47 protein-coding genes and 1 pseudogene (2 of these 48 cut by a window edge) are annotated in these 57,671 nt (G+C 67.7%); 20 read left to right on the plus strand and 28 right to left on the minus strand.

Going from position 1 to position 57,671, the window contains the following annotated elements:
• From otsA to AB4059_RS07115, 4 genes are all read right to left on the minus strand, one after another.
• Positions 1-773 carry the 5' portion of an alpha,alpha-trehalose-phosphate synthase (UDP-forming) gene (gene otsA, locus AB4059_RS07100; RefSeq protein ID WP_498977998.1) on the minus strand. It extends 607 nt beyond the left edge of the window, so 773 of the gene's 1,380 nt are visible here — the first part of the coding sequence; its start codon is at positions 771-773; the stop codon falls past the left edge of the window.
• A gap of 13 nt (positions 774-786) precedes the next feature.
• Positions 787-2,568 (minus strand): glycoside hydrolase family 15 protein, encoded by a 1,782-nt coding sequence (locus AB4059_RS07105; RefSeq protein ID WP_498979026.1) that lies wholly within the window; start codon positions 2,566-2,568, stop codon positions 787-789.
• Positions 2,568-3,359, minus strand: a complete 792-nt coding sequence (otsB, locus tag AB4059_RS07110; protein ID WP_498978000.1) for a trehalose-phosphatase — start codon at positions 3,357-3,359, stop codon at positions 2,568-2,570. The genes AB4059_RS07105 and otsB overlap by 1 nt, the downstream gene beginning before the upstream one ends.
• 61 nt (positions 3,360-3,420) lie before the next feature.
• Positions 3,421-3,912: a BON domain-containing protein gene (locus tag AB4059_RS07115; RefSeq protein WP_498978002.1), complete on the minus strand. Its 492-nt coding sequence runs from the start codon at positions 3,910-3,912 to the stop codon at positions 3,421-3,423.
• Between the two features lie 196 nt (positions 3,913-4,108).
• Here AB4059_RS07115 and AB4059_RS07120 point away from each other — a divergent pair, with 196 nt between their 5' ends.
• The 3 genes from AB4059_RS07120 to AB4059_RS07130 all read left to right on the plus strand — a co-directional run bounded on the left by AB4059_RS07120 (position 4,109) and on the right by AB4059_RS07130 (position 8,428).
• Positions 4,109-5,101: an SDR family oxidoreductase gene (locus AB4059_RS07120; RefSeq protein WP_498978004.1), complete on the plus strand. Its 993-nt coding sequence runs from the start codon at positions 4,109-4,111 to the stop codon at positions 5,099-5,101.
• Between the two features lie 126 nt (positions 5,102-5,227).
• On the plus strand, positions 5,228-6,292 hold the full coding sequence (locus AB4059_RS07125; RefSeq protein ID WP_498978006.1) for a glycosyltransferase family 4 protein: 1,065 nt from the start codon (positions 5,228-5,230) through the stop codon (positions 6,290-6,292).
• 6 nt (positions 6,293-6,298) lie between these two features.
• Positions 6,299-8,428 (plus strand): amylo-alpha-1,6-glucosidase, encoded by a 2,130-nt coding sequence (locus AB4059_RS07130; RefSeq protein WP_498978008.1) that lies wholly within the window; start codon positions 6,299-6,301, stop codon positions 8,426-8,428.
• Here the strand turns inward: AB4059_RS07130 and AB4059_RS07135 are convergent.
• From AB4059_RS07135 to glnA, 4 genes and pseudogenes are all read right to left on the minus strand, one after another.
• Positions 8,417-9,124, minus strand: coding sequence for a hypothetical protein (locus AB4059_RS07135; protein ID WP_498978010.1), 708 nt, complete (start codon positions 9,122-9,124; stop codon positions 8,417-8,419). The genes AB4059_RS07130 and AB4059_RS07135 overlap by 12 nt on opposite strands.
• The gene (locus AB4059_RS07140; RefSeq protein WP_498978012.1) at positions 9,121-9,807 is read right to left on the minus strand and encodes an RHS repeat-associated core domain-containing protein; all 687 of its coding nucleotides are present in this window, start codon (positions 9,805-9,807) and stop codon (positions 9,121-9,123) included. Before AB4059_RS07140 ends, AB4059_RS07135 begins: the two co-directional genes overlap by 4 nt.
• A 107-nt stretch (positions 9,808-9,914) precedes the next feature.
• Positions 9,915-11,198: pseudogene (amt, locus tag AB4059_RS07145) on the minus strand (ammonium transporter); the annotation flags it as partial.
• Positions 11,199-11,213: 15 nt separating this feature from the next.
• Positions 11,214-12,623, minus strand: a complete 1,410-nt coding sequence (gene glnA, locus AB4059_RS07150) for a type I glutamate--ammonia ligase (protein ID WP_498978014.1) — start codon at positions 12,621-12,623, stop codon at positions 11,214-11,216.
• 263 nt (positions 12,624-12,886) lie between these two features.
• Between glnA and AB4059_RS07155 the strand changes: the two genes are divergently transcribed.
• The gene (locus AB4059_RS07155) at positions 12,887-13,717 is read left to right on the plus strand and encodes an undecaprenyl-diphosphate phosphatase (RefSeq protein ID WP_498978016.1); all 831 of its coding nucleotides are present in this window, start codon (positions 12,887-12,889) and stop codon (positions 13,715-13,717) included.
• 4 nt (positions 13,718-13,721) lie between these two features.
• On the opposite strand, the gene AB4059_RS07160 is transcribed toward AB4059_RS07155, so the two are convergent.
• From AB4059_RS07160 to AB4059_RS07215, 12 genes are all read right to left on the minus strand, one after another.
• Positions 13,722-14,483, minus strand: coding sequence for an SDR family oxidoreductase (locus AB4059_RS07160; protein WP_498978018.1), 762 nt, complete (start codon positions 14,481-14,483; stop codon positions 13,722-13,724).
• Positions 14,480-15,094 (minus strand): YbhB/YbcL family Raf kinase inhibitor-like protein, encoded by a 615-nt coding sequence (locus tag AB4059_RS07165; RefSeq protein ID WP_498978020.1) that lies wholly within the window; start codon positions 15,092-15,094, stop codon positions 14,480-14,482. Before AB4059_RS07165 ends, AB4059_RS07160 begins: the two co-directional genes overlap by 4 nt.
• A gap of 20 nt (positions 15,095-15,114) precedes the next feature.
• Positions 15,115-16,134 (minus strand): YheT family hydrolase, encoded by a 1,020-nt coding sequence (locus AB4059_RS07170; RefSeq protein ID WP_498978022.1) that lies wholly within the window; start codon positions 16,132-16,134, stop codon positions 15,115-15,117.
• 59 nt (positions 16,135-16,193) lie between these two features.
• The gene (locus AB4059_RS07175; RefSeq protein ID WP_498979028.1) at positions 16,194-17,015 is read right to left on the minus strand and encodes a lysophospholipid acyltransferase family protein; all 822 of its coding nucleotides are present in this window, start codon (positions 17,013-17,015) and stop codon (positions 16,194-16,196) included.
• A complete protein-coding gene (locus tag AB4059_RS07180; protein WP_498978024.1) occupies positions 16,955-17,419 on the minus strand; it encodes a hotdog fold thioesterase in 465 nt (154 codons plus the stop codon). Before AB4059_RS07180 ends, AB4059_RS07175 begins: the two co-directional genes overlap by 61 nt.
• Positions 17,420-17,432: 13 nt before the next feature.
• Positions 17,433-18,047 (minus strand): YkvA family protein, encoded by a 615-nt coding sequence (locus AB4059_RS07185; RefSeq protein WP_498959248.1) that lies wholly within the window; start codon positions 18,045-18,047, stop codon positions 17,433-17,435.
• Between the two features lie 107 nt (positions 18,048-18,154).
• A complete protein-coding gene (locus tag AB4059_RS07190; protein ID WP_498978026.1) occupies positions 18,155-20,074 on the minus strand; it encodes a phospholipase D family protein in 1,920 nt (639 codons plus the stop codon).
• The gene (locus AB4059_RS07195) at positions 20,071-20,649 is read right to left on the minus strand and encodes a YceI family protein (RefSeq protein WP_498978028.1); all 579 of its coding nucleotides are present in this window, start codon (positions 20,647-20,649) and stop codon (positions 20,071-20,073) included. Before AB4059_RS07195 ends, AB4059_RS07190 begins: the two co-directional genes overlap by 4 nt.
• A gap of 10 nt (positions 20,650-20,659) precedes the next feature.
• The gene (locus tag AB4059_RS07200) at positions 20,660-21,136 is read right to left on the minus strand and encodes a SixA phosphatase family protein (RefSeq protein ID WP_498978030.1); all 477 of its coding nucleotides are present in this window, start codon (positions 21,134-21,136) and stop codon (positions 20,660-20,662) included.
• A gap of 59 nt (positions 21,137-21,195) precedes the next feature.
• Positions 21,196-21,825 carry a nucleotide-binding protein gene (locus tag AB4059_RS07205; protein WP_498978032.1) on the minus strand — a complete coding sequence of 210 codons (630 nt, stop codon included), beginning with the start codon at positions 21,823-21,825 and terminating at the stop codon, positions 21,196-21,198.
• Positions 21,826-21,858: 33 nt separating this feature from the next.
• Positions 21,859-24,768 carry a hybrid sensor histidine kinase/response regulator gene (locus tag AB4059_RS07210; protein WP_498978034.1) on the minus strand — a complete coding sequence of 970 codons (2,910 nt, stop codon included), beginning with the start codon at positions 24,766-24,768 and terminating at the stop codon, positions 21,859-21,861.
• An 11-nt stretch (positions 24,769-24,779) separates the two neighbouring features.
• Positions 24,780-25,973, minus strand: coding sequence for an EAL domain-containing response regulator (locus AB4059_RS07215; protein ID WP_498978036.1), 1,194 nt, complete (start codon positions 25,971-25,973; stop codon positions 24,780-24,782).
• A 128-nt stretch (positions 25,974-26,101) separates the two neighbouring features.
• On the opposite strand from AB4059_RS07215, the gene AB4059_RS07220 reads away from it, so the two are divergent.
• Positions 26,102-29,782 carry an indolepyruvate ferredoxin oxidoreductase family protein gene (locus tag AB4059_RS07220; protein ID WP_498978038.1) on the plus strand — a complete coding sequence of 1,227 codons (3,681 nt, stop codon included), beginning with the start codon at positions 26,102-26,104 and terminating at the stop codon, positions 29,780-29,782.
• Between the two features lie 68 nt (positions 29,783-29,850).
• On the opposite strand, the gene AB4059_RS07225 is transcribed toward AB4059_RS07220, so the two are convergent.
• Entirely contained in the window at positions 29,851-31,776 is a 1,926-nt protein-coding gene (locus tag AB4059_RS07225; protein ID WP_498978040.1) for a M61 family metallopeptidase, read from the minus strand.
• A gap of 186 nt (positions 31,777-31,962) precedes the next feature.
• On the opposite strand from AB4059_RS07225, the gene AB4059_RS07230 reads away from it, so the two are divergent.
• The gene (locus AB4059_RS07230) at positions 31,963-32,319 is read left to right on the plus strand and encodes an I78 family peptidase inhibitor (RefSeq protein ID WP_498978042.1); all 357 of its coding nucleotides are present in this window, start codon (positions 31,963-31,965) and stop codon (positions 32,317-32,319) included.
• A 6-nt stretch (positions 32,320-32,325) separates the two neighbouring features.
• Here the strand turns inward: AB4059_RS07230 and AB4059_RS07235 are convergent, their stop codons facing one another.
• The 3 genes from AB4059_RS07235 to AB4059_RS07245 all read right to left on the minus strand — a co-directional run bounded on the left by AB4059_RS07235 (position 32,326) and on the right by AB4059_RS07245 (position 36,590).
• On the minus strand, positions 32,326-32,490 hold the full coding sequence (locus AB4059_RS07235) for a hypothetical protein (RefSeq protein ID WP_498959258.1): 165 nt from the start codon (positions 32,488-32,490) through the stop codon (positions 32,326-32,328).
• A gap of 70 nt (positions 32,491-32,560) precedes the next feature.
• A complete protein-coding gene (locus tag AB4059_RS07240; protein WP_498978044.1) occupies positions 32,561-34,963 on the minus strand; it encodes a S9 family peptidase in 2,403 nt (800 codons plus the stop codon).
• Between the two features lie 97 nt (positions 34,964-35,060).
• Positions 35,061-36,590, minus strand: coding sequence for an FAD-dependent oxidoreductase (locus AB4059_RS07245; protein ID WP_498978046.1), 1,530 nt, complete (start codon positions 36,588-36,590; stop codon positions 35,061-35,063).
• Between the two features lie 183 nt (positions 36,591-36,773).
• Between AB4059_RS07245 and AB4059_RS07250 the strand changes: the two genes are divergently transcribed.
• The 4 genes from AB4059_RS07250 (at position 36,774) to AB4059_RS07265 (ending at position 42,816) form a co-directional block, all read left to right on the plus strand.
• Positions 36,774-38,165, plus strand: coding sequence for a cytochrome ubiquinol oxidase subunit I (locus tag AB4059_RS07250; protein ID WP_498978048.1), 1,392 nt, complete (start codon positions 36,774-36,776; stop codon positions 38,163-38,165).
• Positions 38,165-39,172, plus strand: a complete 1,008-nt coding sequence (gene cydB / locus AB4059_RS07255) for a cytochrome d ubiquinol oxidase subunit II (protein WP_498978050.1) — start codon at positions 38,165-38,167, stop codon at positions 39,170-39,172. The genes AB4059_RS07250 and cydB overlap by 1 nt, the downstream gene beginning before the upstream one ends.
• 85 nt (positions 39,173-39,257) lie before the next feature.
• Positions 39,258-39,527, plus strand: a complete 270-nt coding sequence (locus AB4059_RS07260; protein ID WP_498959263.1) for a YcgL domain-containing protein — start codon at positions 39,258-39,260, stop codon at positions 39,525-39,527.
• Positions 39,520-42,816 carry an ankyrin repeat domain-containing protein gene (locus AB4059_RS07265; RefSeq protein WP_498978052.1) on the plus strand — a complete coding sequence of 1,099 codons (3,297 nt, stop codon included), beginning with the start codon at positions 39,520-39,522 and terminating at the stop codon, positions 42,814-42,816. The genes AB4059_RS07260 and AB4059_RS07265 overlap by 8 nt, the downstream gene beginning before the upstream one ends.
• Here the strand turns inward: AB4059_RS07265 and AB4059_RS07270 are convergent.
• Positions 42,813-44,666, minus strand: coding sequence for a monovalent cation:proton antiporter-2 (CPA2) family protein (locus AB4059_RS07270; protein ID WP_498978054.1), 1,854 nt, complete (start codon positions 44,664-44,666; stop codon positions 42,813-42,815). The two genes, AB4059_RS07265 and AB4059_RS07270, sit on opposite strands and share 4 nt — an antisense overlap.
• A gap of 90 nt (positions 44,667-44,756) precedes the next feature.
• Between AB4059_RS07270 and AB4059_RS07275 the strand changes: the two genes are divergently transcribed.
• Both AB4059_RS07275 and AB4059_RS07280 read left to right on the plus strand, forming a co-directional pair.
• Positions 44,757-45,683: a hypothetical protein gene (locus tag AB4059_RS07275; protein WP_498978056.1), complete on the plus strand. Its 927-nt coding sequence runs from the start codon at positions 44,757-44,759 to the stop codon at positions 45,681-45,683.
• 144 nt (positions 45,684-45,827) lie between these two features.
• A complete protein-coding gene (locus tag AB4059_RS07280) occupies positions 45,828-46,562 on the plus strand; it encodes a DUF3800 domain-containing protein (RefSeq protein ID WP_498978058.1) in 735 nt (244 codons plus the stop codon).
• A gap of 142 nt (positions 46,563-46,704) precedes the next feature.
• On the opposite strand, the gene rho is transcribed toward AB4059_RS07280, so the two are convergent.
• Both rho and trxA read right to left on the minus strand, forming a co-directional pair.
• Positions 46,705-48,396, minus strand: coding sequence for a transcription termination factor Rho (rho, locus tag AB4059_RS07285; protein WP_498978060.1), 1,692 nt, complete (start codon positions 48,394-48,396; stop codon positions 46,705-46,707).
• 213 nt (positions 48,397-48,609) lie between these two features.
• Positions 48,610-48,936 carry a thioredoxin TrxA gene (gene trxA, locus AB4059_RS07290; protein WP_498959269.1) on the minus strand — a complete coding sequence of 109 codons (327 nt, stop codon included), beginning with the start codon at positions 48,934-48,936 and terminating at the stop codon, positions 48,610-48,612.
• 204 nt (positions 48,937-49,140) lie between these two features.
• Here trxA and rhlB point away from each other — a divergent pair, with 204 nt between their 5' ends.
• The 5 genes from rhlB (at position 49,141) to ung (ending at position 54,165) form a co-directional block, all read left to right on the plus strand.
• Positions 49,141-50,865, plus strand: coding sequence for an ATP-dependent RNA helicase RhlB (gene rhlB / locus AB4059_RS07295; protein WP_498978062.1), 1,725 nt, complete (start codon positions 49,141-49,143; stop codon positions 50,863-50,865).
• A gap of 73 nt (positions 50,866-50,938) precedes the next feature.
• A complete protein-coding gene (ftsE, locus tag AB4059_RS07300; RefSeq protein WP_498978064.1) occupies positions 50,939-51,628 on the plus strand; it encodes a cell division ATP-binding protein FtsE in 690 nt (229 codons plus the stop codon).
• Positions 51,629-51,644: 16 nt separating this feature from the next.
• On the plus strand, positions 51,645-52,616 hold the full coding sequence (gene ftsX / locus AB4059_RS07305; RefSeq protein WP_498979030.1) for a permease-like cell division protein FtsX: 972 nt from the start codon (positions 51,645-51,647) through the stop codon (positions 52,614-52,616).
• Entirely contained in the window at positions 52,613-53,464 is an 852-nt protein-coding gene (locus AB4059_RS07310) for a response regulator (RefSeq protein WP_498978066.1), read from the plus strand. The genes ftsX and AB4059_RS07310 overlap by 4 nt, the downstream gene beginning before the upstream one ends.
• Positions 53,461-54,165 carry a uracil-DNA glycosylase gene (gene ung, locus AB4059_RS07315; RefSeq protein ID WP_498978068.1) on the plus strand — a complete coding sequence of 235 codons (705 nt, stop codon included), beginning with the start codon at positions 53,461-53,463 and terminating at the stop codon, positions 54,163-54,165. Before AB4059_RS07310 ends, ung begins: the two co-directional genes overlap by 4 nt.
• Here ung and folE read toward each other — a convergent pair.
• Positions 54,162-54,776, minus strand: a complete 615-nt coding sequence (folE, locus tag AB4059_RS07320) for a GTP cyclohydrolase I (protein ID WP_498978070.1) — start codon at positions 54,774-54,776, stop codon at positions 54,162-54,164. The two genes, ung and folE, sit on opposite strands and share 4 nt — an antisense overlap.
• A gap of 114 nt (positions 54,777-54,890) precedes the next feature.
• On the opposite strand from folE, the gene AB4059_RS07325 reads away from it, so the two are divergent.
• The 3 genes in view from AB4059_RS07325 to ntrC are tightly spaced (at most 31 nt apart) and all read left to right on the plus strand, a layout consistent with a single transcriptional unit that may run on beyond the window.
• Positions 54,891-56,399, plus strand: coding sequence for an FAD-dependent oxidoreductase (locus AB4059_RS07325; RefSeq protein WP_498978072.1), 1,509 nt, complete (start codon positions 54,891-54,893; stop codon positions 56,397-56,399).
• A gap of 31 nt (positions 56,400-56,430) precedes the next feature.
• Entirely contained in the window at positions 56,431-57,480 is a 1,050-nt protein-coding gene (locus tag AB4059_RS07330; RefSeq protein ID WP_498978074.1) for a two-component system sensor histidine kinase NtrB, read from the plus strand.
• Positions 57,470-57,671 carry the start of a nitrogen regulation protein NR(I) gene (gene ntrC / locus AB4059_RS07335; RefSeq protein ID WP_498978076.1) on the plus strand. The gene runs 1,214 nt beyond the window's last position, so 202 of the gene's 1,416 nt are visible here — the first part of the coding sequence; it begins with the start codon at positions 57,470-57,472; its stop codon lies beyond the right edge, outside the window. Before AB4059_RS07330 ends, ntrC begins: the two co-directional genes overlap by 11 nt.

Here is a 57,671-nt window from a genome sequence, read left to right on the forward strand (position 1 = left end):
AGACTTTCGCGCAAGCGCTGCACCGACGCGCGCGTGCTCGCCGCCTTGGCCTGCCGCGCGATGTGATCGGTGTCGATACTGATCGGGAACGCGGCGGCGCGGAATTCGCGACCGTCCGCCGTGCGCATCCGCCCATCCGCGAACGCGCGGCCGCCCAGGTACAGGCGCACGTAGCTCTGGAAACGATCCAGGTCGCGCTCGGTCTGGAAGCCGACCAGGTCGTAGGCACCAAGTGCGCCGAACAACACTTCATGGTTCGGCAAGGCCGCGAGCAGATCCGACGAGGGCATCGGCACGTGCAGGAAGAAGCCGATGCGATTGCCGACTCCCAGTTCGCGCAGCCGTTGCGCGAGCGGGATCATGTGATAGTCGTGCACCCACACGATGTCGCTCTCGCGCAACTGCGTCGCCAGCTTCTCCGCGAACAGGGCATTGACGCGGCGATAGCCGTCCTGCGTATCGCGCGAATAATCGACCAGGTCCAGTCGGAAGTGCAGCAAGGGCCAGAGCGTGCGATTGGCGAACCCGTTGTAGTAATGGTCGAAGTCCTCGACCGACAGGTCCATCGTGCAATACGTCGTATTGCCGTTCTCGACCTTGTGCAGGGTGCCCGACGCCTCGCGCACGCGCTTGCCGCTCCAGCCGAACCACATGCCGCCGTGTTCCTTGAGCGCCGCGCGCATCGCCACGGCCAATCCGCCCGCGCGATGCTCGTTGGGCATCGCGACCCGGTTGGACACCACGACGAGGCGGCCGTCGCCAAGGGCGCTCATCGTCGGACCTGCATTACGTGGCTTCCTGCCAGGGGCGCGAGAGGCGCATCGCGGCGCTGATCAGGCCGACGTGCGAATAGGTCTGCGGGAAATTTCCCCAGGCCTGCCCATCCTCGAACCCGAGATCTTCCGACAACAGCCCCAGCGGATTGCGCCGCGCGAGCACGCTTTCGAACAGCGCGCGCGCTTCACCGGCGCGCCCGATCGACGCCAGCGCTTCGACGTACCAGAAGGTGCAGATGGTGAAACTCGTTTCCGGCGCGCCGAAATCATCCGGCGCGATGTAGCGATACAGGCCGTGCCCGCGCCGCAATCCCTTCCCGATCGCTTCGACCGTCGCGATGTAACGCGGATCGCTCGCTTCGATGAAACCGGTGTCGGCCAGCAACAGCAGGCTCGCATCCAGGCGGTCGCCGCCGAAGGCATCGGCGAAGTGGCCCGCCTGCGCGTTCCATGCCTTGTCGAGGATCGTGGCGTGGATGCGATCGGCGCGACCGCGCCAATGTTCGACGCGATCGCCCAGACCGAAGCGTGCGGCGATCTTCGCGAGGCGGTCGCACGCGGCCCAACACATGACCGACGAGTACGTGTGGACCGACGTGCGGCCGCGGAACTCCCACAGCCCGGCATCGGGTTGGTCGTGCATCAACCACGCCTGCTCGCCGAGCGGTTCCAGGCGCGCGAAAGTCGAGGCATCGCCCGGTTGCTGCAGGCGCTGGTCGAAGAACAGTTGCGTGGAGGCGAGCATGACGCTGCCGTATACATCGTGCTGGACCTGTTTCCAGGCCAGGTTGCCGACGCGCACCGGGCCCATGCCGCGATAGCCGTCGAGTGCGGGGGCTTCGTCCTCGTGCAGCGCCGCTTCGAAGCCGATGCCGTAGACCGGCTGCAGATCCGCGCGTTCGCCGGTGACGAGGTTGAAGATGTAGCGGATGTACTCCTCCATCGTCGCGGTCGCGCCGAGGCGATTGAGCGCGCGCACCACGAAGGCGGCATCGCGCAGCCAGCAGTAGCGATAGTCCCAGTTGCGCTGCGTGTGGGGCGCTTCGGGGATCGAGGTCGTCATCGCCGCGATGATCGCGCCGGTGTCTTCGTACTGGCACAGCTTGAGGGTGATCGCGCTGCGGATCACGGCGTCCTGCCACTCCAGCGGGATGGAGAGGTAGCGCGTCCATTCGCGCCAATAGATCGTCGTGCGTTCCTCGGCGTCGCGGATGAAGGCGCCGATGGGTTGGGTCAGTGTTTCGTCCGGGCCGAGCACGAAGTGCAACTCGCGATCGAGCACGAAGGGCAATTCGTCGCGCAACAGGCGCAGCGAGAGATCGGTCGTCAATCGCAGCACGTGGTCCGGCAACAACCAGCGCATGTGGTTGCTGCCCCAGGTGCGCTCGGGCTCGCGCGCGCCCCATTCGGCGAGGGGCTGCAACTTCACGCGGATGCGCGGTGCGCCGGAAAGCGGGCGCACGCGACGATACAGGCCGACCGGCCGATACAAGCGGTTGTAATGGCGCCAGCGCGGCGCGAAGTCGGTGATTTCGACTGCGCCGCCGTTCTTGTCGCGCAGGATGGTGCGCAGGATCGCGGTGTTCGGCACGTAGTGCTGTTCGCTGCCCGCGAAGTTTTCGATCTCGATTTCCCACATCCCGCCCTCGCGCTTGGGCGAGAGCAATGCGCAGAACGCAGGGTCGCCGTCGAACGCGGGAAGGCAGCACCACACCACCGTGCCGGTCGAATCCAGCAGCGCACCGAACGTGCCGTTGCCGATGACGCCGAGGTCGAGGTTGGCGGGTCGGATCATGCGTGCACTCCATCGTGGGCGGTGGCGCGTGCGAGCCATGCGCGCACCGCGGCGGGATTCGGAAGGCGCCAGCGCGCGACGCTCGGCATGCGATCGCCGACCAGTACGCTCAGGCCCTCGCACGCGTTGACGATCGAGAACGCGTGTTCGTCGGTGAGATCGTCGCCGACGAAAACCGGCGTGCGATCACGGAACGGCGCTTGCGCCATGAAGGCTTCGACGGCCGTGCCCTTGTCGGGCGACGAACCACCGGGGCGCAGTTCCAGCACCATGTCGCCGCCTTGCACGCGGTAGTCGGGCAACACGCGCAAGGCCGCCGCGGAGAATGCGCGGAATGCATCGCGCGCGTCCGGTGCAGCGCGCCAATGCATCGCGAGGTTGGGGCCTTTGCGTTCGACCATGGCGCCGGGAAAACCGATCGCGACGTGTTGCGCTTCGGCGAACACACCATCGAGTGCTTCGGGCGCGACGGGCGGATACGTTCTGCGTCCATCGGATTCGCGACGTTCCAGGCCATGCATGCCTGCCGCGGGAATCGCGCGCAACTGTCCGAACACCTCGTCGATCGCATCGAGCGAACGACCGCTCACGAGCGCGAGCGCGCCGCCGAGCATCTCCGACAAGCGCACGATGTCGCGTTGCAGATTCGCAGGCACGACGACTTGCGAGGGATGCGGCGCGAAGTCCAGCAAGCATCCATCGACATCGAGGAACAGGGCCCAATCGGCCACGGGCGACGGCGGCAAGGGAAGCACGCCGTCGCGTGGGGGCGCATCACGCGATTCCATCCGGTTCATTCTCCCGAAGCGCCGTGAGGCCCGGGTGGACGCCGCGTGATCGTGCGTGATGTCACGCCCGGTTTTGGTCGTCGACGTCGCCGATGTCCCTGTCGGAGATGTCGACGCGGTCGGAGCTCGAAAAACCGCTGCCCTGCTGGTCGTTGCCCGAACGGACCGCCTGTCCGGGCTTGCCCAGCGCATCGGGCGACTCGCCGATCGTGATGCGATTGTGGACATCCTTCACGCCGGCGATGTTCCAGGCGATCTCTTCGGCATCATGTTTCATCGCGCGCGCGGGAACCCAGCCGTTGAGCGTCACGACACCGTCGGTCACCACGGCGATGACCGCGGTGGCGTTGATGGTGTCGGCGCCGGTGAGGTTCTCGTGCAGGATCTCGCCGATGCGTTCGTCCGAGCGCCACTGCTGCGTCGGTCCCACGCCGCGATAGCTGACGGCGCCGACGGGCGCGTTGTCGCGGTTGGTCACCGACGGCAAGCCGTCGTAGATGTCCCGGTCGCGACGATCGATGCGCACATCGGCATCGTGCAGCCGGTGGGCCATGCGCGGATCGCGGTGCTCGACGGATCGGCGCGGGGAATATTGATCGCCTGGGGTATCGCGCGGCATGGCTGGCTCCTGGGGCTCGTGAACGCGAGCAAGCTAACGCGGCAAACGGCTGCAGCGCGTGACGGGCGATCATGCGGGTTCGACGCGCGCCCCGATAACGTCGAGGCATCCAAAGAAAACGAGGTGCGCGATGGCCAGGCAGCAATCCGGCAAGGGCGCGGGCGAAGACGCCGCACGCAAACATCGTGCCGTCCAGGCAGAGCAGGACGCGAAGGACGCGAAGCAATCCAGGGGGAAGGCGCCCGCGAAGAAAGCGACGCAAGCCGGCCTGCGCAAGGAACCGACGGACCTGCCGGCGCAGCACATCGCCAAGCCCGGGAACGAGCATGAACTCGATCTCGCGCCGCGCTTCCTCGCGCCGGATTACGTCGGCAGCAAGAAGCTCGAGGGCATGTCGGCGATCATCACCGGCGGCGACTCGGGCATCGGCCGCGCGGTTGCGGTGCTGTTCGCACGCGAAGGCGCAGACGTGGCGATCGTGTATCTGTCCGAACACGAAGATGCGCGCGTCACGCAGGAGCACGTCGAACGCGAAGGCCGCAAGTGCGTGCTGATCCCGGGTGACGTCAAGTCCGTGCGCTTCTGCGAGCAAGCCGTCGAGAAGACCCTGAAGGCCTTTGGCAAGCTCGACATCCTGGTGAACAACGCCGCCTTCCAGCTGCACAGCGAGCGCATCGAAGACATCAGCGAGGAGCGACTGCAGGAAACCTTGCAGACCAACATCGGCGGCTACTTCCACATGGCGCGCGCCGCGCTGCCGCACATGGAAGAAGGCGGGTCGATCATCAACTGCGGCTCGGAGACGGCCTTGTTCGGCAGCGAGCACCTGCTGGATTACTCGGCGACGAAGGGCGCGATCCACGCGTTCACCAAGTCGCTGGCGTCCAACCTGCTCGAGCGCGGGATTCGCGTGAATGCCGTCGCGCCTGGCCCGGTGTGGACGCCGTTGAATCCGGCCGACAGCCCGGCGGAGAAAGTCGCCGAGTTCGGCAAGAAGAGCGACATGAAGCGGCCGGCGCAACCCGAAGAGATCTCGCCCGCGTTCGTGTTCCTCGCCTCACCGGTGACCGCGTCGTATGTGAACGGCGTGATCCTGCCGGTGATGGGCGGGCCGCGCGGTTAGCGGCCGTACGGTCGCCTGAATGCGGCGGCGATGTTGCGGAAACCGTTTGCACGCACGCCTCGTATACGGGCGCGCCGCTAACGTTGTGCAACGGCCGCAACACCATTGCGGCTCCGGGAAGACGAATTGAAGATTGCGCAGATCGCCCCGCTCTATGAAGCGGTTCCGCCCAAGCTCTACGGCGGCACGGAACGGGTGGTGGCCTGGCTCACCGATGCACTGGTGGATGCTGGCCACGATGTCACGCTGTTCGCTTCGGCCGAAGCACAAACGCGCGCGAAGTTGGTTTCGGTGCGCGACCAGGCGATCCGCCTGGACCCGGCCGAGCACAAGTCCGACCTCGCCGCGCACATGGGCATGCTGCAGGAAGTGCGCAATCGCATGGATGAGTTCGACGTGCTGCATTTCCACGTCGACATGATCCACTTCCCGTTCTTCGAGGATTGCGCGGCGCAGACGCTGACCACGCTGCATGGCCGCCTGGATCTCAAGGATCTGCCGGTGGTGTATCGGCGCTGGCCGCAGTTTCCGCTCGCGTCGATTTCCAACGACCAGCGCCGTCCGCTGCGCAACGCGAACTGGATCGACACCGTGCATCACGGCTTGCCAGCGACCTTGCTGCCGTTCAATGCGAACCCGCGCGGCGAATACCTCGCCTTCCTCGGCCGCATTTCGCCGGAGAAGCGCGTGGACCGTGCGATCGCCATCGCGCGGCGCGTCGGCATGCCGCTGAAAATCGCGGCGAAAGTGGACGGGGCGGACAAGGCGTACTACGAACGCGAGATCGCGCCGCTGTTGCACGGCGCATCCGATGTGACCTTCGTCGGCGAGATCGGGGATGCGCAGAAGCCCGAATTCCTCGGCAATGCCGCGGCGCTGTTGTTCCCGATCGACTGGCCCGAACCCTTCGGCATCGTGATGATCGAAGCGATGGCCTGCGGCACCCCGGTCGTCGCGTGGCGCTGCGGCTCGGTGCCGGAAGTGATCGATGAAGGGCAGACCGGCCGCATCGTCGACAGCGAAGACGAGGCCGTGGCGGCGACGCGCGAGGTCATCGGCTACGACCGCGCCGCGGTTCGCGCAGTCTTCGAACGGCGCTTCACCTCGGAAGTCATGGCGGAGCGCTACGTGCGCCTCTATACGCAACTCTCACGCGGCCGGTCGCAGGACCTCGGCTTGCGCCTGGCCTGACCGGATATGGATCCGGCGGCGACCGCCGCGCTGTATTCCACGCATGTGCTGAAGGACGGCGACAGCTTCCTCGTCGCCAACGGCTACGGCGACGTCGAGGAGGGCAGCACCGGCCTGTTCCGCGACGACACGCGCCTGCTGTCGATGTTCCGCCTGCGCCTGGGCGACACGCAGCCTGCGTTGTTGAGCGCCGCGGTCACGGCGGACAACGTCTTCTTCCTCTCGCACATGACCAATCGCCAGTTGCCGCCGCTGGGTGAGACCGCGGCGGCGGCGCACGGCCTGATCCATCTGTTGCGCTCGCGCTTCCTCTACGAGGAACGCTTGTTCGAACGCATCACGCTGATGAACTACGGGACCAATGCATTCGTGGCGCCGCTGCGCATCGAGGTCGCCGCGGACTTCCGCGACATGTTCGAAGTGCGTGGCCAGGTGCGCCAGGCGCGCGGCAAGTTGCTCGATCCCGAAGCCTCGCTGGGCCCGCGTGGCGTGGTGTTCAGCTACGAAGGGCTGGACAAGGTGTTGCGCAAGTCGGCGGTCGCGTTCTCGCAGCCGGCGACGAACGTCAACGGCGCGACCTTCGAATTCCTGCTCCAGTTGGTGCCCGGTGTCGAGCAATCGCTGTTCGTCGAAGTGGGCAGCGAACCCGGTGGTCCCCTGCCCTCGCGCGAGCGCCACCGCGATGCCGCGGCCAAGGCGCGCAAACGCATGCGCAAGCGCGGCCGCCGAGGCGCGCACGTGCGCAGCAGCGGGCCCTTGTTCGACGCCTGGATGCAACGCTCGCGCGCGGACCTGGCGTTGCTGACGAGCGAACTGGAAACCGGCCCGTATCCGTATGCTGGCATCCCCTGGTTTTCCACGCCCTTCGGACGCGACGCGGTGATCACCGCGATGCAGACGCTGTGGCTCGACCCGGGCATCGCGCGCGGCGTGCTCGGCTTCCTCGCCGCGCACCAGGCGCAGGAAGAGTCCTCGTTCCTGGATTCGGCGCCGGGCAAGATCATGCACGAGACGCGGCGCGGCGAGATGTCGGCGCTGCGCGAGCTGCCCTTCGGCCGCTACTACGGCGGCGTGGATACCACGCCGCTGTTCGTGATGCTCGCCGGCGCCTATGCGCGGCGTACGGGCGATGCCGGATTCATCGACACCTTGTGGCCGGCCTTGCTCGCGGCGACGGGTTGGATCGAGCGCGTGTGCGACGCCAATCGCGACGGCTTCCTCGACTATGCACGCGGCGAATCCACCGGCCTGTCGAACCAGGGCTGGAAGGACAGCGAGGACTCGGTGTTCCATGCCGACGGCCGTTTTCCGAAAGGCCCGATCGCGCTGGTGGAAGTGCAGGGTTACGCGTACGCGGCGTTCCGCGCGATGGCGGAGCTCGCCGAATTGCGACGCGACGAAACCGGGATGCAGGTCTGGGCCGGTCGCGCAGCGCGCATGCAGGCCGCGGTCGAATCGAAATTCTGGATGGACGAACAAGGCTTCTACGGCATCGCGGTGGATGGCGAAGGTGCGCTGTGCGCGGTGCGTTCGAGCAACCCGGGACATTTGTTGTACTGCGGATTGCCCACTGCCGCGCGCGCGGCGGACGTGGCGAAGCGCCTGATGGAACACGATTTCCACACCGGTTGGGGGCTGCGCACGCTCGCCTCGGGCCAGGCCCGCTACAACCCGATGAGCTACCACAACGGTTCGATCTGGCCGCACGACACCGCGCTGTGCGCCGCGGGCATCGCGCGCTACGGCCATCGCGACGCGGCCGTGCAGCTGTTGCGCAGCGCGTTCGAAGCCGCGGTCCACTTCGACATGCGCCTGCCCGAATTGTTCTGCGGCTTCCACCGCGTGCAGGGCGCGCCGCCGATCGCGTATCCGGTCGCGTGCATGCCGCAAGCCTGGGCCGCGGGCGCACCGTTCATGCTGTTGCAGGCATGCCTGGGCGTGGAGATCGACGGCCTGCGCGGCGAGATCCACGTCGACCGGCCGCGCTTGCCCGATGGCATCGATGAAGTGCGCTTGCACGAAGTCGCCCTCGGTGGCGAGCGCGTGGATCTGTTGTTCCGCCGCGTGGGCGAGCGCGTGGGGATGTTCGTGGAAGGGAAGAGCGCGGGGACGCCGCCGGTGCGGTTACGGAGTTGAGACCCAGGATTTTTGGGATTGCCAACCGCGCGTGGGCACTGTGTACCAATCGATCCACCTGCGGGTCGGAATGTCGAACCAAGCTTCGATCTCATCCGGTGTGCCGCGTTCGAGCACATGGCGCACGCGCTCGGCGAAAGGACCTGCGACGGCATGTCTCACCGGGAATCCTTCCAGCCGGGTCGTGAACGCGAGCATCGTCGTGGGCAGCGCGAGATGGCTTCGGAGTTCCGCGATTTCATTCCTGGGCGCCATGTCACCAAGTGCACCTTTTCGAGACGCGCGCTCCAACCGTTTGTAGGCCCTGCGCTCGACGCGCGTGGCGGCATACAGGTTTCGCCGGCCGGTCGTTTCGGTTGCGAGCAGTGCGAAAAGGCACGGATCGGGATGCCACATCAGTCCGGAGGACAAGCCGACGATCAGCCCGCCGGCGTCATCGACGAGGAATGCATTCGGCGCGAATGGGCGCTGTACGTCATGCGGTCCATCGATCAGCTCCCCTCGCCAGAGGTCTGCGTCGCTCGTGGCGCGCACGACGATCGTGCCGCGCAGATCGCCGTCACTCACCCGCAGGATCATGCCTTCTTCGAGGACCAGTCCAAGTGCGGCGATGTCCCGCACGGTGCCGTAGGCATTGAACCGGAACCCGTCGATATCGAGGCTGTTGAAGTCGACGTAGATGCGTGGCGGGATCATGGGTTCTTCGCCGAGTTCCTCTGGATTTCCATCAGCTGCGACGCGGTCTCGGGAGCCAGCCCCGTGACCGTCGCGTGGTTTGGAGATTGCCCTAGCGTAATTATCACATCGCCGCCGGCCGCCCTGATCGAGCCCACGTTCGTGACACCCACCTGGTTATTTCGAATCGGCGCGCAAAGTTCGCACACGGTTTTGCCTGCAGCGCTTTCGACGGAGAATCCGACGACTCCGGCGCCTTCATGCAATCCGGTGCCCTTGGCGATCCCTTCCGGGCTATTGCCGCCTAGAGGAGGATTCGCGTTGCCTCCCCGAACGACAAGCGCTTCATCCGGCAATCGCGCAGCCGCCCGACTCGCCTGGACCCCAAGCCCCACCCCACCCGGAACCCCCGGCGTGAGAATCGCCGCGACATCCGCGCCGATGCCGAGCCCATCGACGACCGCGGCGCCGAAATTCCCGGCGCGCACGTTGTCGTAAAGACTCTTCGCGCCGAATGCCACGCTCGGCACGCCGATGAACAAGTCTTCGGCCCAACGCCCATCGGGGTCGCGGAAGCGATACGGGTTGTCGTTCGCGTAGGCGTAGCGGTTGAAGCCCGCGCCGCTGTCGGCTTGCGCTTGCACCGGATCGACGGAAACGAATCGCGCATCGGCCGGCCACGCGGCGATGAGCAACAGGAACAACGCAAGCAGGCGCGCCATGCACGGCATCCGGTTCGGGATGCCGCGATGGTCCTCAGGCGTGCTGGGTTATCCGAGCCGAAGCGGCTCTACGTCGATGCGACGCGAGATCAGATTTCGTACGCCGATTCGCCGTGGGCGCTGATGTCGAGGCCTTCGCGCTCGCTGTCGTGGTCCACGCGCAGGCCGCGCAGGCGTTTGGCGATCTGGAACGCAAGGAAGGCGACCAGACCCGACCATGCGAGCGTGATCGCCACGCCCGCTGATTGCACGGCCACCTGGTGCGCGATGTCGAAGTCCGCCGCGCCCGTGCCGCCGAGCGAAGGCGCGGTGAACACACCCGTCAGCACTGCGCCGACGATGCCGCACACACCGTGGATGCCGAAGACATCCAGCGAATCATCGGCACGCAAATGACGCTTGAGTGCGTTCACACCCCAGAATCCCGCGGCGCCGCCGCACGCACCGATCACCATCGCGCCACCCACGCCGACCGAGCCGCACGCCGGCGTGATCGCGACCAGGCCGGCGACGGCGCCGGATGCCGCGCCCAGCATCGACGCGCGCGCGCGCAACACCGCTTCGATCGCGCTCCACGTCAGCACCGCGGCGGCAGCCGCGAGCAAGGTATTGGCGAAAGCGAGCGCGGCGACACCGTTGGCTTCGAGTGCAGAGCCCGCGTTGAAGCCGAACCACCCGACCCATAACAAGGACGCGCCGACATAGGTCAGCGGCAGGTTGTGCGGGGACAAACGCTCGCGACCGAAACCGATGCGCGGCCCGAGCATGTATGCGCCGACCAGGCCGGCGACGCCCGCGTTGATGTGCACGACGGTGCCGCCCGCGAAATCCAGCGCACCCAGCTTGAAGAGGAATCCGTTGCCGGCCCACACCATGTGTGCGAGCGGCAGGTAGGCGAAGGTGAACCACAAGGCCGCGAACAACAGCACCGCCGCGAATTTCGCGCGTTCCGCGATCGCACCGACCACCAGCGCGCAACTGATCGCCGCGAATGCGCCCTGGAATGCGACGTACGCCAATTCGGGAATGACCACGCCCTGCGTGAATGTCGCCACGGTCGACGATGGCCCGATGCCCGAGAGCATCGCCTTGCCGAATCCGCCGATCCACGCGTTGCCGCCGTCGAAGGCAAGCGAGTAGCCGTACGCCACCCACAGCACCAGTGCGAGCGAGGCGACGACCAGGACCTGCATCAGCACCGAGAGGATGTTCTTCGCGCGCACCAGGCCGCCGTAGAACAGCGCCAAGCCGGGGACGATCATCAGCATCACGAGCACGGTGGACACGAACATCCACGCGACGTCGCCCTTGTCGACCATGCCGCCTCCCGATATGGCCCCTCCCCTGCGTGCAGGGGAGGGGTTGGGGTGGGGTAACGCCTTGACCGATTACAGCGTGTAGTACATCTGGTACTCGAGCGGATGCGTCGCCGCGCGGAAGCGCGTGACTTCCTGCATCTTCAGCGCGATGTAGCCGTCGATGAAGTCGTCGGTGAACACGCCGCCGGCCTTGAGGAACTCGCGGTCCTTGTCGAGCGCTTCGAGCGCCTGGTCCAGCGAGTGGCACACGGTGGGGATGTTCTTCTCTTCTTCCGGCGGCAGGTCGTACAGGTCCTTGTCGCTCGGCGCGCCCGGGTCGATCTGGTTCTTGATGCCGTCCAGGCCGGCCATCATCAGCGCGGCGAAGATCAGGTAACCGGAGTTCATCGGGTCGGGGAAGCGGATCTCGATGCGGCGCGCCTTCGGGTTGGCCACGTACGGGATGCGGCACGAAGCCGAACGATTGCGCGCCGAGTAGGCGAGCATCACCGGCGCTTCGTAACCCGGCACCAGGCGCTTGTAGGAGTTGGTGGTCGAGTTGGCGAACGCGTTGATCGCGCGCGCGTGCTTGAAGATGCCGCCGATGTACCACAGCGCCATCTGCGACAGGCCGCCGTAACCATCGCCCGAGAACAGGTTCACGCCGCCCTTGGCGAGCGACTGGTGCACGTGCATGCCGCTGCCGTTGTCGCCGACCAGCGGCTTGGGCATGAAGGTGACGGTCTTGCCGTTGCGGTGGGCGACGTTCTTGATGACGTACTTCATCGTCAGCAGTTCGTCGGCCTTCTTCACCAGCGAGTTGAACTTGGTGCCGATTTCGCACTGGCCCGCGTTCGCCACTTCGTGGTGGTGCACTTCCACTTCCATGCCGACTTCTTCCAGCGTCTTGCACATTTCGGCGCGCAGGTCGTGCAGCGAGTCCAGCGGCGCGACGGGGAAGTAACCGCCCTTCACCATCGGACGGTAGCCGGTGTTGCCGCCTTCATATTCGCGGCCGGAGTTCCATGCCGCTTCTTCGGAGTCGACGTGGAAGAAGGTGTGGCCCATGTCGTTGGCGAAACGGACGCTGTCGAAGATGAAGAACTCGGGTTCCGGACCGAAGAAGGCCTGGTCGGCGATGCCGCTGGACTTCAGGAAGGCTTCGGCGCGCTTGGCGACACCGCGCGGGTCACGGCCGTAGGCCTGCATCGTGGCCGGGTCGAGGATGTCGCACGTCAGCACGAGCGTCGGGTCGGCGGTGAACGGATCGAGGAAGGCGGTGGTGGAATCGGGCAGCAGGACCATGTCCGATTCGTTGATGCCCTTCCAGCCGGAGATCGACGAGCCGTCGAACATCTTGCCGTCCTCGAACAGCGAGGCATCGACGATCGACTTCGGGAAGGTCACGTGGTGCTGCACACCGCGCATGTCGCAGAAGCGCAGGTCGACGAATTCGACCTTGTGGTCCTTGATGAGCTTTTCGACGTGTTCGAGGGACATGGCGGTTTCCTGGGGACGGGAGGTGGGTCGGCGCTTGCCGGGACCCCCTAGGTAGAGCAAGGCGCGTGCCAAGCGCGGCGGCCTTGTAAGCGATTGAATTCAAACGTTTTGGCGGGCGTGCGCAAGATCGCGGGCACTTGATTGGTGCAGCCATCTCCCGCACTTGCACCAAGACCGCGCGAAACCGGCCGTGACGCCGTCGCCCACGCGCGATGCCCTACGATGCGCGCTCCCGCCCTCGCCGACCCGACGACGCCTTCCCCATGACCGACTTCCTCGCCGCGCTGCTGCTCGGCATCATCGAAGGCATCACCGAGTTCCTCCCGATTTCCTCCACCGGCCACCTGCTCATCGCCGAGCGCTGGCTGGGACATCGCAGCGATCTGTTCAACATCGCGATCCAGGCCGGCGCGATCCTCGCGGTGGTGCTGATCTATCGCGAACGCCTGTGGCAACTGGCCGACAGCTTCCTGCACCCGGCAAAAGCGCAACCCGTGCACGGCCAAGCGCCGCGCGACTACGCCATCAAACTGACGGCGGCGTTCCTCGTCACGGCCGTGCTCGGCCTGATCGTGAAGAAACTCGGCTTCGAATTGCCGGAGGACGTCGCGCCGGTGGCGTGGGCCCTGGTGATCGGCGCGGCCTGGATGGTGCTCGCCGAACAACTGGCGGCCAAGCGCGCGCAAGTGCTGGGCGAGCGCGCGACGATCACCTGGACCGTGGCGATTCTCGTCGGCGTGGCGCAAGTGGTGGCCGGCGTGTTCCCGGGAACCTCGCGTTCGGCGGCCACGATTTTCGTCGCACTGCTGTTCGGCACGACGAACCGGAAGGCGGCGACCGAATTCGCCTTCCTCGTCGGCATTCCGACGATGTTCGCCGCGACGGGCTACGAATTGCTCCACGTCGCACGCGAAGGCGGCCTGGCCGGCGAAGACTGGGGTTCGCTCGCGGTGGCGTTCGTCGCTTCCGCATTGACGGCGTTCGCCGCGGTGAAGTGGTTGCTGCGCTACATCCAGAGCCACCGGTTCACGGTGTTCGCGGTGTATCGCGTGATCCTCGGCGCCGCGCTGTTGCTGCTGGTGCCTTCGCCCTGATCGATCAGAGGGTGCGCGTCTGCCCGCCGTCGACGTCGACGATCGCGCCCTGCATGTAGCTCGCCGCATCCGATGCGAGGAACGCCGCGACCGCCGCGATCTCCTGCGGCGTGCCGAAGCGCGCGACGCGCAATTCGCGTGCGAGTTCCTTCGATGCTGCCTCCACCGCGATGCCGCGTTCGGCGGCCAGGCGCTCGATCCGCCCCTGCGTGCGCTCGGTGGCGATGCTGCTCGGGTTGATCGCGTTGACGCGCACGCCGTCGCGCACGCCGCGATCGGCCAGCGCCTTGGTGAGGTTGAGCAAGGCCGCGTTGACGCTGCCGCCGATGGTGAATTCGGCATTGCCCGTGCGTCCGCCGATGCCGGCGATGTTCACGATGCATCCCCTGGTTTCGACCAGGTGCGGCCATGCCGCGCGGCACAGGCGCACGGCGCCGAAGAACTTCAGTGCGAATCCGTCGGCCCACGCCGCATCGTCGAACGCGAGGAAATCCCCGCGCGGCGTGGCGCCTGCGTTGTTGACCAGGATGTCGATGCGGCCGAAGCGCGCGATGGCCGCTTCGACGAGTGTCGACGCGGCTTCGGGCTGCGCGAGATCGCAGGCATGCGCGAGCCCGGGGACGGGCAGCGCATCGACAACGCCCTGCAGCGCTTCATGCGAACGCGCCGCTGCGACCACGTGGCAGCCCGCCTGCGCAAGCGCCTGCGCGATCGCCGCGCCGATGCCGCGGCTCGCGCCGGTGACCACCGCGACGCGTGCGCTCACGCGTCGACTTTCGAATGCAGCGAATAGGTGCCGTAAATCGCCGCTTCGGTGATTTCGTGCGGTTGCAGCGCGTGGAAGACGTCGGCTGCGGTGAACTTCGCCGGCAACTCGAGCTTCGGCACGCGCAGCGCGAACAGGCGGAAGAAATAGCGATGCGTGCGCAGGTCGTTGAACGGCGGATACGGACCGTCGTAGCCCGCGTAATCGCCCTGCATGTCGGCATGGCCCTTGAACCAGCCGGTGTAATCGTTCAAGCCCTGGCGCGCGCCTTGCGGGCCCGGCGGCGTCTGCTTGCCGTGCGCGGTCACGCCATCGCTGCAACTGCCCGCTGCGATCGCGCGCACGCTGGCGGGAATATCGGCCATCACCCAATGCACGAAGTCGGTGCGCGGCTGATCGACGGGAATGTCCATGTCGTCGCGGCCGACCGTGGCCGGATCGGTCGGCGCGTCGGTGTCGATGCACATCAACACGAAGGACTGCGTGCCCTCGGGCACATCGGACCACGCCAGGTGCGGGTTGCGATTGCCGCCGAATCCCTCCGGCACGCCCATCGCGAACTCCGCGGGAATACGGCCGCGGTGCGCGAAGCTTTCGCTGCTCAGATGCATGTCGATGGACTCCCTTGAGGTCAGGCAATGGCCGCCGATGGTGCCATGGCCGGTTCGATCGCGCCGTCGAGCCGTTCGGCCACCCAGCGTTCGGCGAAGCCGTCGCCGCGCCAGTTTTCCAGGAACCCGCAGTGACCGCCGTGTTCGGCGATCTCCAGGGTCGCGGTCGGCGGCAGATGCAATGCGTGGAACGCGGCGACCGGAATGACCGGGTCGTCGGCGGCCATCAGGATGCTCGCGGGCACGCGCAACTGCGCCAGGCGCTCGCCTGCGATCGAATAGCCTTCGAAATAATTGTCGAGCGAACCGAACTGCGTGTGGCGTTCGACCATCCACTGCGTCAGCGGGCGCATGCGCAGGCCGAGCACCTTGTCGTCGAAGTCGTGTTGCTGCGGAAACAGCTTGCGCTTGCGCGCGAGCGAACCGCGCCACTTGCGCTCGAAGTACCACATGTACAACGGCAGGCCGTGTTCCATCGCCTCCATCGTGCTCGCCGGATCCAGCACGGGGCACACGGCCGCGACATGCGCGAGCGGGATGCCGGCGGCCCCTGCGCGCAAGGCGACGCGCAGCGCGAAGTTGCCGCCGAGCGAATAACCCGCGATGACCATCGGGCGCGCGGCGAAGCGTCGCGACACCTCGGCCGCCGCGGCGACGACTTCGTCGATGCGGTTGGAATGGAACAGGCCTTCGTTGAGGTGGTGCGTGTCGCCGTGGTCGCGGAAGTTCAGCCGGAAGATTTCGAAACCGCGCGCGAGCAGGCGCGCGGCGGTGAGTTGCATGTAACTCGAATCGGCGCTGCCTTCCCAACCATGCAACAGCAACGCCAGGCCGCGCGGCGCATGCCCCGGGATCGCCGAATGCAGGCCCTGCAGGCGCACGCCGTCGCCGGCGTCGATGATGTGGGCGCTGGTCACCGCGCCCATCGCCGCGAGCGCCTGGCGCCCGCGACGCCGGCGCAACGCGCTGGACCCCAGCACCGACTGGAGGTGCGGGCTGCGCAGCATGGCGGGCGGCGCGTAGTCGCTGGCGTGCGGCATGGGGCCGAGGCTAACGCGATGCGTGTGGAGGCTGCGCTCTAGGACTTCCGACACCCGGCTCAGGGCGCCTCCATCGCGTTCACGATGCGCTCGCGCGCCAGTTCGGCGATGCGGCGGCGGCCGCCGGCATCGCTGGCGTCGATCGGATCCAGGAACCAGATCTCCGCAACGCGGGCCGGTTCCCCGAGCAGGCGCAGGAAGTTGGCGGCGAAGCTTTCCCCGGGCCCGAAGGCGACCACCGGTTGCGCACTGGCGCCGCGCCCGTAGCGCAACGCGACCGGTTGCACGCGCACGCCGGCTTCGACCGCGGCCAGGAAGATGCGCGCATGGAACGGGCCGATGGCGTGGCCATCGCGCGTGCGGCCTTCGGGAAAGACGCCCACCGAACGGCCTGCGCGCAGGCGCGCGAGCATCTCGTGCAGCACCCCGCCCATCGATTCGCTGTTGCCGCGCTCGTGGTAGATCGTTTCGCCACGCGTGGCGAGGAATCCCACGACTGGCCAGCGGCTGATCTCGCGCTTGGCGACGAAGCCCATCATGCGCTGGCTGTGCAAGGCGGTGATGTCGATCCAGCTGACGTGGTTGGCGACGAACAGCGTCGCGCCCGGCAAGGGCACGCCGCGGCGTTCGAGCCGGAAACCGAACACGCGCATCAGCCCGCCTTGCCACAGGCGGATCAGGCGATGGTCCAGCGGTTCGCCGCGCACCTGGATCTTTCGCAGGGGCGTTGCGATCAGCAGCATCGTCAGCGGCAGGTCCACCAGCACGTGCCACAGCAACAAGGGGGTGCGCAGCGCGAAGCGCAGGGTGTGCGATGCGTTCACTGCGAAGGGTTCGCCCCGGGCAGGGGGATCACGGCGAGGGTCAGGCGCGAAACGCAGACCAGCTTGTTGCGCGCGTCTTCGATGCGGATTTCCCACACCTGCGTCTGGCGGCCGACGTGCAGGGGACGCGCGGTCCCGGTGACCAAGCCGTCGCGTACGCCACGCACATGGTTGGCGTTGATCTCGATGCCGACGCAGCCCTCGCCTTCGCGCACGCTGAGCATGCCGGCCGAGCTGCCGAGGGTTTCGGCGAGCAGCACCGACGCACCGCCGTGCAGCAGGCCATAGGGCTGCCGGGTGCGCGCGTCCACCGGCATGGTGGCGCGCAGGAAGTCGGGACCGATTTCGGTGAAGACGATGCCGAGCGGCTCCATCGCGGTGCCGCGGGACATCGCATTCAGGGCGGCCAGGTGATCGCCCGGCCGGAAGATCGAATCCCGCGACGGCGCTGGATCGGCCATGCGGGCGCGAGGATCAGCCGAACTTGAAAACGCCCGGACGCCAGCCGCGCGTGTAGGGCTGGCGCGTGGACGCGTAGCCGCTGCTGCTGCCGTAGCCGGTGCCGAATTCGCGGTCGCGTCGCACGTGCATGCGGTCGACGAGTTCGTCGCGGCGCGATTCCAGCCAGTCGGTGCGGCCCAACTGCGCAGGCTCCAGGCCGCGGCGCTTGGCTTCGTGCTCGCGGTAATCGCAGAAATCGTCGTAGGCCTCGAGCTCGTGCTTGAGCTCGCGCACGCACAGTTCGATCATCACCGCATCGTCGAGGAAGCCGAGGACTTCGACGTTGTCCGGGATGATGTCCTTCGGATCGCAGAAGTAGACCAGCGCGGAGAGCACGCGGTCGCGGTCTTCTTCCGGCAGGTGCCAGCCTTCGTCGCGCACCATGGCGATCATGTCGTCCAGGCGCAGCAGGCGTTCCTTGATGAAATCGGGGATGTGGACCTTCGCCGCGTCGGCGAGCAAGGTGCCCGAGCAGGCGATGATGTCGTCGGCCGTGCGGTCCTTGGCGGCTTCCTTCGCCTGCGCCATCGCCTTCTGGAAATGTTCGAGGTCGCGGTCGTTGAGTTCGAAGTTCAGCGAAATCGACATGGCGGCAATCCAGTCCGTAACGATGGGGGGTGAAGGCGGGCAGCCTAGCAGAGTCCTGCCCCGGACCGGAACAATTGCCCCGTGCCGCAGTGCTTGTCCGCCGTTGCCTACAAGATCGGTGCCAAGCCCGCGCCGAAGGCCGTGAAGATGCGGGTCGACAAGCCCTTCAGGCCCAGGCTGACCTCGGGGAAATCGCCGACGGGCGTATAGCAACGGCGGAAATTCGGATCGTCGCGCGGCAGGGGCGCGGGGCATTCGGGGCCGGGCACGAAGTCGTAGCTGGTGGCATAGCGCCAGGGCCACAGGTCGAAGATCGGCAGTTCCTCGGACACTTTGTCCAGCGAGTAATCGATGCCCGGGAGCACCGGCGATTTGTCGCGCTCGGCGATGACCCAGGCATTCTCCGGCCGCATGTCGCCGCGGATGCTCGCCGCCAGCGCGTGCGCGAACGCCGCATCCTCGATCACCACCATGCTCTCGGTGTTGTACGTATCGCCGCGCGGGTCGAAGTTGTGCGTGCCGACCACGGCGATTCGCTCGTCGACCACGATCGATTTCGCGTGCAAGCCGATGCGCACACCCGCGCGCTGCAACGGCACGGGCCCGTTCGCGCCGCCGCCGCCGCTGCCGAAATAGCGCGTCGCCACGCCTTCGCCCTGCTGTTGCGGGGGTTGCTTCTTCCGTCGTTCCTCTTCTTCGGCGCCGGCCAGCAACGCGGCGCGCTCGGCTTCCTCCGCGCCCGCGGCGATGGCCTGCAGGTCGATCGGCGCCGAGCCGGGGAAGGGCTTGAACTCGTGGATGTGGAAGCCGAACTCGCGCAGGTAGCGGCGTTTGTACTTGTAGGACAAGGCGTAGACGATGAACGCGTCGGTGGACGCCAGGCTGTTGGTCGAGATCGTCACGCGCGGCGCCGACGCACGCGCATGCATGCCGCGGAACATCTGCTGCGCTTCCTTCGACAACACCAGGTAGGGGGTTTGCAGCAACACTTCGGAGTTCGCCGATTCGACGATGTCGCGCAGGCGCTGCCCCGCGTTTTCGGCGGTGTCGTTTTCGCCGCGGTGTTTCTCCGGCACGTCGGCGATGAAGTGGACCTGCGCGACGGGCATCGCCGCGCCGGCCAGCGTGGCGATGCGCGTGGCATCGGCCGCGTCGTTCAACAGTTGCGTCACCCGTTCGGGTGCGTCGAACGCGGCGTGGTCCAGCGGGGGCGCACCTTCGCGCAACAGCAGGCGGGCGACGTCGTCGAGCCGTTCGGCCGGCACGCTCATCGGCGAGGTCCAGAAGGTTTCGAAGTTCGCCTGCATCTGCCCCGCCACGGGCCCGGCGACGAGGACGTCGCGGTCGCGGAAGTCGTATCCGGGGCTCCAGTCGTAGTAATCGTCCTGGTAGTTGCGCCCGCCGGTGATGCCCACCGCATCGTCGATCAACAGCAACTTGCTGTGCATGCGCTGGTTGAGCCGATCCCAGCAACAGATCGAGGCCAGCAGGTACTTCGGGTAGTTCAGGCGCGAGTCGTTGAACATCGGGTTGTAGACGCGCAGGTCGAAGTTCGCGTGCGCCGAGGACAGCGCGGCGAGCGTCGAGGCCTTCTTCAGCGCCGAGAGCTGGTCGACGATCACGCGGACGCGCACGCCGCGGCGCGCTGCGGCCATCAATTCATCCAGGACCAGGCGGCCGCTGTCGTCCTCGTCGAAGATGTAGGTCTGCAGGTCGATCGAGTGGCGCGCGGCGCGGATCAGGTTCACGCGTGCGAGCAGTGCGTCCGGCCCGCGGTCGAGCAGGAGTGCGAAGTGGCGCGGCGCCTGCGGCGTGGATTCGGCCAGCGCGCGATCGCCCAGGTCGCGCAGCGCGGACGGCGCGGCGCACGCATCGGCAGGGCGCGGGCACACGACGACGCGGTCCCGCGCATCGAACGCGACGCCCTGCGCGCGGTCGGCCTTGCCGGTGGGCATCGACGCGCAGCCGCTCGCCAGCGCGAGCGCGCCGACGAGTGCCAGCAGTCGAGCCAACCGTGCGGGCGTCATTGCGCCCCGATGTCGCGAAGCCGGACCCGCAGCGAGAAGCGCACTTCATCGCGCATCGCCATGTTCCAGCCGTCGAGGTCGTAATCGCTGCGACGCACCGCGCCCTGCGCGACGATGGCGCATCCGCGTCCCGGGTCGTGGCAGCCCTGCGGTGCGAGGACGAAACGCTCGCGGCGCTCGATGCCATGCATGCGCAGGCGCCCGTGCAATTCGCCGCCGGTCTGGAGCAAGCCCAGCGGGTAAGGATCGGAAAGGAAGGTCACGTCGGGAAAGCGTTCGGCATCGAAGAAGCGCGGGCCGCGTGCGAAGCGCCCGTAACGCGGATGGTCGAGGATTTCGAGGGTGCGCGTCGACAGTTTCAGGCGCACCTGGCGCCGGCCATCGGGCAACTCCGTGACGTCGCCCTCGCTGTCGGGAAACAGGCCCGACAGGGTCTGGCCCCAGCGGGTCTGCAGCGAGAACTCGAATTTCGACTGCGCAGGCTCGACGACCGAAATCACGCCCGCGGGCGCAGCCGCGGCCGCCATGCCGATGCCGACTCCCGCCAGCAACAGCGTGGCGATCCAGGCGCGCATCTTCAGCCCGTCACGGCCACCAGAATGCGGACAGGCGCGCCGCACCCGGTTCGAGCACGGCGTCCTTCGGCAGGGTGAGCACGGCGATGCCCGCCGGCGGCATGCCGCGATAGTCGCCGGACTGGCCGCTGTGCATCAGTGCGGCGAGCTGTTCGAAGCCCGGGTTGTGGCCGACGAGCAGGAGGCGATCGACGTCCTTGTGGCCGTCGGCGAGCTCCATCAGCGCGCCGGGCGTGGCTTCGTAGATCGAAGGTTCGAGGCGCTGGTCGACATAGCCGACCGCGGCGAGGACCGCTTCGAGCGTTTCGCGCGTGCGCCGCGAAGGCGAACACAGCACCCGATCGGGCACGAGCTGGTGCTCGCGCATCCAGCGGCCGGCGGCTTCGGCTTCGGCGAGGCCTTCGGGCGACAGCGGGCGATCGAGGTCGGCCTGTCCCGTGCTGGCGGGTTCGGCGTGGGCGTGGCGCAGCAGGATGAGTTCTCGCATAAGGGGTCGAGCTTAGCCGACGGCCGGGGCGAGTTGGGGTGAAGTTTTCGTCGGGCGCATCAGACGCGCCTGATCCACTTCAGCAATGGGTCCCAATCGGCCTGGTGCTCGCGCACCTGCTGGGAGTGGTAATCGAAGAGGCTGCGCCCGAGCCCGGCCATCAGGACGTAGGCCTGGGTGTCGCGCAGCTCGGCCACCAACGGGTAGGGCCACTGGCGCAACGCGTCCATGAATTGCTGGCTCGCGTTGGTCCACGGGCGCAGGCGATTGCCGACCAGGCCCACCGGCAACTTCCCCTTGCGGATGCGCGGGTGCTTGGCGAGCGTGTCGAGGAAGGGCACGGTGGCCTCGATGTCGATCATCGAGGGCAGCACCGGCACCACCACGGCGTCGGCGACATCGAGGAAATGCGCGAGTTCGGCGCCATGCGCACCGGCCGCGGCATCCACCACCACGCGCTGCGCATCGTTGGGCAGGTGCTTGTCCCAGTCGCGGCGCGTGCCGTCGATCGGCAACACCGCGTGTTCCATCAATGCGCGTTTTTCCGCCCAGTGGCGCGACGAGCCCTGGGTATCGGCGTCGACGAGCACGGTGCGTTTTCCATCGACCGCGAAATGCGCGGCGAGGTTGGTCGACAACGTGGTCTTGCCCACGCCGCCCTTGGAACTGGCCACGAGCACCGTCTTCATCCCGACCCCCGGCTGCAACTGGAATGGCTGAGCCTACACGGGGCGGGGCCAGCGTGCTTCGGCCCAGAGGGCAAGACGGTGAACAGCGGTGGCCAGGTCGGCGGCCAGCGCGGGGACGGAAGCGGCGTCCTGCGCGCGGCCGGCGGTTTCCAGCGCCTCGGCGGCATGGCCCAGTTCGCCGGCCCCGATGCTCCGCGCGGCGCCCTTGATCTTGTGGGCCTCGCGCGTCACGCCGGGGAGGTCGCCAGCCGTGCGCGCGGCTTGCAGCGTCGCCAGGTCGGCGTGGGTGCTGGCCAGGAAGTCGTCGAGCAGCGCGCGCGTTTCCACCGCATCGCCGTGGACCAGGCCGGCGAGCACCTGCGCGTCGATCGGCGGCGGCCGCTCGGCCTGTGGAAGCATCGCGGCCAGGTCCACCGTCATCGCGGGCGTCGCCTGCGTGTGCGGCAACCAGCGCGCGAGCATCGCGGCGAGGGACGGAATACCGACGGGCTTTGCGAGGTAATCGTCCATGCCCGCGGCCAGGCACCGTTCGGCTTCGCCCTTCAGCGCCGAGGCGGTGAGTGCGATGACGGGCGTGTGCGCGCGGTGCTCGCGCGCTTCCTCTTCGCGGATCTCGCGCGTGAGTTGGTAGCCGTCGAGACGCGGCATGTGCACGTCGGTGAGCACGAGCGCATAGCGCCCAGTGCGCCAGCGGGCCAGGCCTTGTTCGCCGTCTTCCGCCGATTCGCTCGCGTATCCGGCCAGTGCGAGTTGGCGCGCGATGACCGCGCGATTGGTCGGATGATCGTCGACCAGCAGCACCAGGCTATGTTCGGCCTGCGCCTGCGCGAGCGTCGGCAGTTTGCGCGGCGCGAGTTTCGGCGCCGCCGGTTGCGCCGATTCGGCCGGCACCTCCGATTCGGGCGCATGCGGCAGCACGAGGTCGAAGTGCATCGTGGTGCCCTGCCCCGGCGCGCTGTCCATCGTGACATTGCCGCCCATCAGCTCGGCGAGGCGGCGGGAGATCGCAAGCCCCAGCCCGGTGCCGCCGAAGCGCCGCGTCGTATCGGCGTCGACCTGCGAGAAGGGCTGGAACAAGCGCGCCTGCTGCGCCTCCGACACGCCGATGCCCGTGTCGGTGACGCGGATGCGCAATCGGTCGCCGCCCAGCGCGCCGGCACCGGGCGCGGATTCGCGCCATTCCAGCGCCGCTTCCACGCGCCCGTGGTCGGTGAACTTGATCGCGTTGGACAGGAAGTTCGCGAGGATCTGCCGCACGCGCAACCCATCGGCGCGATAGGCCGGCGCGACGCGATCGTCGATCGTGCACGACAACGCGAGCCCCTTGCTCGACGCCGAACCGGTGAAATTGGCGACCGTCATGCGCACCACGCGGCGCAGGTCGACGGGCGACGGCGTGAGTTCCAGGCGCCCGGCTTCGATCTTCGAGAAGTCGAGGATGTCACCGATGATCTGCAGCAGCGAATCGGCCGAGGATTGGATGACGTTGAGCGCCCGTCGTTGATCGCCGTCCAGTTGCGTGTGCGCGAGGATCTCGACCATGCCCGTCACGCCCACCATCGGCGTGCGGATCTCGTGGCTCATCGCCGCGAGGAAGGCGCTCTTGGCGAGGTTGGCTTCCTGCGCGCGCGCCTCGCTTTCGCGCAGCGCTTCTTCCAGGCGCTTGCGTTCGGTGAGGTCGGTGGCCACCGCGATCAGTCCGCCGGGGCGGCCTGCTTCGTCCTTGAACGAGGCCAACGCGAGCACCACCGGCACCAGGCGGCCGTCGCGATGCACGAGCACGGCTTCGTGCGGCGGGCGATCGAGCTCGGCGAGCAGGTACATCGCGCGCCAGTCGGCGGGCACTTCGGTGCTGCGCTGGCGCCCGAGCGCGGCGACGATGCGTTCGACTTCCGAAGGCGGCACCAACATCGGCGAGTCGTCGGGCTGCGATGCGCTGCCGTAACGCGGGACGCGGCCGATGATCTCGCTCGCTTCCCAGCCCAGCAGCCGCTCGGCGAAGGGATTGAACATGATCCAGCGCCCGTGCCCGTCCATCGCGAGGATCGCCACCTGCGCGGCGTTGAGCAGCGAACGCTGGAATTCGCCGCGGCGTTCGAGCTCCGCGCGCACGCCTTCGTTCACCGCCAGTTGGCCGGTGAGATCGGATTCGTAGCGCATCACGTCGCGGCGCATGTCGACGAAGGCATCCATCACGTCGCCCAGCTCGCCGCGCGGGCGGAACGCGGGCATCGGCTCGTCGGGATCATGCTTGCGCATGTCGCGCGCGAGTTGCGTCAGCGCTTCCACACCCTTGTAGGCGTTGCGCAGGATATGGCGCGCCAGCAATCCGGCCAGCAGCAGCGCGACGAGCGACAGGCCGATGCGCAGCAGGCTCGCGCGTCGTCCGCGTTCGATTTCCGCGCGCACCATCCGCTCGGAATTGAGCATCGCCAGGTTCGACAGCGCTTCCATGCGCGTGGTCACCGGGTCGATGGCCGGATACAGCTCGGTGTCGGCGAAATGGCCCAGCGCCTTGAGGTCGCGCCGCACCAGGATGCCCCGCAAGGTCGACATCGCCGCGTGCGCGCGGACGCGGGCGTGGCGCACCTGTTCGAACAGGACCTGCTGCTCCCCGCTGCGCGGCATGGTCTGCAGCGCGACCCAGCTGCGGTCGATCTTGTCCTGCGCCGCGTCGAGCGTCCGGACGCCTTTCTCCCAGGTCATCAGGTTGTTGCGGACACGGAAGGTCGTGTCGACCACGTCCAGTCCGTAACCATCGGATACCGCCTTGAGTGCGCGCAGGCGACGCAGCGAATTGTCGCGCATCTGCTCCAGCGAGGTGCGCGTGTCCATCTGGAGCATTTCGTCGATGACCAGCACCGTGGCGCCGGCGAACAGCAACAGGCCGAACAGGCCCCACAACTGGTGGCGCATCCCCAGCGAGAACGAGCGCAGGCGCATGGGCGTGTGCTTCAGTCGGGCGCGCGCCAGCGCGACACGCAATCGATCAGCTCCTCGGCCACCACCGGCGCGCCGACCAGATACCCCTGCGCGATGCCGCAGCCGAGCTCGGCGAGCATCTGCCAGTCCTCGACCGTCTCCACGCCTTCGGCCACCGTTTCCAGTTGCAGCTTGCGCGCCAGGTCCAGGCTCGCTTCGACGACCGCGCGCTTGCGCGGTTGCGAGTGCGCGCCGAACACGAAGCCCTGGTCGATCTTCAATTCGGTGAACGGCACCTGCGAGAGCTGCGAGAGCGACGAATACCCTGTGCCGAAATCGTCGATCGACAGGCCGAAGCCCTTGAGTCGCAAGCGCGCGAGCACACCCAGGCCGCGCGCGGCGTCGGCCATCAACAGGCTTTCGGTGATTTCCAGGATGACTTCGCTCGGCGACAGGCCGTGGTCTTCGACGATCTGCTGGTAGCGGTCGGCGGCCGATTGGTCGTGCAGGGTCGCGGGCGAAACGTTGACCGACAAGTTCAGGCGCAGGCCGTCGTCCTGCCAACGGCGTTTCCACGCGCAGGCCTGTTCGAGGATCGCGTCGGTGAGGTCGGCGGCCAGGCCGTCGGATTCGAGCAGGCCGACGAAATGATGCGGGCGGATCACCTGCCCGTCGCCGCGCTCCCAGCGGGCGAGCGCTTCGACGCCGACGATCTTGCCGTTCGCGAATTCGGCCTGCGGCTGGAACCACGGGACGATCTCGCCCTGGTTGAGGCCGCGCCGCAGCTCGCCCAGGTCGATGAAGACCGATTCGTCGGCCGGGTTGGATTGCAGGCGCTCTTCGTAACGCGTGAGCACCGCTTCGAGTTTCTCGACGCTCAGCGGCTTCTCGATGCTTCCGAGCACGTGAAGGCCATAGGCGCGGGCCATCATCTGCACGGTGTTGAGCAGCGCCGGATCCAGCGCACTCACCAGCGCCACGCCGCGCGCCAGCCGCCGTTGCGCGACGTGGCCGATGAATTCGATGCCGTCCATGCCGGGCATGTCCAGGTCGACGAGCACCACGTCGGGCGCCGTGCCACCGTTTTCGAGCAGCGACAGCGCGGCCACGCCGTCGGCCGCTTCCTGCACCTGCCCGATGCCCAGTTCAGCCAGCAGCCGCAGCGCCAGCCGGCGCTGGAACCCGTGGTCTTCCACCACCATGACCCGCAGCGCGGCCAAGCTCATCGGGACGTCCCCCCGGAAGGTGCACGCATCCTGCGTGCGCCCCCGTATCGAACGCGTCGGGGGGGCATGGGCGGCCGCAGGAACCGCCGCTGCTACAATCCCGCGTCTTTTTCCCCGGTTTTGCCGCGATGACCAGCACCGCCGAGCTCTCTTCCCCCGCGTCGGCCAACACCGCGCTGACCAACAGTGTCCTCGATGGCGATTACACGCTCGAAGACAAATACACCCGCGAATCCGGGCGCATCTATCTTTCCGGCGTGCAGGCCCTTGTCCGCCTGCCGTTGATGCAGAAACTGCGCGACCAGGCAGCCGGGCTGAACACCGCCGGTTTCGTGAGCGGCTACCGCGGTTCGCCGCTGGGCGGCTTCGACCTCGAACTGTGGCGCGCGCGCAAACACCTGGAAGCCAAGCAGGTGAAGTTCATCCCGGGCCTCAACGAGGACCTGGGCGCGACGATGGTGTGGGGCACGCAGCAGACCAACCTGTTCCCCGGCGCGAAAGTCGAGGGCGTGTTCGGCATGTGGTACGGCAAGGGCCCGGGCGTCGACCGCACGGGCGACGTGTTCAAGCACGCCAATGCCGCGGGCACCGCGCCGAAGGGCGGCGTGCTCGCGCTCGCGGCCGACGACCATGCATGCCGTTCCTCGACGCTGCCGCACGGCTCGGAACAGGAATTCGTCAGCGCGATGATGCCGGTGCTCAACCCGGCGGGCGTGCAGGACATCCTCGACCTGGGCCTGATCGGTTGGGCGATGTCGCGTTACACCGGCCGTTGGGTCGGCTTCAAGACGATCGCCGAAACGGTGGAGTCTTCCGCCTCGGTCGACGTCGATCCGCTCGCGCTGAAGATCCTGTTGCCCGAAGACTTCGACATCCCGCGCGGCGGCCTGAACATCCGTTGGCCCGATCCGCCGATGGACCAGGAGATGCGCCTGCACCAGTACGCGGTGAAGGCCGCGCAGGCCTTCGCGCGTGCGAACGGGATCGACCGCGTCGTCATCGATTCGCCGAACGCACGCCTGGGCATCATCACCACCGGCAAGTCGTACCTGGACGTGCTGCAGGCGCTGGAATACCTCGACCTCGACGCGCGCGCCTGTGCCGACCTCGGCATCCGCGTGTACAAGGTCGCGATGACCTGGCCGCTGGAACCGGTGGGCCTGCGCAATTTCGCGCGCGGCTTGCAGGACATCCTGGTCGTCGAGGAAAAACACGCCTTCATCGAAAGCCAGATGAAGGAGTCGATGTACAACTGGACGGGCGAGCGCCCGTCGGTCGTCGGCAAGTACGACGAAGCCGGCGAATGGATCCTGCCCTCCACCGGCGAACTCACGCCGGCGCGCGTCGCGCGCGTGATCGCCAGCCGCATCCGCAAATTCCACGACAGCGAACACATCCGCGACGTCATGCGCTGGATGGAAGGCAAGGAATCCGAGCTCGCCCTGCCCCGCGCCGCGTTCCCGCGCGTGCCGCATTACTGCTCGGGTTGCCCGCACAACACCTCGACCGTCGTGCCGGAAGGCTCGCGCGCGCTCGGCGGCATCGGCTGCCATTACATGGTCACGTGGATGGACCGCCGCACCGACACCTTCACGCACATGGGCGGCGAAGGCGTGACGTGGGCGGGCCAGGCATCGTTCACCGACACCGAGCATGTGTTCCAGAATCTCGGTGACGGCACGTACTTCCATTCGGGCTCGCTCGCGATCCGCCAGTCGATCGCCGCGAAGGTGAACATCACCTACAAGATCCTCTACAACGACGCGGTCGCGATGACCGGCGGCCAGCCGGTCGACGGCACCCTGAGCGTGCCGCAGATCGCGCACCAGGTGCGCAGCGAAGGCGTGCAGACGATCGTCGTGCTCTCCGACGACATCGCCAAGTGGAGCGATCCGGCGATCTTCCCGGTCGGCGTGGAATTCTTCGATCGCACCGAACTGGACAACGTGCAGAAGCGCCTGCGCGAAACCGCCGGTACGACGGTGCTGATCTACGACCAGACCTGCGCGACCGAAAAGCGCCGCCGCCGCAAGCGCGGCAAGATGGTCGATCCGGCCAAGCGCGTGATGATCAACTCGCTGGTGTGCGAAGGCTGCGGCGATTGCGGCAAGAAATCCTTCTGCGTTTCCGTGCTGCCGAAGGAAACCGAATTCGGCCGCAAGCGCGACATCGACCAGAGCAATTGCAACAAGGACTTCTCCTGCGTCAACGGCTTCTGCCCGAGCTTCGTGACGGTGCATGGCGGCACGCTGCGCAAGAAGAAAGGTTCCGGTTCGGCTGATCGCTTGTCGAACCTGCCGATGCCGACGCTGCCCGCGCTCGACCAGCCCTGGAACATCCTGATCACCGGCGTCGGCGGCACGGGCGTGGTGACCATCGGTGCGTTGCTCGGCATGGCCGGCCATCTGGAAGGCAAGGGTGCGAGCGTGCTCGACCAGACGGGTCTTGCGCAGAAGGGCGGCGCGGTGACCACGCACATCCGCATCGCGCGTTCGCCGGCCGACATCCACGCCGTGCGCATCGCCGCGGGCGAAGCCGACCTCGTGCTGGGTTGCGACATGGTGGTGGTCAACGACTACTGGCCGTTGTCGAAGATCCGCAGCGGCCGCACGCAGGTCGTGCTCAACAGCTACGAAGCGATGCCGGGCACGTTCACCACGCGCCCCGACATGCAGTTCCCCGCGCAGGACATCGTCGCGGCGATCAAGCTCGCGCTCGGCGGCAACGATCATGCTTCCAACGGCATGCACATTGTCGATGCCACCCAGCTCGCGACCGCGCTGATGGGCGATGCGATCGCGACCAACCTGTTCATCCTCGGCTACGCATGGCAGCGCGCGCTGGTGCCGGTGTCGTTCGATGCGCTGATGCGCGCGGTCGAGCTCAACGGCGCGGCGATCGAGATGAACAAGACGGCGTTCGCCTGGGGTCGCCTTGCGGCGATCGACCTGCCGGCGGTGCTCGAAGCGGCAGGCATCGCGCGTTCGATTCCCTCGCAGGACACCTTGCACGAACTGCCCGTCCTCTCGCCGGGCGAATGGGAAGGCCACGAGTGGGGTGCGAACGTCGCGCCGAAGCCGGTCGCGATCGAAGACGAGTCGCGCCACCTGCCCGCGCACGGCAGCGACGCCGCCTTCGCGCCGCTGGACGATGCACGCCTGTCGCGTTCGCTCGACGAAGTCGTCGCACGTCGCGTGGCGTTCCTCACGCAGTATCAGAATGCCGCTTACGCCAAGCGTTACAGCGATCTGGTCGCGAAGGTCCGCGCCGCCGAGCAGCAGCGCGCGCCGGGCAGCTCCGACCTGAGCGAAGCGGTCGCCCGCTATGCCTTCAAGCTGATGGCCTACAAGGACGAATACGAAGTCGCGCGCCTGTATACCAGCGGCGATTTCAAGGCGCGCGTGGCGCAACAGTTCGAAGGCGACTACAAGCTGGTCTTCCATCTCGCGCCGCCGCTGTTGGCAAAGAAGGATGCCGAAGGCCGTTTGCTCAAGCGCGAGTACGGCGCCTGGATGTACACCGCGTTCCAGCTGACGGCGAAGTTGCGTTTCCTGCGCGGCACGGCGTTCGACGTGTTCGGTTACACGGCCGAGCGCAAGATGGAGCGTCGTTTGATCGCCGAGTATTTCTCGACGGTGTCGATGCTGGCCGACGGTTTGAACGACGGCAACGTGGCGCTGGCGACGGAGATCGCGTCGGTGCCCGAACACATCCGCGGCTACGGCCACGTCAAGGAGGCGCACCTGCACGATGCGAAGGCGCGCGAGGCGGGCTTGCTGGCGAAGTGGAAGAACGCGCCGGCCGCCTGATCCGGGCACGAAAGAGGCATGAAAAAAGCCGCCCTTCGCAGGGCGGCTTTTTTGTTTTCGCGAATCGCTTACTTCTTCGGCGCGTAAATCGCCGACAGGCGATCGGGCTTGCCTTCGATGCGCTCCAGGTGCGGATAGCGCAAGCCGTCGTAGTACGGCAACTGGATCGTGCGATACAGGTCGAACTCCTTCACCAGCAGCTCGATCGGCTTGTGATCCTTCTTCGCCGCGGTGACCGCATCTTCGAGCACGTCGCCGGCGTATTGCTTGCCGTTGACCGCCACCGCCGTCATGCCCGGGCCGATGCCCGCCTTGAACGCAGGGCTGTCCCAGCGAACGCTGGAAATCGCGCCGTCGCCGCCGATCGAAAGGCCGAGCGAATACACGAAGTCGGCGCCGCCACGGCCGTATTCGGCCGCCGCCGTCTTCGCATAGGCATTGGGCTTGTCCTTGAACACCAGGCGCCAGCCCGAGGCTTCGATGCCGCCGGTGAGCGGCACCTTGCCATCGAGGCGATCGTGCAGGAACTTGCCCCAGTCGTCGGCCACCAGGCTGTTGAGCGTGGCCGCGACGTCTTCGAACGTGTAGGTGTTGACGCTGAAGTCGCCGTCGTTCATGCCGAAGAACTTCTTCGCGAAGTCGTCGAGCGAGATCTTGTTGTTCGACTTCTCGCGCAGGCGCGAATCCACCTCGAGCCAGATCATCTGGCCGCCGGAGTAGTAGTCCTCGCTCAACTGCCAGCTGGTGTAGGCCTTCGACGTGCGCTTGGCGATGATCGGGTCGTTGGTCGTGTCCTGCAGCGCGCGCCACGACAGGCCGGCGCGGTTTTCGGCGTAGGTGGCCGCGACCAGGGCGAGCGCGTCCTTCGCCGTTTCGAAGTTGCGCAGGCCGGCGCGCGCGGTGATCACGTTGCCCCAGTACTGCGTCTGCCCTTCGTACACCCACAGCAGGCTGCCCTGCATCGGCGTGTTGAAGGTCGGCGTGGTGAGGTCGGCGCCACGGCGGTACTTGCCGTCCCACGAATGGTTGTACTCGTGCGCGAGCAGGTCGCTGCTGCCGGACTTCGGATCCCACGAATTGAAGTACTTCACGCCCACGCCGTTCTCGCTGGAACGGTGGTGTTCCAGGCCGATGCCCGACATCTGGCCGCTGAGCGCGAACAGGAAGTCGTAGTGGTCGTAGTGCTCGGCGCCGTACAACTTGCGCATCTGCTGCACGAGGCGGCGGTGCGCTTCGAGATGGTCGGGCTTGGCTTCCAGGTACTTCGCATCGTCGGCGACGACGTTCAGGCGCACCGGCTTGCCGACGCCCTGCGACAGGTCGAAGGTCTTGAAGTAACGGCCCGCGTACATCGGCGAATCGACCAGCGTGTCGAAATCGACCGGCTTGTAGGTGACGACGTCACCGGCGCGGCCCTGCAATTCCAGCGCGGTCGCGGCCTGCCAACCGGCGGGCAGCTTCACGCTCGGCGCGAAGGTGATCGCGCTCGCCGCATAACCGGCCGGATACAGCGCAACCGTGTTCCACTGCAGGTTGAGCATGTTCGGCGTCATGACCACGCGACCCTGGTCGCGGTCGGTCGGCGAGATGAACTGGAATGCGACATCCAGGTGGGTCGCGCCCTGCGGCACGTCGACCTTGAACGCGTACACATCCAGCGGATCGCGCTTCCATTCGATCTTCTGCCCGTTGGCCGAGAACTCCAGGCCCGCGACCTTGTCGACGCGGCCGTAGTCGGCGTGGTTGCCCGGCAACCACTTCGGGAACAACAGCGTCACTTCGCCGGCCTGCACCGGGATGCGCTGCTTCACGTTGAAGACGCGCTGCGAAAGGTTGGTGGCGTCGACTTCGAGCGTGATCGTGCCCGGGTACGCGGCGGTGCTGGCGGCGTAGACCGGCGCCTGCGGCGAGGACTGCGCGATGGACGTGGAGGAAACGGCGAGCGCGGGCAGCGCGAGCGCCAAGGCGAGGGCGAGCAGCGTGGGACGAGGCATGCGGTGTCCTGGAAGCGCAAGGGATGGAATGGGTGCAAACATCCCATCGTGCAAATTCGGCGCACGTCCGCCCTCTGCCATTCGGCATGGTCGAACGGAAAGATCGCGCATTCCCGACGATGCCTTGTCGCTCACGGCCCCCGGGCGTAGGGTGCGGCGCCATCCCCCATGGACAGGAGTCCGCCCGTGAAGACCTCGCTCGTGACCCTCCGCTACGCCCTCGCCGCCGGTGCGATGCTCGCCCTGTCCGCATGCACTTCGGCGCCGCGCTCCGAATCGGCGTCCTCCGGCAGCGCGCTTCCGCCCGCCGCGGCCACCACCACCCCGCCGATGCTCGCCGCGTCGTGCAAGGCCGGCAACGCGCAGCAATTCGTGGGCAAGACGGCCACGCCGGAGATCGTCGAGCAGGCGCGCGTGGCCTCGGGCGCGACGACCGCGCGCGTGCTGACGCCCGACCAGGCGATCACGATGGAATACCGCGGCGATCGTCTGAACGTGCGCGTCGGCGCCGACAACGTGATCGGCAGCGTGGGCTGCGGCTGAGCGAATTCAGTCTTCTTCGGGCTCGGGCGCCGCCAGGCTGGGCGGTTCCCAATCCTCGAGTTCGAAGTCCTTCGGCGTGCCGAGCTCTTTCCGGTCGTCCAGGCGCGGCTGGTTCTGCCAGTAGCGGTTGTCGGCGATCTTCTCGATGCTGCGGTGCGGTTGCTTGTGCATGGCGACCCCTGGCGGTGGAACAGGCGTGCAGCCTGTCACCGCCGGTGTTGCGGCACCGTCAACTGCGGCCTCAGCGCTGCGGCTGCAGCGTCCGGTCGAACAGCTCGAGGATGCGGCGGTACTCGTCGTACCAGCTGTCGGGGTGCGTGAAGCCGTGGCGCTCCAACGGGTACGGCGCCAGTTCCCACTTGTCCTTGCGCAATTCGATGAGCTTCTGCGTCATCACGACCGAATCGCGGAAGAACACGTTGTCGTCGATCATGCCGTGCGCGATCAGCAGGTTGTCCTGCAGCCCGGCGGCGTATTCGATCGGCGAGGACACCTTGTAGGCCTCCGGGTCGAGCTCGGGCGTGTTGAGGATGTTCGAGGTGTATTCGTGGTTGTACTGCGACCAGTCGGCCACCGGGCGCAGCGCGGCGCCGGCCTTGAACGTGCCGGGCTTCTTGAACAGCGCCATGAAGGTCATGAAGCCGCCGTAGCTGCCGCCGTAGATGCCCACGCGCTCGCGGTCGCCCTGCTTGTTGGCGACCAGCCAGTCCAGGCCGTCCAGGTAATCCTCCAGCTCCGGCGTGCCCATGCGGCGATAGATGTCGGTGCGCCACTTGCGGCCGTAACCTTCCGACGCGCGGTAATCCAGGTCGAGCACGAGATAACCGCGATCGACGAGCAGGTCATGGAACATCTGCTCGCGGAAATAGTTCGGATAGCGCGCGCTGACGTTCTGCAGGTAACCGGCGCCGTGCACGAACATCACGATCGGATAGTGCTTGCCCGGCTCGAGCTGCTTCGGCCCGTAGTACTTGCCCCAGATCGTGCCCGCGCCGTGCTTGGACGGCACCTGCACGTATTCGGGCATGACCCACGTACGTGCCTTGAATTGCGGCGTGCGCGTGTCGGTGAGTTCGGTCGCGCCGTCGCCGTTACGGTTCACCACGGCCAGCTGCGGCGGCACGTAGCTTTGCGAATGGCGCACGAGCAATTTCGATTCGTCCGGCGAGACCACGAAATCCTCGACGCCGTCGAGTGCGGTCACTTCGCGCACGGCGCCGCCCTTGCGGTCGACTTCGCAGACTTCGTAATCGCCCGGCCACTTGCGGTTGCACAGGAACAGGAAGCGGCTGCCGTCCTTCGACAATTGCGGCAGCGAGGCTTCCCACTGGCCCGAGGTGATCGCGCGCGGCGCGCCACCGTTTTCGCTGACATACAGGTGCGAGTAGCCGCTTTCTTCCGACAGGAACCACAGCGCGCCATCGGGTGCGAAACCGAAATCGTTGAAGCCCCAGTTGATCCACGCAGGATCGGTGAGGCGATGGCGCGGTTGCAGCTTTGCATTGGCGAGGTCGATCGATGCGAGCCAGCGATCCTTGTTGTCGATCGCGCGCACCATCACGGCGGCCTGGCGGCCATCGGGGGTCCAGTGGATCGCGGGCGCGCCGGCGTTGTCGCCGGAGGTCAGCACCTGCACGTCGCGATTGCCTTTCAACGCGTCCTTGCCGGCGGCCTTGCGCAGCGCGGCCAGCGGATCGACGGTGATGCCGGGCAGCGCATCGAACTTCACTTCGCGCACCGAGCCATCGCCGACCTTCACCAGCCACAAGTGCTGCGGCACCGGCGCGTTGTGGCCGACGCGCGTGCGCACGTCTTCGAATTCCTCGTAACCCGACTCGGTCACGTACTTCGGCATCTTGCCTTCGGTGCCGATGTCCGCGCCCTTGGCGGTGGTGATCACGAGCAGCCAGTTGCCGTCGGGCGACAGCGCGCTGTCGGCGATGTCGACATCCGCGCCGAGATAGGCCGGCACCGGCGCGCGCGTCGCGTCGGCAAGGCGCCAGGCCTTGTCCTGCGCGCGCGCGGCATCGCGCTGCGCGCGATCGTTGCGCAGCGTGTCGATCAGGCGCAATTGGCGATCGCGCAGATCGTCGGCGGCGGGCTTGGTGTCGGGCGCCTTCTCCGCGAGCGGCGTCGCGGCCTCGCGCACGCCGCCGGCGGCGGTCCAGCGATACCAGTCGTTGCCCACGCGCCACGACAGGCCGCCATCGCTGCCCCACTGCGGCTGCGCTTCGTCGTCGTTGCTGCGCGTGATCTGCTGCAAGGCACCGCTGCGCAAGTCGCGCACGAACACATCGCCGTTGCGCACGTAGGCCATGCGCGTGCGCTGCGTGTCGTAGACCGGTTGTTCGCCGTCGGCGTCGGCGCGCGCGGCACCATCGAGCATCGCGGCCGCGCCGCCCGCGATCGGTTGCACCCAGGTGTCGCGGATCGTCGCGCCCGTGCGCTTGCGCTGCGTGTACGCGCGCTGGCCATCCCACGACCACCACGCCGCTTCGATCGGCGCGCCGATCCAGTCCGGGTCGGCCATCGCCTGCGCCAGGGTGATCGGTGCGTCGGCATTCGGCGCGGGCGAAGCCGTGTCCTGTGCGAAAGCAGCGGGTGCAAGGAGGAGCAGCGCGAGGGACGCGGAAATGGGGCGCATGGGGTGGTCACGGCGAAACGGAAGCGCGCAGGTTAACAGCCCCGGATTCACCGGCCGGGGGTCATAGGTCATGCGGAAAACGCTGGCGGGGGGAGGCTCACATCCGGACGGCGGGGCGATCAGTCGCCAGCGCGCTCGGCACCGGCGTGGCGACCGGCGCAAGCCCGTGCGCGGCCGGCCCGTTGAGGCAACTGCCGTCGCGTGCATCGAAGCGCGAGCCGTGGCAGGGGCAATCCCAACTCCGCTCCGCGTCGTTCCAGTGCACCACGCAGCCCAGGTGCGGGCACTTGGCCGAATGCAGGTGCAAGGTGTTGGTGTCGTCGCGGAAGGCCGCGATCTTCTGCAGGCCATGGCGCAGGACGGCGCCCTCGCCCGCCGGCAACTCCTCGAGCCCTTCGATCTCGCCCGCGCTGACCCAGTCGGTGTAATACGGAACGACGTTCAGCGTTTCGCGCACGAAGGTGTCGGCCGCGCGCAGGGTGCGCCGATCCGGCGCGTACAACGCGCGCCACGGCGAATCGCCATCGACGATCAGGTCGGCGACGATCAATCCCGCCAACGTGCCGTGCGTGAGTCCGTTCCCCGAGTCGCCGGTCGCCACGTACACGTTGTCCGCGCGCCCCGGGTTGTGGCCGAGGAATCCCAGCCCGTCGATCGGTTCGATCACCTGCCCCGACCAGCGATAGCCGACGTCGAGCGCCATCGGGAAATGGCTGCGCGCCCAGGATTCGAGCACTTCGTAATGCCCCTGCGTCGCATCGTCCTGGCCGGTCTTGCGGTCTTCGCCGCCGACCAGCAACCACGTGCCGTTGCGCGCCGGCGCGATGCGCACGTAGTGGTAAGGCACCTGCGTGTCCCAAAGCAATGCATCGGGCAAGGTGCCGGGGTCCACGCGCAAGGCAACGACGTAGGTGCGGTACGCGGCTTGCTTTGTGTGGATGGCGACGCGGTCGTTGAACGGGACGTTCGCGGCGACGACGAGGTGTTCGCATTGCACGCGCGCGCCGTTGTCGGTGGTCGCGCCGGCGTTGGCGCCGCCATCGACCTGCATGACGTGCGAATGGGTGTGGATGCGCCCGCCCATGCGCACGATCGCGCGCGCCAGGCCCGTGGTGTAAGCGAGCGCATCGAAACGCGCCTGGCGCGGAAAGCGCAGCGCCGGGCCGAACCGTTCGAACCCATCGGGCGCGATCTCCAGGCGTTCGACCTCCAGCCCTGCACGACGCGCAGCCGCGTATTCGCGCTCCAGCACGTCGGCCTGCGGATCGTCGGCGCCACGCACGAGATAGCCATCCACGCGCGCGAAGCCGCAATCGATGCACTCGGCTTCGCAGATGTGTTCGATCGTGTCGATCGCGGCGCCATGGCTTTGTGCGGCCAGTCGGGCGCCGTTTTCGCCATGCAGGTGTTCCAGCGCGAAATAGCGATCATCGAGCGCATCGCACAGGTGGCCGGTGGTGCGCGCGGTCTGTCCGCCGTGCAGATCGTGTTCTTCGAGAACGATGACATCGTGGCCCGCGCGCACCAGGCGCCATGCGGTGGTCAGGCCGGCGATGCCGGCGCCGACGATGCAGATCCGTGCATGCGCGTCGGCGGTCAAGGGTGCGAAGACGGGCGCATCGTTCATCGCCATCCACAGCGATCGGCTCGGTCCGTGTTCCTGTAACGCTCCGTTTCGCATGGCGCACCCTGCCTTGCGCGTCGTTGCGATTGTGGAACCACGGCGGTGAGCGGCCGGTGATGCAAACGCCGCGCGACAGGCGCAGACTATGCAGCGCGGCGCCGCCCCCGTGTGCCGCGGAGGCACTGCGTGGATGCCCTGCTCCTCTCGCGGATCCAGTTCGGGTTCGTGATCTCGTTCCACATCCTCTTCCCGTCTTTCACCATCGGCCTCGCCAGTTGGCTCGCGTTCCTCGAATGGCGCTGGCTGCGCACGCGCGACGGGATGTGGCTGGCGCTGTACAAGTTCTGGCTGAAGATCTTCGCCGTCAGTTTCGGCATGGGCGTGGTGAGCGGCATCGTGATGAGTTTCCAGTTCGGCACGAACTGGGCGATCCTGAGCGAACGCGCGGGCAACATCCTCGGCCCGTTGCTGTCCTACGAAGTGCTCACCGCCTTCTTCCTGGAGGCCACGTTCCTCGGCGTGATGCTCTTCGGCATCAAGCGCGTCAAACCTTCGATGCATTTCTTCGCCACGTGCATGGTCGCGCTGGGCACGCTGATCTCCACGTTCTGGATCATCGCCGCCAACAGCTGGATGCAGACGCCGCAGGGTTACGTGATCGATGCGCAGGGCGTGTTCCAGCCCGTCAGCTGGTGGGCGATCGTCTTCAATCCGTCCTTCCCGTATCGCCTGCCGCACATGGTGCTCGCGGCGTTCATCACGACGTGTTTCGTGATCGGCGGCGTCTCGGCGTGGTACCTGCGGCGCGGCGCGCACGTGGAAGAAGCAAAGCGCATGCTCAAGCTCGCGATTGCGTTCGCGGCCATCGCGGTGCCGCTGCAGATCCTCGCCGGCGACCAGCACGGGCTGAACGTGCTCGAACACCAGCCGGTCAAGCTCGCGGCGATGGAAGCGCATTGGGAAACGCATCCGGGCGGCGTGCCGCTGGTGTTGTTCGCGGTGCCGAATGAAAAGGCCGAGCGCAACGATTACGAAATCGCGATCCCCAAACTCGGCAGCCTGATCCTCACGCATTCGATGGACGGCCAGGTGCAGCCCCTGAAGGCCGTGCCGCCGCAGGATCGCCCGCCGGTGAAGCCGGTGTTCTACGCCTTCCGCGTGATGGTCGGCATCGGCACGCTGATGTTGCTGCTGACCCTGGCGTCGTTGTGGCAATGGCGGCGCGGGCGCCTGTTCGATTCGCCGCTGTTGCTGCGCGGATGGAATTACATGCTGCCTGCCGGGTTCATCGCGATGCTCTCTGGCTGGTACGTCGTGGAAATCGGGCGCCAACCCTGGGTGGTGTACGGCGCACTGCGCACTGCGAATGCCATCTCGCCGACGCTCGCCGCGGCCAGCGTGTGGACGTCGCTGATCACCTTCGCGGTGGTGTACGCGATCGTGTTCGGTTCGGGCATCTGGTATCTCGCGCGCCTGGTGCGCGTGGGCCCCGGGAAACACGACCCGGCGCCCGATACCGAGGCCGGCGACAAGACGCCCGCGCGCCCGCTGTCGGTCGGCAACAAGGAGGCCGTGTGATGGCGTACTGGCTCCCCGTGGCGTGGTTCGGCGTGATCGGGTTCGGCGTGCTGATGTACGTGTTGCTCGACGGGTTCGTGCTCGGCCTGGGCATCCTGGCGCCCTTCGCCGAGGACGAGCGGCAACTCGACCACATGATGAACACGGCCGCCCCCATCTGGGACGGCAACGAAACCTGGCTGGTGCTCGGCGGCGCGGGGCTGCTCGCGGCCTTCCCGAAGGCCTACGCGACGGTGCTCTCCGCGCTGTACCTGCCGGTCCTGCTGATGCTGATCGCACTGGTGTTCCGCGGCGTGGCCTTCGAATTCCGCTTCAAGGCGGTGCGCGGCAAACCCTGGTGGGGCGCGGCCTTCGCGCTGGGCTCGATGTTCGCGGCCTTCGCCCAGGGCCTGATCCTCGGGGCGATCGTCGAAGGCATGCCGCTGCAGGCCGGCAAGTACGTCGGCGGTGCCTTCGGCTGGTTCAGCCCGTTTTCGATGCTGACCGGCGTGTCGGTGGTCTTCGGCTACGCACTGCTCGGTTCGACCTGGCTGATCCTCAAGACCGAAGGGCGCCTGCAGGAAATCGCGCGCACGCTCACGCGTCCGCTGGTGCTGGTGGTGATCGCGTTCATGGGCCTGGTGAGCGCGTGGCTGCCCTTCCTGGACTCGCGGATCATGGCCCGCTGGTTCGAGGGCGGGAATTTCTGGTGGCTCTCGCCGGTGCCGCTGCTCGCGTTGCTCAACGCGTGGTGGCTGTGGCGCGCGGCGATGCGCGAAGGGCGCGATACGGCGCCATTCATCCTGGCGCTGTGCTTCTTCGCGCTCGGGTTCGCGGGGCTGGTGCTGGGCTTGTGGCCGAACATCGTGCCGCCGTCGTTGTCGATCTGGGAGGCCGCGGCGGCGCCTTCGTCGCAGATTTTCGTCGGCGTCGGGCTCGTGATCCTGCTGCCGGCGATCCTCGGATACACGTACTGGTCCTACTCGGTGTTCCGCGGCAAGGTGGCGGCCGACGCGGGCTATCACTGAAATCCGCGTCTTCACAACACGAATTGCGGGTTCCGTCACAACGTTCTTTCCGACACAATCATCGCGTCCCCCGCCCAAGGCCGCGATGCACGCTTTCGTCTACAAGAGCCTCCGGCAGGCCGACACTTACGTCTACCTGTCCAAGCGCGATGATTTCGCGAGCCTGCCGCCGCCGCTCGCGACCCAGCTGGGGAAGCTGCAGTTCGTCCTCGAAGTCGCGCTGACGCCCGAGCGCAAACTCGCGCTGGCCGATCCCGAAGTCGTGCGCGGCAACCTCGCCGCGCGCGGCTTCCATGTGCAATTCCCGCCGACGATGCTCGATCCGATGACGGAGGACTGGGGCACCGATGCCTGAGTCCACGCGCTCGATCGGCCTGGTCATCGGCGCCGCGCTCGCCGGCGTCGCGCTCACGCTGCTGCTGGCGCTCGATGCCTGGCCGCTCGCACTGGCCGGCGCGCTCGCGCAGCCGGCGTACGCGCTGGCGGTGTCGTGGTGGCGCGGCACGCGCCCGTCGTCGAAGTGGCGGCGCGATGCGCTGGCGCTGTCCGGCACCTGGGTCGCGGGCGTCGCGGTCGTGGCCGCCCTGGTCACCTGGCCGCTCGCGGCGCTGCGCGAAACCGGAAGTCTGTCCGCGGCGATCGGCCTGAGCGTCGTCGCCGGCGTCGCCTTGTTGCTGCTGTGGCGCACCTGGCCGATGTGGCACGCGTTGGAACGCGAAGGCGGCGCGGTCGCATCGATGTGGCGCAGCCTGGCGGAAGTGGAAATCGGCGCGTGGCGCGGCCTGGGCGTGGCGGCGATCGTCGCGTCGATCGCGGGCGCGGTGATTGCGCTCGCATGGCCCGGCCTGGTCGCAGAGTCGGCGCGCTGGCCGATGGCGATCCTGCTTGCGCTGTTCGCACCCGTGTTGCACCTGGTGCTGCAAAGCCTGCCCGCGCCCTCGCCCTTGCCGATCGAAGCGCAGCTCGCGGCGATGGAACCGGATGACGATGGGGATATCGCGCAGCCCGAGATCGAAGCCGATCTGGAGACCGCGCTGTACGCCGCGGCCCGTAGCGGCCGCGTCGATCGCGCACTCACCCTGCTCGAATCCGGCGCGAACCCGCACGCGTTGCCGGCCGCCGACGAGCGCGACCAGCGCACGCTGCCGATGCTCGCGGCCATCCTTCCCGACCTGCGCCTGCTGCGCACGTTGATCCAGCACGGCGTCGACGTGAACGCCGCGCATGGCGGCATGGCGCCGCTGCTCGCCGCCACCCGCGACAGTTGGCATGGCCGCCCCGAAGCGGTGATGACGCTGCTCGCCAATGGCGCCGACCCGCGCGTGGCCGACAGCGACGGCAACACGCCGCTGCACCACGCCGCACGCAGTTCCGATCCCGGCGTCGCCGCACTCCTGCGCGATGCGGCCGCCGACATCGACGCGATCAACCGCGACGGCATCACGCCGCTCGGCATCGCCTGCGCGTCGGGCAACTGGCGCCTGGCGCGCTTCCTGCTCGAACGCGGCGCTAAGCCCGAACTGCCGGGCGCCTCGCCCGTGTTGCTCGCCGCCGCGGGTACCGAAGAAGACGATGTCGCCGGCGTGCAATTGCTGCTGCGCCACAAGGCCAAGCCCGACGCACGCGACGCGCGCGGCCGCAGCGCGCTGCACGAAGCCGCGCGGAGCGGGCACGTGGAGATCGCCGAAACATTGCTCGCCACCGGCGCCGACGCGCATGCGCGCGACAACGAAGGACGCACGCCGTGGCTCGACGCCGCGCGCGGCGGTCATCTGGAAGTCCTCGAACGCCTGCTGCCGCATCGCCCCGACGTCGCGCTGACCAACGCCGAGGGTCGCGATGCGCTGATGCTCGCGGCCACGTCCGACAACGCGTCGGCCGCGCTGGTGCGCCGCCTGCTCGAACTCGGCCTGGATCCCGCGCGTCGCGACAACGACGGCCGCCGCGCCGCCGAACACGCCGCGGCCGCCGGGCGTTGGACGATCGTCGCGGTCCTCGATCCCGCCTATCCGCTGCCCGCGGCGGTCGCCGATGCAGGCGCGTCGTCGACGACGATCGACCGCGCGCCGGTGACGTTGCTGCGCGATGCGATCCGCGACGGGCGCCTGGAAGACATGCACAGCGTCGTGGGCCTGCTCTCGCCGCGCGAACTGGGCGCGCAGTTGCGCCAGATGCCGATCACCGGTCCGGGCGCGCCCGCGAACGCGGCCTCGCGCATCGATTGGTTGCTCTCGCAGGGCGCCGATGCGGATCAACGCGAAGGCCTGGACGACAACACGATGTTCGCGCTGCTCGCGCAAGGCCCGGTCGCCGCTTCGGCCGTGCAGGCGTTGCTGCGACGCGCGGTCTCGCCGGCGGGCCGGGGCGGTCTGGCGATCTTCCTGGCCGCGTGCGTGCAGAGCGATCACGCCGGGCGCGGGCTGGAACAACTCGCGGTCGAACTGCTCGAACGCGGCGCCGATGCATGGGCGCCTTCGCCGGCCGGCGATCCGCCGCTCGCGCTCGCCGTGCGCCTGGGATGGTTGCGCGTCGTCGAACGCGTGGTCGCGCAGGGCGTGAATCTGAACGCGCGCGACTCGCACGGGATGACCGCGTTGCATCTGGCCGCCGCGCTCGGTCGCGAAGCGGCGTTGAAGGCGCTGATCGCACAGGGCGCCGATCCCGACATGCGCGCGGCCGACGGACAGACGCCGCTCGGCGTCGCGTTGTCGTCGGGCCGTCGCGATCTTGCCGACTGGCTCGACTGGCGCGGCTGGCCCTTGCCGGGACGTCCGCTGCAAGCCTCCGACCTGCCGTCGGCGGCGATCGTCGGCGAGGCCGATGCAGTGCGTCGCCTGATCGACCTCGGCCTGTCGGTCGATGCCACCGATACGCAAGGGTGCACGGCGTTGTTGCGTGCGGCCGGCGGCGGACATCGCGCGGTGGTCGATCTGCTGCTCGCGCGCGGCGCCGATCCGCGTCTTGCCGCACGCTCGGGTGCGACGCCGCTCTCGGCGGCGGTGAGCATGCGCCAGGTCGACATCGTCGAACGCTTGCTCGCCGCGGGCGCGCCGCTCGAACAGCGCCTTCCGGGCGATGTCACCGTGTTGATGCTCGCGGCTGCACTCGGCCTGCCGGATCTGGTTGCGCGCCTGATCACCGCGGGCGCCGACGTCCACGCCGGCGATGCGCAAGGCCTCGCGCCGCTGCATTGCGCCGCGCTTTACGGATTCACCGCGCGCGAGCGCCCGCGCCTGGTCGCGTTGCTCGATACGCTGCTGCTCGCCGGCGCCGAAGCCGACCAGCCCGCGGCCGGTGGCGTCACGCCGCTGCTGTTGCTGCTCGGCGCGCGCGCCGAACCGGGCACGGCGTGCGACGAAGACGTCGTGCTCGCGGGCCTGGAGCGCCTGCTCGACGAAACCGTTTCGCTCGATGCGCGCGACCCGCGCGGCTTCGGCCCGCTGCACCTGGCCGCGCTGCACGGGCTGCTGCAGGTCGTGCAACGCCTGCTCCGCGCCGGCGCCGACCCCGACCTGCGCGACAGCCTCAACCGCAGCGCGCGCGAGATCGCGGTGATGCGTGGCTTCGTCGATGTCGCGGCGGAATTCGTGCCGGCCACGCCGGGCGGTGTTTCGATGGCGCGCTTCCTGCGCGAACCGCGTTAGGCATCCCCCGGCCGCACCGCGGCCGGGTCTGCGACGTCCAGTTTCCCCTCCGCGCGAGGTTGCCCCAGGCCACCGAGGATGCCTTCGCCGCGGTCGGCGCCGAAGAGTTGTTCGAGCTCCACGCGCGCCTGCGCGACCGTCTGCAGGATCGCCTGTTCGTCGTCCTGCACCAGGTATTGCGTGCGCAGCAGCGCTTCGTCGTGTTCGCGGAAGCGGCGCGCGCGTTCGGCGGCGGCGGCCGGCGACAGGCCCATTTCGACGAGCACGCGTTCGCCCATGACCAGGCTGGAATAGAAGGTTTCGCGCACCACCTGTGCGCCGTGGTCCATCAATTGCCACGCGTGGCGGCGGTTGCGGGCGCGCGCGAAGACGGTCGCTTCGGGGTAGAGGCGGCGGATGGTGTCGACCGTACGCAGGTTGGCTTCGACATCGTCGATCGCGATCACGAAGACTTTCACCTGCGCCGCGCCGGCAGAGCGCAGCAATTCGGAGTTGGCCGGATCGCCGTAGTAGATCGTGCTGCCGAAGCGGCGCATGAACTCCACCTGCTCCTGGCTGTGCTCGATCGCGATGAAGGGAATGCGCTGCGCCGCGAGCAATCGCGCGATGACCTGGCCGAAGCGACCCATGCCTGCGATGAGCACCTGGGGTTCCTGCTCCTGCTCTTCGATCTTGTCGAACTTTTCCGATTTCGCCGGCTTCGTGGCGACCAGCCAGCGCGAGAGGAAGATGTACAGCGGCGGCGTCAGCGCCATGGACATACCGACGATCGCGACCAGGTGGCCCTGCAGGTCGCGCCCGATCAAGCCGACGCGCGCCGCATCGCCGAACACCACGAAGGCGAACTCGCCGCCCAGGGCGAGCACGCTGGCGAGCAGCAGCGCATCGCGGTTCTGCAACCCGCCCGAGAGGCGGCCGATGCCGTACAGCAGGACGAACTTCGTCGTCATCAGCAATGCCACGCCGACGCCGACGAACCACGGATCGGCGATCACCGCGGTGACGTTGATCGACATGCCCACCGCGATGAAGAACAGGCCGAGCAACAAGCCTTCGAAGGGTTTGATCTGCGCTTCGAGCTCGTGGCGGAATTCCGAATCGGCGAGCAGCACGCCGGCGAGGAAGGCGCCCAGGCCCATCGTCAGCCCCGCCAACTGCATGATCCACGCCGCGCCCAGCACGGTGAGCAAGGCGCTCGCCGTGAAGACTTCCGGCATGTCGATGCGCGCCACGATCCGGAACATCTGCCGCAACAACAAGCGGCCGCCGACCACGACGATGGCGATCGCGCCGATCGCCTTGCCCACCGCCATCCACGACACACCCTGCCCCTGCGCGCCACCCAGCAAGGGAATCGCCGCCAGCAACGGAATCGCCGCCAGATCCTGGAACAGCAGGATCGCGAACGCGAGCCGCCCGTGCGCCGTGGTCAGCGCCTTGCGTTCGGCCAGCAATTGCAGGCCGACGGCCGTGGAGGAAAACGCGAGGCCCAGGCCGATGACGATCGTCGCGGGGAACACCACGCCGCGCAATTGCGTGAGCAGCGCCAGCGCGATGCCGCAGGCGAGCATCTGCAAACCGCCCGAACCGAAGACGGGTTTGCGCATCACCGACAGGCGCGAAGGCGACAGCTCCAGGCCGATGACGAACAGCAGCATGACCACGCCGATTTCGCTGGCGCCGAGCACGGGCGCGACATCGCGGATCACGCGGAATCCGTAGGGCCCCAGCGCAACGCCCGCGACCAGGTAGCCCAGCACCGCGCCCAGCCCGAACTTGCGGAATACCGGGACCGCGACCACCGCGGCCAGCAGGAACACCAGGGCCAGTTCGAGTCCGCCGCCGTGCATGACCACCTCCTCGGGCGATTATGTAGGATGCGCCCACAGTCGGCATGACGGCCGCTGCACGGGATCCCACCGCGAATCGGAAGCACGGCCATGCAACGGACTGCCCTCATCGCTTCGATCGCCTGCGTGCTCGCCCTGCCCGCGAGCGCCGGCACCTCCACGCCGACACCGCAGATCGAAGACGTCGTGACGATGCGCGTGGATGGAACGATCGCGGTCGACGAGGCCGGCAAGGTCATCGGGCACACGGTCGAGACGCAACTGGATCCGAAGCTGCGCGGACTCATCGACAGCGCGGTCGCGCAGTGGCGGTTCGCGCCGCCCACGGTCGCTGGGAAGCCGGCGCGCGTGAAGAGCGCGATGCGCGTGACCCTCGCCGGTCGCAAGGTCGACGAGGGAACCAGCGTCACGATCGACAACGTCTACTTTTTCGACGGCGACAAGTCGCACGCGCCTTCCCACCTCGAAGCCCAGGCGTCGGCCGTGGCGGAGGCCGCCCAAGACAATCGCGTCACCATGAAGATCGAAGAAATGGTGCACCCGATCGCCTATCCGCGCGACTACCACGTCAATGGAGTGATCACGCTGGCGATCCGCGCCAATCCGGACGGCACCGTCGCCGCCGTGTTTCCCACGCAATGCAGCCTGTATTTCGCGGGCGGCCCGCGGCTGCTGCTGGCACGCGCGTGCAAGCGCATGTCCGAAGTTGCGGCGAATACGGTGAAGACCTGGAAAGTGGGCGTGCAGCTCAATGGCGATCCGCCGACGCCGGGAAACCTCACCGGCACGCTTGCGATCGAGTACAAGGTGGACAACGACGCCAGGCGCGTCGACGCCACCGGCGAACCCGGCCGCTGGCGCGCGGAGGCACGCACCGCGTACACCCGGGCGCCATGGCTGGAAGCAGATCGCTTCGCGCAGCGCGTCGGCACGTCGGATATCAGCGGCGCGGAGCTGGTGCCGGAGCAGTCGCCGCTGCAGCGGATCGAGGACGACGCGGCGCCGCGCGCGCTCTGAAAGCGAAGATCGGATTCGCCTCGCGACCAGCCGCCAATCCGACGCGCGCCGATCGATTTCCGCGCTTGACGAAGACCACGCGCGTTCCGGAGCCGCGCGGGTTGCCGGAAACTGCGCCGACGATCGAGATCGCGAGCACCATGCATGCTCCTGGATGCGTTCAGCGGCCACATCGCATACGTGGACGAGAGTGGAGATCACGGGCTGGTGCCGCTCGACGCGCAGTACCCGATCTTCGTCCTGGCGCTGTGCGTTTGTTCGAAGTCGGCTTATTTGCGGCAGTTGGTCCCCGCGATCAAGTCCCTCAAGTTCCGGCAGTTCGGGCATGACATGGTGGTGTTGCATGAGCATGCCATCCGAAAAAAGCTCTGGCCATTCTCTTTCAACGACGTCGGTCGGCGCCTGAGGTTCGTCGAAGACCTCACGACGGTCATCGCCGACGGGGAGTTCTGCATCATCGCGTCGGCGATCGACAAGGCACGATGGGCTTGGCAGGCCACCACCGGCAATCCCTATCACCTGGCGTTGGGGCTTTGCCTGGAGGCCCTTTACGAATTGATGCTGGAAAGACACGAAGCCGACCTGGTCACGCACGTCGTCGTCGAATGCCGTGGCCCAAGGGAGGATCGAGAGCTGGCAACGGCCTTCGAAGCGATATGCGCCGGCGCCAATCGATGGGGCAAGGCGCTGCCGTTTGCGCTCGTCTTCGCACACAAGCAGTCGAATTCGACGGGGCTGCAGTTGGCAGATCTCGTCGCGCGTCCGATCGGGTTGTCGGTGCTTCGTCCTGGACGGGAGAACCGCGCCTTCGATGTCCTCAGGCACAAGCTCCGTCGACTGATTGTTTTCCCGGCCCCGGAAAACAAAAGGCCCCGGTGAGCGCACCGAGGCCAATCGCCGACCGGGTTACCCCCAATCCGGAATCGATTTTCCATCGTGATGCCCAGCGACGCAAGGCGCCATCCAAACGAAAACGCCCTGCATTGCAGGGCGTTCCGTCTTTCCTGTCGGTTGCCGCGCCTCAGCGCTTCATCGACCCGAAGAACTCGTCGTTGGACTTGGTGTTCTTCATCTTGTCGAGCAGGAATTCCATCGCGGCGATCTCGTCCATCGGGTGGAGGAGCTTGCGCAGGATCCAGATCTTCTGGAGCATTTCCGGATCGATGAGCAGGTCTTCGCGGCGCGTGCCCGAGCGGTTGATGTCGATCGCGGGATAAACGCGCTTTTCGGTGATGCGGCGGCTCAGGAGCACTTCGGAGTTGCCGGTGCCCTTGAACTCTTCGTAGATCACCTCGTCCATCTTGCTGCCCGTTTCGACCAGCGCGGTGGCGATGATCGTCAGCGAACCGCCTTCCTCGACGTTGCGCGCGGCGCCGAAGAAACGCTTCGGGCGGTGCAGCGCGTTGGCGTCGACGCCGCCGGTGAGTACCTTGCCGGAGCTCGGGACGACGTTGTTGTAGGCGCGGGCCAGGCGGGTGATGGAGTCGAGCAGGATGACGACATCCTTCTTGTGCTCGACCAGGCGCTTGGCGCGCTCGATCACCATTTCGGCGACCTGCACGTGGCGGGCGGCGGGTTCGTCGAAGGTCGACGAAATCACCTCGCCGCGCACGGTGCGCTGCATTTCGGTCACTTCTTCCGGGCGCTCGTCGATGAGCAGCACGATCAGGTGCACGTCCGGGTGGTTGGTCGTGATGGCCGTGGCGACCTGCTGCAGCATCATCGTCTTGCCCGCCTTGGGCGGCGAGACGATCAGGGCGCGCTGGCCCTTACCCTGCGGCGCCATCAGGTCGAGGATGCGGCCCGAGATGTCCTCGGTGCTGCCGTTGCCGCGCTCCAGCGTGAAGCGGCGGCGCGGGAACAGCGGGGTGAGGTTCTCGAACAGGACCTTATTCTTCGAGGCTTCCAGCGGCTCGCCGTTGATCGTGTCGACCACCGACAGCGCGAAGTAGCGCTCGCCGTCCTTCGGGAAGCGGATGCGGCCGGACAGGTGATCGCCCGTGCGCAGGTTGAAGCGGCGGATCTGGCTCGGGGAGATGTAGGTATCGTCCGGGCCGGCGAGGTAACTGGCCTCGGCCGCGCGGAGGAAACCGAACCCGTCGGGCAGGATTTCGAGCACGCCGTCGGCGGCGACGCCTTCACCATGGCGGGTCAGCACCTTGAGCAGGGCGAAGATCACGTCCTGCTTGCGGGCGCGGGCCACGCCTTCGGAGATGTTCAGCTGCTCGGCGATCTCCAGCAACTTCGGCGCGGGCATGCGCTTGAGGTCGCTGAGGGAGTACTGCGGGAAGCCTTCGGGCACGCTCGGCGGCGGCTGGCGCTGCTGCTGTTGCTGGAAGTTCTGCTCACCGCCGCCGTTGTCCTGCGGCATGCCATCGTCGCGGTAGCGCTCGCGCTGGCGGTCGCGGCGGTTGCGGAATCGGTCGCGGCGGTTGTTGTTGTTGAAGCGTTGCTGGTCGCCGCCCTGTCCGTCCTGGCCACCGTCCTGGCCGCCGGCGTCGCCCTGCGATTGCGGGGCTTGCTGCTGCTGCGGAGGCTGCGATTGCTGCTGCTGCGGCGGCTGCGGTGCGGGTGCCGGCGGGGGCGGCGGAGGCGCGGCCTGTGCGGGCGGCGGGGGCGGAGTGGCTACGGCGGTGTCGCCCGCGGCAGTGGCGCGCGGTTTGCGCACGCGCTTCGCGGCGACGTCGCCGGAGTCGGTGGTGTTGTCGGACAAGCTGGGATCCTCGCTAAGCGGCGAGCGCTCGCGGTGCGCGAGCGGGGTTCTGGAAAGAGGGTTTCAGTAGGGTGCGGCGCACGCATCGCGGCGCCGGGTGAGTCGAAAGCTAGCACTGCCCCGGCGCGGCGGCAAGCCTGCCGACGTCACCGAGGAGTGTGGTTCATACAAAGTCGCGGCGGTGCGAAGGCGCGCCGCGCGCAGGAAAGGGCTTCAGAGCGCCTTGTCGAGCATCTGCGCGAGCTGGGCCTTGCCCACCGCGCCGATCTGGGTGGCCTGGACCTGGCCGTCCTTGAACAGGAGCAGCGTGGGGATCGAGCGCACGTGGTACTTCATCGCCGTGTTGCGATTGGCGTCGATGTCGACCTTCACGATCTTGGCGCGGCCGGCATAACCAGCGGCCAGCTCGTCCAGGGCGGGGGCGATCATCTTGCACGGGCCGCACCAGGTCGCCCAGAAATCCACCAGCACCGGCCCGGATGCGTTGAGCACCTGGTTGTCGAAATCGGAATCGGTGGCGTGGATGACGGAGTCGTTCATTGCGTCCTCGGGGTCGTTCTGCGGCGGTCTGGGCCGCGCGTGAAATAAAGGAACCCACGGGCTTCCGCGGGCTGCTGCTAGACTTGGGCGCTAACCGCGGCGGCTTCAAGCCCCGCCCGCACCCGGATTCAGCGCCCCGGCAGTCTGCTTCGCAGCCGCCCCCCGGCGCAAGGGCGACCCGGCGCCACCCACCATACCGAGCGCATGAGCGACAAGCCCCTAACCGATATCGCCTTTTCCGAATTCGACCTCCATCCCGCGCTGCTGGCCGGGCTCGAGGCCGCCGGGTTCAACCGTTGCACGCCCATCCAGGCGCTGACGCTGCCGATCGCCCTGGCCGGGCGGGACGTCGCCGGCCAGGCCCAGACCGGCACGGGCAAGACCCTCGCCTTCCTGATCACGACGCTGAACCGCCTGCTCACCCGCCCCGCGCTGGCCGACCGCAAGCCGGAAGACCCGCGCGCGCTGATCCTGGCGCCGACCCGCGAGCTCGCGATCCAGATCCACAAGGACGCGGTGAAGTTCGGCAGCGACCTGGGCCTGAAGTTCGCCCTGGTCTACGGCGGCGTGGACTACGACAAGCAGCGCCAGCTGCTCCAGGCCGGCGCCGACGTGATCATCGCCACGCCGGGCCGCCTGATCGACTACGTCAAGCAGCACAAGGTGGTGTCGCTGCACGCCTGCGAAATGTGCGTGCTCGACGAAGCCGACCGCATGTTCGACCTGGGCTTCATCAAGGACATCCGCTTCCTGCTGCGCCGCATGCCCGAGCGCACGACGCGGCAGACGCTGCTGTTCTCGGCCACCCTCTCGCACCGCGTGCTGGAGCTGGCGTACGAACACATGAACGAGCCCGAGAAGCTCGTCGTCGAAACCGAGACGGTGACCGCCGCGCGCGTCCGCCAGAAGATCTATTACCCGGCCGACGAAGAGAAGATCCCGCTCCTGCTCGGCCTGCTGTCGCGCAGCGAAGGCGCGCGCACGATGGTCTTCGTCAACACCAAGGCCTTCGTCGAACGCGTGGCCCGCTCGCTGGAGAAGGCCGGCTACCGCGTCGGCGTGCTCTCCGGCGACGTGCCGCAGAAGAAGCGCGAGTCGCTGCTGAAGAAGTTCCAGGCCGGCCAGCTGGAGATCCTCGTGGCGACCGACGTCGCCGCGCGCGGCCTGCACATCGACGGCGTCTCGCACGTCTACAACTACGACCTGCCCTTCGATGCCGAGGACTACGTCCATCGCATCGGCCGCACCGCGCGCCTGGGCGCCGAGGGCGACGCGATCAGCTTCGCCTGCGAGCGTTACGGCATGTCGCTGCCCGACATCGAGGCCTACATCGACCAGAAGATCCCGGGCGAGCACGTGACCCCTGACATGCTGGTGGCGGTGCCGCGCGCGCCGCGCCCGGTGGTCGAAGGCGATGCGTCGGGCGAAGACGACAGCATCCATACGATTTTCCGCGAAGCCCGCGAGCAGAAGGCCGCCGACGAACAACGTCGCGGCGGTGGCCGCGGCAAGCCGGGCGGCGGTTCGCGTGCCGGTGGTTCGCGCTCGGGCGGTCGTTCCGAGGGCGGCAGCGGCGAACGTCGCGAACGCACCCCGCGTCCGCCGCGCAAGCGCGAAGGCGACGTGGCGGCGGCCGATGCCGCACCGAAGGTGGAAGCGGCGCCCAAGCCCGTCGTCGCGCAGGCATCCAAGCCGCACGGCAACGGCGAGGCCACGCAGGCCGAAGGCGAGCGCGCACCGCGCAAGCGCCGTCGCCGTCGTGGCGGCCGTCGCATCGAAGGCGCCGACACGCTGCAGGCCAAGCCCGCACCCGTCGCCTCCACGGGCGCCGGCGCCGACGCCCCGTCCGATGCCCGTCCCTCGCTGCTGGCACGCATCGGCAAGGGTTTGAAGTCGCTGGTCACGCGCGCGCCGCGTTCGCAACACTGACGTCGGCAGGCGGGGTTCGCACAACGGTGCACCCCGCCTTCGCTGGCGTGGCGAATCGCGCCATACTCCGCCCATGTCGGTCCTGCGCTTCGACAACGTCAGCAAGCAATACCCCGGCGGCCACGTTGCACTGACGGATGTCAGTTTCACGGTCGCGCCGGGCGAAATGCTGTTCGTCACCGGCCACTCCGGCGCGGGCAAGAGCACGCTGCTCAAGTTGATCCAACTCGCCGAGCGCCCCTCGCGCGGCGCGGTGCTCTTCGACGAGAAGAACCTGGCGAAGGTGCGCGGCGGCAAGATCGCGCTGCATCGCCGCTCGGTCGGCGTGGTTTACCAGAACCATCAGTTGCTCATGGATCGCACGGTCGGCGAGAACGTGTCGCTGCCGCTGATCCTGCGCGGCATGAAGCGCGGCGAGATCGGCAAGCGCGTGCGTTCGATGCTCGATCGCCTGGGCCTGGCCCCGCGCGAGAAGGCCCTGCCCTCGCAGTTGTCGGCCGGCGAACAGCAACGCGTCGGCATCGCGCGCGCGCTGGTCGCCGAACCGATGCTGCTGGTCGCCGACGAACCCACGGGCAACCTGGACCCCACGCTGTCGGCGGAAATCCTCGCCTTGTTCGCCGCCCTGCCCGAACGCGGCACGAGCGTGCTCGTCGCCAGCCACGACCTCGGCCTGATCAAGCGCATGCGCAAGCGCGTGCTCGTGCTCGACCAGGGCAAGCTGGCCGACGACATCGCGCCGGAGGAACTCGCCGATGCCTGAGCAACAGGTCGGCGCGATGCCTGCGCCGAATGGCCGTGCCGCGAACACCCGGGATCGCCGCGTGCATTCCAGCGGCCTCGGCGCGTGGGTCGACCATCATCTTTACAGCTTCATCGCCAGCCTCGGCCGGGTGTTCCGCAAGCCGTGGGCCACGCTGTTGACCATCGGCGTGATGGCGGTGGCGCTCGCCTTGCCGCTCGGGCTGTGGATCGTGCTTGCGAATGTCGAACGTTTCGCCGGGCAAGTGCAAAGCTCGCGCCAGGTCGCGGTGTATCTGAAAGAGGGCACCGACGCGACGCGCGCGAATGCCATCGCCGGGCAGCTGCGCAAGCGCGCGGATGTCGCATCGGTCGATGTGCGCTCGCCCGACCAGGGCTTGCAGACCTTGCGCGAACGCGACGGCCTGGGCGAGGCGGTCGACGCGCTCGCCGCCACCGGCGATGCGAATCCGTTGCCGTGGCTGCTGCTCATCGCGCCGCGCGGCAATGAATCGGTGCTGGCCGAATCGCTCCGGACGATGCCCGAGGCCGATCTCGTGCAGCACGACGCGAAGTGGCGCACGCGCCTGGACAACTGGCTGCGTTTCGGCGGCCGCGTCGCGCTCGTGCTCGCGGGGCTGCTCGGGCTGGGCGCATTGCTCGTGGTCGGCAACACGGTGCGGCTGGACATCCAGTCGCGTCGCGAGGAAATCGGCGTGCTGCAGTTGCTGGGCGCCACCGACGGTTTCATTCGCCGGCCTTTCCTCTATCTGGGCGTGTGGTACGGCCTGGGCGCCGGCGCGCTCGCGCTCGCCTTGCTCACCGGCGCGTGGATGGCGTTGCAACAGCCGCTCGCGCAACTGGCGGGCAGTTACGGCAGCGGGTTCACCTTGCGGGGCGTGGATGCCGTGCAGGCCGCGATCGTCCTGGGCGGCGCGACCTTGCTGGGCTGGGTCGGCGCCGGCATCGTGACAGGCCACTTCCTCCGCCAGACGCGGCCGACGCGATGAGCAAGGCGCCCGCCGACCTGCGGCACCTGATCAGCGACGCGCCGCGCGTCATGGTCGTCGACGGCTCGAAACTCGTGCGCAAGTTGATCGGCGACGTGTTGATGAAGGAACTGCCGAACGTCGAAGTCATCGGCTGCGCGGGGCTGGAAGAAGCGAAGGCCGCACTCGAAACCGGCCCGTTCCACCTGGTCACCACCGCGCTCATCCTCGCCGACGGCGACGGCCTCACGGTCGCCAAGGCAGTGCGCACCGCGTCGGGCCAGGCCTACGTGCCGGTGATCGTCGTGTCCGGTGAAGCGCAGGCGCGCCTGGAAAGCCGCAGCCTGAGCGAAGACGTCACCGATTATTTCGACAAGGGCCTCGGCCACACGGCACTGGCCGCGTTCATCCGCGGCTACGTGCAACCCGAGCCGGTCGCAGGTGCGCGCGTGTTGTATGTCGAAGACAGCCGCGTCGTCGCGATGGCCACCAAGCGCATGCTCGAACGCCAGGGCCTCAGTGTCGTGCACACGATCAGCGCGGAAGACGCGTTGAAGTACCTGGAAGCCAATCGCGACGGCGACGAAGCACCGGGCGCCGACCTCGTGCTCAGCGACGTGTATCTCAAGGGCGAGCTCAGCGGCCGCGACCTGCTCGCGCGCATCCGCAACGACTTCGGCTACAACAAGCGCCAGTTGCCGGTGTTGGTGATGACCGGCGACGAGAACAAAGACAACCAGTCCGGCCTGTTGCGCGAAGGCGCGAACGACCTGGTGCTCAAGCCCATCGAAGAACGCCTGCTCGTGACCAAGACGCTGTTCCAGCTGCGCGTGGCGAAGCTGCCGGAGCAGCGCAGCATCGACGCATGAGCGAGGCTGCGGCCACGGGCGAGGGCGACCGCATTCGCCTGGATCCGAGTTGGAAGGCGCGCCTGGCCGATTACCTCGCGCGCGAAGACATGCAAACGCTGCGCGCTTTCCTCCGCGAACGCATGCAGAAGGGCGCACGCGTCTTTCCGCCCGCGCCGCAGATGTTCGCGGCGCTGGATGCCACGCCTTTCGACAAGGTCAAGGTCGTCATCCTCGGCCAGGATCCGTATCACGGCTTCGGCCAGGCGCACGGGCTGTGCTTCTCGGTGCAACACGGCACCGCGACGCCGCCATCGCTGGTGAACATCTTCAAGGAACTGCAACGCGACCTCGGCCTCCCGACGCCGGCGCACGGTTGCCTGGATCACTGGGCCGAGCAAGGCGTGCTGCTGTTGAACGCCGTGCTGACGGTAGAAGAAGGCCGCGCCGGCGCACACCAGGGCAAGGGGTGGGAAGGCTTCACCGACCACATCGTCGAGACGCTGAACCGCGAACGCGAGCACTTGGTCTTCATGCTCTGGGGCGCTTACGCGCAGGCGAAGGGCAAGATGATCGACACATCGAAACATCGCGTGTTGAAAGCGCCCCACCCTTCACCGCTGAGCGCGCATCGCGGCTTCATCGGCTGCGGGCATTTTTCGAAGGCGAACGAATATCTGGTTCGCCACGGGATGACGCCGATCGATTGGCGCTTGCCCTAAGCCAACGACGCCAGCAACTCGCTGCGCCAAGGTTCGCGTTCGAAATCCCCCAGCAACCGCTTGGTCACCATGCCCACGCCGTGCATCGCGATGCCGCGCGAGCCGATGCATTCGTGCGAGGCCTTGATCACCACCGCCACGCCGCGTGGTTGCAGCACGCGGTCGAGCGTGTCGGCGATCTCGCACGTCAGGCGCTCCTGGATTTGCAGGCGGCGCGCGTAGGCATCGACCAGGCGCGCGAGTTTCGAGATGCCGACCACGCGTTCGCCCGGCAGGTAGGCGACGTGCGCGACGCCGCGGATCGCCGCCATGTGGTGTTCGCACATCGAACGCACGGGGATGTCGCGCAGCAGCACGATGTCGTCGTAGCCGGCGCTTTCGAAATCGCGCGCGAGCAATGCGTCGGGGTCGATGGCGTATCCGCCGAACCATTCTTCGTAGGCGCGCGCGACGCGGGCCGGGGTGTCGACCAGACCTGCGCGCGCGGGGGAATCGCCGGCCCAGCGGATCAGGGTGCGGATCGCGGCTTCGGCTTCGTGGCGCGAGGGGCGCGCGTCGTCGGGGGCGGACGCGGATTGCGGGTCGATCAGCTGCAGGCGAGCATCGAGCATCGGGTTTCTCCGGGGTTTTTCATCGGATGCGCGGGTGTGCGCGAGGTTCCCGGGAACGTCGCTCGCGCTGGTGCGTCCATCGGAGGAAGATCGCGCAACGCGGAGGATCCACCCATGTCGCATACCGATGAGTTGCCACCGGGCCCTGATTTCGCGCAAGGCGTGCCGCTCGCGAGCGTGCCTGCCGAGGGCGTGCTGGGCGGACGCGTCGGCAAGAACGCGGTGCTGATCGCGCGCCTGGACGATGGGCTGCATGCGGTCGGCGGGACCTGCTCGCATTACAGCGGCCCACTCGCCGAAGGCCTGCGGGTCGGCGAGGAGATCCGCTGCCCGTTGCACCACGCGTGCTTCAGCTTGCGCGATGGCTTCGCGCGCAAGGCGCCGGCCTTCGGTCGCGTGCCGACATGGCGCGTGGACATCGAAGGCGACACGGTCTTCGTGCGTGAGCAGACGCACGGGAAACACGCCACGCCGCAGCCGCGCACGCCGCGCGAGCGCATCGTCATCATCGGCGGTGGCGCTGCAGGCTTCGCAGCCGCCGAACGCTTGCGGGATCTCGGGCACGCCGGGTCGCTGACGATGCTCAGCGCGGATGCGGATGGGCCGTACGACCGCCCCAACCTGTCGAAGGACTACCTCGTCGGCAACATGCCCGAGGAGTGGATTCCGTTGTCGTCTCAGGCGCATTACGCCAGGCGCAAGATCGACCTGCGCGTCGGCAGCAAGGTCGTGTCCATCGATCCGAAGGCGCGCGACGTCGTGCTGCGCGAAGGCGATCGCATCGCTTACGACGCGCTGTTGATCGCGACCGGCGCGGCGCCGCGGCCCTTGCGCCTGCCGGGCTTCGACCGCCCGAATGTCTTTGCGCTGCGCTCGCTCACCGACGCGCGCGCGATCATCGCGGCCTGCGGCGATGCGCGCGCTGTCGCGTTCGTCGGCGCCGGCTTCATCGGCATGGAAGCGGCGGGCGCGTTGCGGACGCGCGGACTCGACGTGCATGTCGTCGCACCGGATGCGGTGCCGATGGAACGCGCACTCGGCCCAGAACTCGGCGCGTGGATCCAATCGCTGCACGCGGACAAGGGCGTGCAATTCCATCTGCGCGAGAAGCCTGCGAGCTTCGATGGGACCGCATTGCTATGCGAAAGCGGATTGCGCGTCGCGTGCGATGTGTTGATCGTCGGCGTCGGCGTCGCGCCCCGCACCTCGCTCGCCGAAGAAGCAGGACTTGCGGTCGACGATGGCATCGTCGTCGACGCCCACCTGCAAACCTCCCTGCCCGATCACTACGCCGCGGGCGATGTCGCGCGCTTCCCGATCGGCGACCAGCACGCACGCGTCGAGCATTGGGTGCACGCGCAGCGCATGGGGCAACGCGCGGCCGCGAACATCCTCGGCGAAGACCGCGCCTTCGATGACGTGCCCTTCTTCTGGACACATCACCAGGGCGTCGAAGTGCGCTACTGCGGTTACGCGGGCAAATGGGATCGCGTGGAGATCGATGGCGCGTTGGCGGCGCAGGATTTCACCGCGCGGTACTTCCGCGGCGGGGCGCTGGTGGCCGCGGCGTCCGTGGGCCGCGATCGCGAGAATCTGGAAATCGAGGCTTCATTACAGCGTTGAGCCCCGCGGGCTTTAGCACTACATTGGTGCAATGCTGGCCGCCCCTCCCGACCTCGATGCGCTTGCAACGCCAGTCGCCTGGACCGGCGCCGACGGCCGGATCGCAGGCGCGAACGCGGCCTGCGCGCGGTGGCTCGGGGTTAGCGCGAAGCGCCTGGCGGGGGTCCCTCTGGCCGCGCTGGAGTTCGAAGGCGATGCGTTCGTTCGCGCCATTTCGGGGCAAGGCGAGGGCGCGCGCCTGCGCCGGATCCCGCTCGCCTTCCCCGGCACCGAGGTGCCGCGCTTCGCCGATGTCACCCTGACCGCGCGCGAGGGCGGGGGCTGGTGGATCGAGGCGCATCCGGTCGACGAGTTTCCCGGCGACGATCCCGCGCAGCTTTTGCCCAGCGCCTTGTCCGCCGCGCTGAAGGGGCTCGCGCACGAACTGCGCAATCCCCTCGCCGGTTTGAAGGGCGCCGCGCAATTGTTGTCGCGTCGCGTGGCGAACGACGACACGGGCCGCGAGCTGGTTTCGCTGATCGAATCGGAAGTCGACCGCCTGACTGGCCTGCTCGATCGCCTGCTGTCCCCTGCGCCGCCGCGGCCGTTCGAACCGGTGAACATCCACGCGGTGCTCGAACGCGTGCTGCGCCTGGCCGAAAGCGATGCAGGCTGGGCGCTGCGCCTGGTGCGCGACTACGACCCATCGTTGCCCGATGTGCTCGGGGATGGCGATCGCCTCACGCAAGCCGTGTGGAATCTCGTGCGCAATGCGATCGACGCCGGCGCGGCCAACATCACCCTGCGCACGCGCGCCGAACACGGCGTGCGCATCGGCGACGTGCCGCATCCGCTCGCGATGCGCCTGGAAATCGTCGACGACGGGCGTGGCGTGCCGGAAGAACTCGCCGAGCGCATTTTCCTGCCGCTGGTGAGCGGGCACGCGGCCGGCAGTGGCCTGGGGCTCGCGCTCGCGCAGCAAGTCGCGCGCGAACATCGCGGTTCGCTCGCCTATCGCTCGCGACCGGGGCACACGGTGTTCACCCTGTTGTTGCCTTTGTGGCTGGAAGACGAAGCGGAGGAGGGCGGTCATGTCGACTGAGGCACACAACGCCGCGCGCGTGTGGATCGTCGACGACGATCGCGCCGTGCGCTTCGTCCTGGCCACGGCCTTGCGCGAGGCCGGCCATGCAGTCGACGGATTCGAAAACGCGCGCGATGCGCTCGATGCGCTGCGTTCGCGTGGCGCACCCGACCTGTTGTTCACCGACGTCCGCATGCCGGGCGAAGACG

Origin of the sequence: Lysobacter sp. 2RAF19 (genome assembly GCF_052115395.1) — a bacterium.
In the GTDB taxonomy this organism is placed as follows: Bacteria; Pseudomonadota; Gammaproteobacteria; order Xanthomonadales; family Xanthomonadaceae; genus Noviluteimonas.

Coding starts and splice junctions, on each gene's coding strand:
- otsB (WP_498978000.1), bottom strand. CDS start 3,359: ATGGAATCGCGTGATGCGCCCCCACGCGACGGCGTGCTTCCCTTGCCG.
- AB4059_RS07115 (WP_498978002.1), bottom strand. CDS start 3,912: ATGGCCCACCGGCTGCACGATGCCGATGTGCGCATCGATCGTCGCGAC.
- AB4059_RS07120 (WP_498978004.1), top strand. CDS start 4,109: ATGGCCAGGCAGCAATCCGGCAAGGGCGCGGGCGAAGACGCCGCACGC.
- AB4059_RS07130 (WP_498978008.1), top strand. CDS start 6,299: ATGGATCCGGCGGCGACCGCCGCGCTGTATTCCACGCATGTGCTGAAG.
- AB4059_RS07135 (WP_498978010.1), bottom strand. CDS start 9,124: ATGATCCCGCCACGCATCTACGTCGACTTCAACAGCCTCGATATCGAC.
- glnA (WP_498978014.1), bottom strand. CDS start 12,623: ATGTCCCTCGAACACGTCGAAAAGCTCATCAAGGACCACAAGGTCGAA.
- AB4059_RS07155 (WP_498978016.1), top strand. CDS start 12,887: ATGACCGACTTCCTCGCCGCGCTGCTGCTCGGCATCATCGAAGGCATC.
- AB4059_RS07165 (WP_498978020.1), bottom strand. CDS start 15,094: ATGCATCTGAGCAGCGAAAGCTTCGCGCACCGCGGCCGTATTCCCGCG.
- AB4059_RS07170 (WP_498978022.1), bottom strand. CDS start 16,134: ATGCCGCACGCCAGCGACTACGCGCCGCCCGCCATGCTGCGCAGCCCG.
- AB4059_RS07180 (WP_498978024.1), bottom strand. CDS start 17,419: ATGGCCGATCCAGCGCCGTCGCGGGATTCGATCTTCCGGCCGGGCGAT.
- AB4059_RS07185 (WP_498959248.1), bottom strand. CDS start 18,047: ATGTCGATTTCGCTGAACTTCGAACTCAACGACCGCGACCTCGAACAT.
- AB4059_RS07190 (WP_498978026.1), bottom strand. CDS start 20,074: ATGACGCCCGCACGGTTGGCTCGACTGCTGGCACTCGTCGGCGCGCTC.
- AB4059_RS07195 (WP_498978028.1), bottom strand. CDS start 20,649: ATGCGCGCCTGGATCGCCACGCTGTTGCTGGCGGGAGTCGGCATCGGC.
- AB4059_RS07200 (WP_498978030.1), bottom strand. CDS start 21,136: ATGCGAGAACTCATCCTGCTGCGCCACGCCCACGCCGAACCCGCCAGC.
- AB4059_RS07205 (WP_498978032.1), bottom strand. CDS start 21,825: ATGAAGACGGTGCTCGTGGCCAGTTCCAAGGGCGGCGTGGGCAAGACC.
- AB4059_RS07210 (WP_498978034.1), bottom strand. CDS start 24,768: ATGCGCCTGCGCTCGTTCTCGCTGGGGATGCGCCACCAGTTGTGGGGC.
- AB4059_RS07215 (WP_498978036.1), bottom strand. CDS start 25,973: ATGAGCTTGGCCGCGCTGCGGGTCATGGTGGTGGAAGACCACGGGTTC.
- AB4059_RS07220 (WP_498978038.1), top strand. CDS start 26,102: ATGACCAGCACCGCCGAGCTCTCTTCCCCCGCGTCGGCCAACACCGCG.
- AB4059_RS07225 (WP_498978040.1), bottom strand. CDS start 31,776: ATGCCTCGTCCCACGCTGCTCGCCCTCGCCTTGGCGCTCGCGCTGCCC.
- AB4059_RS07235 (WP_498959258.1), bottom strand. CDS start 32,490: ATGCACAAGCAACCGCACCGCAGCATCGAGAAGATCGCCGACAACCGC.
- AB4059_RS07240 (WP_498978044.1), bottom strand. CDS start 34,963: ATGCGCCCCATTTCCGCGTCCCTCGCGCTGCTCCTCCTTGCACCCGCT.
- AB4059_RS07245 (WP_498978046.1), bottom strand. CDS start 36,590: ATGAACGATGCGCCCGTCTTCGCACCCTTGACCGCCGACGCGCATGCA.
- cydB (WP_498978050.1), top strand. CDS start 38,165: ATGGCGTACTGGCTCCCCGTGGCGTGGTTCGGCGTGATCGGGTTCGGC.
- AB4059_RS07260 (WP_498959263.1), top strand. CDS start 39,258: ATGCACGCTTTCGTCTACAAGAGCCTCCGGCAGGCCGACACTTACGTC.
- AB4059_RS07265 (WP_498978052.1), top strand. CDS start 39,520: ATGCCTGAGTCCACGCGCTCGATCGGCCTGGTCATCGGCGCCGCGCTC.
- AB4059_RS07270 (WP_498978054.1), bottom strand. CDS start 44,666: ATGCACGGCGGCGGACTCGAACTGGCCCTGGTGTTCCTGCTGGCCGCG.
- AB4059_RS07275 (WP_498978056.1), top strand. CDS start 44,757: ATGCAACGGACTGCCCTCATCGCTTCGATCGCCTGCGTGCTCGCCCTG.
- AB4059_RS07280 (WP_498978058.1), top strand. CDS start 45,828: ATGCTCCTGGATGCGTTCAGCGGCCACATCGCATACGTGGACGAGAGT.
- trxA (WP_498959269.1), bottom strand. CDS start 48,936: ATGAACGACTCCGTCATCCACGCCACCGATTCCGATTTCGACAACCAG.
- rhlB (WP_498978062.1), top strand. CDS start 49,141: ATGAGCGACAAGCCCCTAACCGATATCGCCTTTTCCGAATTCGACCTC.
- ftsE (WP_498978064.1), top strand. CDS start 50,939: ATGTCGGTCCTGCGCTTCGACAACGTCAGCAAGCAATACCCCGGCGGC.
- ftsX (WP_498979030.1), top strand. CDS start 51,645: ATGCCTGCGCCGAATGGCCGTGCCGCGAACACCCGGGATCGCCGCGTG.
- AB4059_RS07310 (WP_498978066.1), top strand. CDS start 52,613: ATGAGCAAGGCGCCCGCCGACCTGCGGCACCTGATCAGCGACGCGCCG.
- ung (WP_498978068.1), top strand. CDS start 53,461: ATGAGCGAGGCTGCGGCCACGGGCGAGGGCGACCGCATTCGCCTGGAT.
- folE (WP_498978070.1), bottom strand. CDS start 54,776: ATGCTCGATGCTCGCCTGCAGCTGATCGACCCGCAATCCGCGTCCGCC.
- AB4059_RS07325 (WP_498978072.1), top strand. CDS start 54,891: ATGTCGCATACCGATGAGTTGCCACCGGGCCCTGATTTCGCGCAAGGC.
- AB4059_RS07330 (WP_498978074.1), top strand. CDS start 56,431: ATGCTGGCCGCCCCTCCCGACCTCGATGCGCTTGCAACGCCAGTCGCC.